This is a genomic window from Thermoprotei archaeon, assembly GCA_038881895.1.
In the GTDB taxonomy this organism is placed as follows: Archaea; Thermoproteota; Thermoprotei; order Gearchaeales; family WAQG01; genus JAVZOV01.
In genome coordinates this window covers 57,672-115,342 of the sequence record JAVZOV010000004.1, presented here as the reverse complement: position 1 = coordinate 115,342, position 57,671 = coordinate 57,672, and the positions used below count along the sequence as shown (strand labels likewise).

General features: G+C 35.3%; 55 protein-coding genes and 2 tRNA genes (2 of these 57 cut by a window edge). 28 read left to right on the top strand and 29 right to left on the bottom strand.

From position 1 onward, the window contains the following. Both QW128_08045 and QW128_08040 read right to left on the bottom strand, forming a co-directional pair. A protein-coding gene (locus QW128_08045) for an RNA-guided endonuclease TnpB family protein (protein MEM3833517.1) crosses the window boundary here: on the bottom strand, positions 1 to 83 show its start. It extends 1,069 nt beyond the left edge of the window; 83 of the gene's 1,152 nt are visible here — the first part of the coding sequence; its start codon is at positions 81 to 83; the stop codon falls past the left edge of the window. Next, a complete protein-coding gene (locus QW128_08040) occupies positions 62 to 241 on the bottom strand; it encodes a helix-turn-helix domain-containing protein (GenBank protein ID MEM3833516.1) in 180 nt (59 codons plus the stop codon). The genes QW128_08045 and QW128_08040 overlap by 22 nt, the downstream gene beginning before the upstream one ends. Before the next feature lie 102 nt (positions 242 to 343). On the opposite strand from QW128_08040, the gene QW128_08035 reads away from it, so the two are divergent. Next, a complete protein-coding gene (locus QW128_08035; protein ID MEM3833515.1) occupies positions 344 to 886 on the top strand; it encodes an isochorismatase family cysteine hydrolase in 543 nt (180 codons plus the stop codon). A gap of 143 nt (positions 887 to 1,029) precedes the next feature. Here the strand turns inward: QW128_08035 and QW128_08030 are convergent, their stop codons facing one another. Both QW128_08030 and QW128_08025 read right to left on the bottom strand, forming a co-directional pair. After that, positions 1,030 to 4,170, bottom strand: coding sequence for a M6 family metalloprotease domain-containing protein (locus QW128_08030; GenBank protein ID MEM3833514.1), 3,141 nt, complete (start codon positions 4,168 to 4,170; stop codon positions 1,030 to 1,032). A 191-nt stretch (positions 4,171 to 4,361) separates the two neighbouring features. Then, positions 4,362 to 4,847 carry a hydrolase gene (locus QW128_08025; GenBank protein ID MEM3833513.1) on the bottom strand — a complete coding sequence of 162 codons (486 nt, stop codon included), beginning with the start codon at positions 4,845 to 4,847 and terminating at the stop codon, positions 4,362 to 4,364. 73 nt (positions 4,848 to 4,920) lie between these two features. Between QW128_08025 and QW128_08020 the strand changes: the two genes are divergently transcribed. The 6 genes from QW128_08020 to QW128_07995 all read left to right on the top strand — a co-directional run bounded on the left by QW128_08020 (position 4,921) and on the right by QW128_07995 (position 11,480). After that, entirely contained in the window at positions 4,921 to 5,052 is a 132-nt protein-coding gene (locus tag QW128_08020; GenBank protein MEM3833512.1) for a hypothetical protein, read from the top strand. Positions 5,053 to 5,076: 24 nt separating this feature from the next. After that, on the top strand, positions 5,077 to 6,345 hold the full coding sequence (locus tag QW128_08015) for an ATP-binding protein (protein ID MEM3833511.1): 1,269 nt from the start codon (positions 5,077 to 5,079) through the stop codon (positions 6,343 to 6,345). A gap of 418 nt (positions 6,346 to 6,763) precedes the next feature. Then, the gene (locus QW128_08010) at positions 6,764 to 7,957 is read left to right on the top strand and encodes a BMP family ABC transporter substrate-binding protein (protein ID MEM3833510.1); all 1,194 of its coding nucleotides are present in this window, start codon (positions 6,764 to 6,766) and stop codon (positions 7,955 to 7,957) included. A gap of 10 nt (positions 7,958 to 7,967) precedes the next feature. Beyond that, on the top strand, positions 7,968 to 9,470 hold the full coding sequence (locus QW128_08005; GenBank protein MEM3833509.1) for an ABC transporter ATP-binding protein: 1,503 nt from the start codon (positions 7,968 to 7,970) through the stop codon (positions 9,468 to 9,470). Positions 9,471 to 9,499: 29 nt separating this feature from the next. After that, complete coding sequence (locus tag QW128_08000; GenBank protein MEM3833508.1) at positions 9,500 to 10,549, top strand: ABC transporter permease; 1,050 nt, start codon at positions 9,500 to 9,502, stop codon at positions 10,547 to 10,549. A 7-nt stretch (positions 10,550 to 10,556) separates the two neighbouring features. Next, entirely contained in the window at positions 10,557 to 11,480 is a 924-nt protein-coding gene (locus tag QW128_07995) for an ABC transporter permease (protein MEM3833507.1), read from the top strand. Positions 11,481 to 11,485: 5 nt separating this feature from the next. On the opposite strand, the gene QW128_07990 is transcribed toward QW128_07995, so the two are convergent. The 4 genes from QW128_07990 to QW128_07975 all read right to left on the bottom strand — a co-directional run bounded on the left by QW128_07990 (position 11,486) and on the right by QW128_07975 (position 15,096). Beyond that, the gene (locus tag QW128_07990; GenBank protein MEM3833506.1) at positions 11,486 to 12,433 is read right to left on the bottom strand and encodes a trypsin-like peptidase domain-containing protein; all 948 of its coding nucleotides are present in this window, start codon (positions 12,431 to 12,433) and stop codon (positions 11,486 to 11,488) included. 195 nt (positions 12,434 to 12,628) lie between these two features. Then, positions 12,629 to 13,843, bottom strand: a complete 1,215-nt coding sequence (locus QW128_07985; protein ID MEM3833505.1) for a hypothetical protein — start codon at positions 13,841 to 13,843, stop codon at positions 12,629 to 12,631. A 66-nt stretch (positions 13,844 to 13,909) separates the two neighbouring features. Beyond that, a complete protein-coding gene (gene rpiA, locus QW128_07980) occupies positions 13,910 to 14,584 on the bottom strand; it encodes a ribose-5-phosphate isomerase RpiA (GenBank protein ID MEM3833504.1) in 675 nt (224 codons plus the stop codon). A gap of 5 nt (positions 14,585 to 14,589) precedes the next feature. Continuing rightward, positions 14,590 to 15,096 carry a MogA/MoaB family molybdenum cofactor biosynthesis protein gene (locus QW128_07975; protein MEM3833503.1) on the bottom strand — a complete coding sequence of 169 codons (507 nt, stop codon included), beginning with the start codon at positions 15,094 to 15,096 and terminating at the stop codon, positions 14,590 to 14,592. Positions 15,097 to 15,155: 59 nt separating this feature from the next. Here QW128_07975 and QW128_07970 point away from each other — a divergent pair, with 59 nt between their 5' ends. From QW128_07970 to QW128_07955, 4 genes are read left to right on the top strand one after another with little or no spacing between them, the layout of a single operon-like run. Then, entirely contained in the window at positions 15,156 to 15,437 is a 282-nt protein-coding gene (locus tag QW128_07970; GenBank protein MEM3833502.1) for a MoaD/ThiS family protein, read from the top strand. Then, on the top strand, positions 15,403 to 15,828 hold the full coding sequence (locus QW128_07965; protein MEM3833501.1) for a molybdenum cofactor biosynthesis protein MoaE: 426 nt from the start codon (positions 15,403 to 15,405) through the stop codon (positions 15,826 to 15,828). Before QW128_07970 ends, QW128_07965 begins: the two co-directional genes overlap by 35 nt. Positions 15,829 to 15,840: 12 nt before the next feature. Beyond that, positions 15,841 to 17,118 (top strand): molybdopterin molybdotransferase MoeA, encoded by a 1,278-nt coding sequence (locus QW128_07960; GenBank protein ID MEM3833500.1) that lies wholly within the window; start codon positions 15,841 to 15,843, stop codon positions 17,116 to 17,118. 3 nt (positions 17,119 to 17,121) lie between these two features. Then, positions 17,122 to 19,098, top strand: a complete 1,977-nt coding sequence (locus QW128_07955; GenBank protein ID MEM3833499.1) for a molybdopterin biosynthesis protein — start codon at positions 17,122 to 17,124, stop codon at positions 19,096 to 19,098. 132 nt (positions 19,099 to 19,230) lie between these two features. Here the strand turns inward: QW128_07955 and QW128_07950 are convergent, their stop codons facing one another. Together QW128_07950 and QW128_07945 are read right to left on the bottom strand one after the other, a co-directional pair. Further along, positions 19,231 to 20,418 (bottom strand): transposase, encoded by a 1,188-nt coding sequence (locus QW128_07950; protein MEM3833498.1) that lies wholly within the window; start codon positions 20,416 to 20,418, stop codon positions 19,231 to 19,233. Continuing rightward, positions 20,385 to 20,570 (bottom strand): helix-turn-helix domain-containing protein, encoded by a 186-nt coding sequence (locus QW128_07945; GenBank protein MEM3833497.1) that lies wholly within the window; start codon positions 20,568 to 20,570, stop codon positions 20,385 to 20,387. Before QW128_07945 ends, QW128_07950 begins: the two co-directional genes overlap by 34 nt. A gap of 184 nt (positions 20,571 to 20,754) precedes the next feature. On the opposite strand from QW128_07945, the gene QW128_07940 reads away from it, so the two are divergent. Further along, complete coding sequence (locus tag QW128_07940; protein ID MEM3833496.1) at positions 20,755 to 21,732, top strand: zinc metalloprotease HtpX; 978 nt, start codon at positions 20,755 to 20,757, stop codon at positions 21,730 to 21,732. 40 nt (positions 21,733 to 21,772) lie between these two features. On the opposite strand, the gene pgk is transcribed toward QW128_07940, so the two are convergent. Next, positions 21,773 to 23,068, bottom strand: a complete 1,296-nt coding sequence (gene pgk / locus QW128_07935; protein MEM3833495.1) for a phosphoglycerate kinase — start codon at positions 23,066 to 23,068, stop codon at positions 21,773 to 21,775. A gap of 12 nt (positions 23,069 to 23,080) precedes the next feature. Further along, entirely contained in the window at positions 23,081 to 24,118 is a 1,038-nt protein-coding gene (locus tag QW128_07930) for a type II glyceraldehyde-3-phosphate dehydrogenase (GenBank protein ID MEM3833494.1), read from the bottom strand. Positions 24,119 to 24,453: 335 nt separating this feature from the next. Here QW128_07930 and QW128_07925 point away from each other — a divergent pair, with 335 nt between their 5' ends. Further along, the gene (locus QW128_07925) at positions 24,454 to 26,040 is read left to right on the top strand and encodes a hypothetical protein (protein ID MEM3833493.1); all 1,587 of its coding nucleotides are present in this window, start codon (positions 24,454 to 24,456) and stop codon (positions 26,038 to 26,040) included. Here the strand turns inward: QW128_07925 and QW128_07920 are convergent. Continuing rightward, the gene (locus QW128_07920; protein MEM3833492.1) at positions 26,026 to 26,637 is read right to left on the bottom strand and encodes an adenylate kinase; all 612 of its coding nucleotides are present in this window, start codon (positions 26,635 to 26,637) and stop codon (positions 26,026 to 26,028) included. The two genes, QW128_07925 and QW128_07920, sit on opposite strands and share 15 nt — an antisense overlap. Positions 26,638 to 26,936: 299 nt before the next feature. On the opposite strand from QW128_07920, the gene QW128_07915 reads away from it, so the two are divergent. Together QW128_07915 and hsp20 are read left to right on the top strand one after the other, a co-directional pair. Beyond that, complete coding sequence (locus tag QW128_07915) at positions 26,937 to 27,977, top strand: transposase (protein MEM3833491.1); 1,041 nt, start codon at positions 26,937 to 26,939, stop codon at positions 27,975 to 27,977. 115 nt (positions 27,978 to 28,092) lie between these two features. Then, a complete protein-coding gene (gene hsp20, locus QW128_07910) occupies positions 28,093 to 28,617 on the top strand; it encodes an archaeal heat shock protein Hsp20 (GenBank protein MEM3833490.1) in 525 nt (174 codons plus the stop codon). Positions 28,618 to 28,622: 5 nt separating this feature from the next. Here hsp20 and QW128_07905 read toward each other — a convergent pair whose 3' ends face one another. Continuing rightward, positions 28,623 to 29,873 (bottom strand): acyl-CoA dehydrogenase family protein, encoded by a 1,251-nt coding sequence (locus QW128_07905; GenBank protein MEM3833489.1) that lies wholly within the window; start codon positions 29,871 to 29,873, stop codon positions 28,623 to 28,625. Positions 29,874 to 30,120: 247 nt separating this feature from the next. Between QW128_07905 and QW128_07900 the strand changes: the two genes are divergently transcribed. Continuing rightward, on the top strand, positions 30,121 to 30,423 hold the full coding sequence (locus tag QW128_07900; GenBank protein ID MEM3833488.1) for a hypothetical protein: 303 nt from the start codon (positions 30,121 to 30,123) through the stop codon (positions 30,421 to 30,423). Here the strand turns inward: QW128_07900 and QW128_07895 are convergent. Then, positions 30,404 to 31,927 carry a hypothetical protein gene (locus QW128_07895; protein ID MEM3833487.1) on the bottom strand — a complete coding sequence of 508 codons (1,524 nt, stop codon included), beginning with the start codon at positions 31,925 to 31,927 and terminating at the stop codon, positions 30,404 to 30,406. The genes QW128_07900 and QW128_07895 overlap by 20 nt on opposite strands. A 145-nt stretch (positions 31,928 to 32,072) precedes the next feature. On the opposite strand from QW128_07895, the gene QW128_07890 reads away from it, so the two are divergent. Both QW128_07890 and QW128_07885 read left to right on the top strand, forming a co-directional pair. Beyond that, a complete protein-coding gene (locus QW128_07890) occupies positions 32,073 to 33,323 on the top strand; it encodes an ArgE/DapE family deacylase (GenBank protein MEM3833486.1) in 1,251 nt (416 codons plus the stop codon). Between the two features lie 94 nt (positions 33,324 to 33,417). Then, on the top strand, positions 33,418 to 34,188 hold the full coding sequence (locus QW128_07885) for an RsmD family RNA methyltransferase (GenBank protein ID MEM3833485.1): 771 nt from the start codon (positions 33,418 to 33,420) through the stop codon (positions 34,186 to 34,188). A 10-nt stretch (positions 34,189 to 34,198) separates the two neighbouring features. On the opposite strand, the gene QW128_07880 is transcribed toward QW128_07885, so the two are convergent. Continuing rightward, entirely contained in the window at positions 34,199 to 35,920 is a 1,722-nt protein-coding gene (locus tag QW128_07880) for a hypothetical protein (GenBank protein ID MEM3833484.1), read from the bottom strand. A gap of 180 nt (positions 35,921 to 36,100) precedes the next feature. On the opposite strand from QW128_07880, the gene QW128_07875 reads away from it, so the two are divergent. The 3 genes from QW128_07875 (at position 36,101) to QW128_07865 (ending at position 40,243) form a co-directional block, all read left to right on the top strand. Next, entirely contained in the window at positions 36,101 to 38,323 is a 2,223-nt protein-coding gene (locus QW128_07875) for a DEAD/DEAH box helicase (protein MEM3833483.1), read from the top strand. Between the two features lie 92 nt (positions 38,324 to 38,415). Beyond that, positions 38,416 to 39,225: an FAD-dependent thymidylate synthase gene (gene thyX / locus QW128_07870; GenBank protein ID MEM3833482.1), complete on the top strand. Its 810-nt coding sequence runs from the start codon at positions 38,416 to 38,418 to the stop codon at positions 39,223 to 39,225. Between the two features lie 100 nt (positions 39,226 to 39,325). Further along, positions 39,326 to 40,243, top strand: a complete 918-nt coding sequence (locus tag QW128_07865) for a branched-chain amino acid transaminase (protein ID MEM3833481.1) — start codon at positions 39,326 to 39,328, stop codon at positions 40,241 to 40,243. 292 nt (positions 40,244 to 40,535) lie between these two features. Here QW128_07865 and QW128_07860 read toward each other — a convergent pair whose 3' ends face one another. From QW128_07860 to endA, 6 genes are all read right to left on the bottom strand, one after another. Further along, a complete protein-coding gene (locus QW128_07860; GenBank protein ID MEM3833480.1) occupies positions 40,536 to 41,330 on the bottom strand; it encodes a hypothetical protein in 795 nt (264 codons plus the stop codon). A 63-nt stretch (positions 41,331 to 41,393) separates the two neighbouring features. Beyond that, on the bottom strand, positions 41,394 to 42,833 hold the full coding sequence (locus QW128_07855; GenBank protein MEM3833479.1) for a DUF790 family protein: 1,440 nt from the start codon (positions 42,831 to 42,833) through the stop codon (positions 41,394 to 41,396). Between the two features lies 1 nt (position 42,834). Further along, positions 42,835 to 44,202, bottom strand: a complete 1,368-nt coding sequence (locus QW128_07850) for a DEAD/DEAH box helicase family protein (protein ID MEM3833478.1) — start codon at positions 44,200 to 44,202, stop codon at positions 42,835 to 42,837. 41 nt (positions 44,203 to 44,243) lie between these two features. After that, positions 44,244 to 44,966 (bottom strand): endonuclease III, encoded by a 723-nt coding sequence (nth, locus tag QW128_07845; protein MEM3833477.1) that lies wholly within the window; start codon positions 44,964 to 44,966, stop codon positions 44,244 to 44,246. A 43-nt stretch (positions 44,967 to 45,009) separates the two neighbouring features. Then, positions 45,010 to 45,378 (bottom strand): hypothetical protein, encoded by a 369-nt coding sequence (locus tag QW128_07840; GenBank protein ID MEM3833476.1) that lies wholly within the window; start codon positions 45,376 to 45,378, stop codon positions 45,010 to 45,012. An 84-nt stretch (positions 45,379 to 45,462) separates the two neighbouring features. Then, positions 45,463 to 46,011 (bottom strand): tRNA-intron lyase, encoded by a 549-nt coding sequence (gene endA, locus QW128_07835; GenBank protein MEM3833475.1) that lies wholly within the window; start codon positions 46,009 to 46,011, stop codon positions 45,463 to 45,465. 55 nt (positions 46,012 to 46,066) lie between these two features. Here endA and QW128_07830 point away from each other — a divergent pair, with 55 nt between their 5' ends. Further along, complete coding sequence (locus QW128_07830) at positions 46,067 to 47,140, top strand: lysylphosphatidylglycerol synthase transmembrane domain-containing protein (protein ID MEM3833474.1); 1,074 nt, start codon at positions 46,067 to 46,069, stop codon at positions 47,138 to 47,140. Between the two features lie 32 nt (positions 47,141 to 47,172). Here the strand turns inward: QW128_07830 and QW128_07825 are convergent, their stop codons facing one another. Then, complete coding sequence (locus QW128_07825) at positions 47,173 to 47,817, bottom strand: DUF4443 domain-containing protein (GenBank protein MEM3833473.1); 645 nt, start codon at positions 47,815 to 47,817, stop codon at positions 47,173 to 47,175. A gap of 120 nt (positions 47,818 to 47,937) precedes the next feature. Between QW128_07825 and QW128_07820 the strand changes: the two genes are divergently transcribed. Further along, positions 47,938 to 48,327, top strand: coding sequence for a M67 family metallopeptidase (locus QW128_07820; protein ID MEM3833472.1), 390 nt, complete (start codon positions 47,938 to 47,940; stop codon positions 48,325 to 48,327). A gap of 180 nt (positions 48,328 to 48,507) precedes the next feature. Beyond that, positions 48,508 to 49,389 carry a nitrilase-related carbon-nitrogen hydrolase gene (locus tag QW128_07815; GenBank protein ID MEM3833471.1) on the top strand — a complete coding sequence of 294 codons (882 nt, stop codon included), beginning with the start codon at positions 48,508 to 48,510 and terminating at the stop codon, positions 49,387 to 49,389. Positions 49,390 to 49,543: 154 nt separating this feature from the next. On the opposite strand, the gene QW128_07810 is transcribed toward QW128_07815, so the two are convergent. Next, the gene (locus tag QW128_07810) at positions 49,544 to 49,945 is read right to left on the bottom strand and encodes a DUF120 domain-containing protein (GenBank protein MEM3833470.1); all 402 of its coding nucleotides are present in this window, start codon (positions 49,943 to 49,945) and stop codon (positions 49,544 to 49,546) included. A gap of 94 nt (positions 49,946 to 50,039) precedes the next feature. Here QW128_07810 and QW128_07805 point away from each other — a divergent pair. After that, positions 50,040 to 50,131 (top strand) — tRNA-Pro (locus QW128_07805). Positions 50,132 to 50,248: 117 nt separating this feature from the next. On the opposite strand, the gene QW128_07800 is transcribed toward QW128_07805, so the two are convergent. The 5 genes from QW128_07800 to QW128_07780 all read right to left on the bottom strand — a co-directional run bounded on the left by QW128_07800 (position 50,249) and on the right by QW128_07780 (position 55,548). Continuing rightward, a tRNA-Pro gene (locus tag QW128_07800) sits at positions 50,249 to 50,372 on the bottom strand. A gap of 126 nt (positions 50,373 to 50,498) precedes the next feature. After that, on the bottom strand, positions 50,499 to 52,487 hold the full coding sequence (locus QW128_07795; protein MEM3833469.1) for a 3-hydroxyacyl-CoA dehydrogenase/enoyl-CoA hydratase family protein: 1,989 nt from the start codon (positions 52,485 to 52,487) through the stop codon (positions 50,499 to 50,501). A gap of 13 nt (positions 52,488 to 52,500) precedes the next feature. Further along, positions 52,501 to 53,709 carry an acyl-CoA dehydrogenase family protein gene (locus QW128_07790; GenBank protein MEM3833468.1) on the bottom strand — a complete coding sequence of 403 codons (1,209 nt, stop codon included), beginning with the start codon at positions 53,707 to 53,709 and terminating at the stop codon, positions 52,501 to 52,503. A 73-nt stretch (positions 53,710 to 53,782) separates the two neighbouring features. After that, positions 53,783 to 54,352 (bottom strand): Zn-ribbon domain-containing OB-fold protein, encoded by a 570-nt coding sequence (locus tag QW128_07785; protein ID MEM3833467.1) that lies wholly within the window; start codon positions 54,350 to 54,352, stop codon positions 53,783 to 53,785. A gap of 5 nt (positions 54,353 to 54,357) precedes the next feature. Next, the gene (locus QW128_07780) at positions 54,358 to 55,548 is read right to left on the bottom strand and encodes a thiolase domain-containing protein (protein MEM3833466.1); all 1,191 of its coding nucleotides are present in this window, start codon (positions 55,546 to 55,548) and stop codon (positions 54,358 to 54,360) included. Between the two features lie 172 nt (positions 55,549 to 55,720). Here QW128_07780 and QW128_07775 point away from each other — a divergent pair, with 172 nt between their 5' ends. The 3 genes from QW128_07775 to QW128_07765 form a co-directional block, all read left to right on the top strand. Continuing rightward, positions 55,721 to 56,056, top strand: a complete 336-nt coding sequence (locus QW128_07775; GenBank protein ID MEM3833465.1) for an SCP2 sterol-binding domain-containing protein — start codon at positions 55,721 to 55,723, stop codon at positions 56,054 to 56,056. Between the two features lie 180 nt (positions 56,057 to 56,236). Continuing rightward, positions 56,237 to 57,049: an electron transfer flavoprotein subunit beta/FixA family protein gene (locus tag QW128_07770; protein ID MEM3833464.1), complete on the top strand. Its 813-nt coding sequence runs from the start codon at positions 56,237 to 56,239 to the stop codon at positions 57,047 to 57,049. Positions 57,050 to 57,062: 13 nt separating this feature from the next. Continuing rightward, positions 57,063 to 57,671: the 5' portion of an electron transfer flavoprotein subunit alpha/FixB family protein gene (locus QW128_07765; GenBank protein ID MEM3833463.1), read on the top strand. The gene runs 327 nt beyond the window's last position; the window shows 609 of its 936 coding nt (coding positions 1-609); it begins with the start codon at positions 57,063 to 57,065; its stop codon lies beyond the right edge, outside the window.

Genomic DNA, 57,671 nt, shown 5'->3' with positions numbered 1-57,671 from the left:
TCATTAACCATTTGATTGAAAGTCTCAAGCAGGGGCTTGACATCAGCGTTATGTTTGAAAACTACCGCTTTAACGACTTCCATATTTTTTCAACCTCAGATTCTGGTATCCTGTACCTTCCACCAGGGAGTTTGATGGCGTTGATTCTTCCCTCCCTAATCCACTTAGCTACGGTATGTCTTGTAACATTAAGTACCTCGGCAACTTCACTTGTTGTCAACAATTTTTCCCTTTTTTCCACAAATAACTTAATTAACAAACTACCATTTAAACCTATCTGTCTCGAAACAGCTGACTAAGGCTATTTTAATATCTCTTTAAACAATTTAGTAGGTGGTGAAAAATGGTCGAGGTTGTACTGGTTATTGATATGTTGAAGGATTTCGTATACGGCAAATTGAAATGTGAGAGAGCGGGTAGAATAATACCAAATATTAAAAAGTTGTTAAAGGAGGCTAGGATGCATAATATACCCGTGGTGTATGTTGGTGATGCGCATTTGCTGAGTGATCCGGAGATAAAGTTATGGGGCTTTCATGCAATGAAAAATAGTGAGGGGGCTCAAATTATAGATGAATTAGCTCCTGAAGAGACGGATTATATTCTTGAGAAAAGAACTTACAGTGCATTTCATGAGACTGGGTTAGATCTTCTCCTAAGACAGTTAAATGTTGATACGGTCATAATAACTGGTTTGCATACAAATATATGTGATAGACATACTGCGGCTGATGCATTTTTTAGGGGATACAAAATTAAAGTTCCCGAGGATTGTGTAGATTCATTTACTGAGAAAGATCACGTTGAAGGTATTGAATACTTAAGAAAGATATACGGGGCTGAAATCACAACAAGTAATGAGATAATAAAATCATGGAAAAGGTAGTACACAATTGTCATGTCTACAGTAATGTAATCGATTTAATTTGGAAGTAATCTTTACTTAAGAAAATTTTTACATCAATTATTTATTAGAAACCTGACTCTTAACAAAAAATAACATTAAGTTACAGAATTTGTATTTTTGTGTTATTTTCTGCGTAGTATGAATGCGGTTATGATAATTGCCAGGCTAGCTCCTATTAGTATTATTATGGTGTTTCCAATTAGAATGGTTGAGAGTGTGTAGTTTATTGTTTTGAATCCTTGTTTATTAATTATAATCTGATAACTGGTGTAGGGTGTTAATTCTCTGAATTCTGCTGTATATTCTCCGTTGCCGATATAGTTAGCTTTTGTGTTTCCAATAATTACGTTGGCGTTGGTTACTGGGGAGTTGTCGGATGTATATTTGAGTGTAAGTGCGATTTTTATACTTCCGGGTGTAATACTATCAGTTTTTATGTTATAAGTTATCTCGTCAAAAATAATGTAAACGTCGTTAGATAGAAATGCAGTTAAGCCGTAGAGTTTATCAGTGATTTTAATGACTTTGTAGCTGACGTTGCTTATTGAATATTTTATCAAATCCTCATTAAGAAATATTTCTCCATCAAATGGTGCATTATCATATTCATATATACCACTCCATGATATTGGGGCTTTAGAACCAACGTTTACACGGGTGTAATCTGATTTTAGAATAATCTTTATTCTGTCAAAAATTACTGATACTGTATTACTTTCAAAAGTTGTTAAACCATAGATGTCATCGGTTATTGATGTAATTTTATAACCATATTTTCCAACTGTACTTTTTATTGTTGTATCATTCAAAGTATAAGTACCTCTCCCTTCTTTACCATCATAAATGTAAACGCCAGTAACTATAAATTGGGCTCTATCTCCGACGTCAATCCTATCATCAACTACAGAAAGTACTAACCTTATTTTATCGAAGATGATCGATGGTAATTCTTGCATTGCTTTTAACACCGTTATGTTATAAGTTGATTGTGTGGCTGATGAAATATTAAAAGTGAATCTGCCGACTTTATTTGATGAATAATTTATATAGAAATACCTGTTCGTGATATCGTATTTAGCCAATGATCCATTTATATAAACCTGGTCATTTAAACCCAATGGTAAGTCATCATATTCTAATGCGAGTTTAACTCTAATCTGTTGAGTGGATCCCACGTCGCACCTATCATCGGACACATTATACCAGGTAATCTTTATTCTGTCAAAAATTACTGATACTGTATTACTTTCAAAAATTGTTAAACCATATTTGTGATCATTAATACTTCTAATGGTATAATAATATTTACCAACGATTCTCTTTGTCAGGGTATCGTTTAATATATATTCTCCATCAAATGGTGCATTATCATATTCATACATACTTTTAACAATTATCTGAGCTGTTGAACCAACATTTACCCTGTTATCCAATACGGATAAAATAAACACAACTCTATCCCAGATAATGTTAGGGTCAGGTACGTTCTGATAAAAACCTGTAACACTGTTAATATTTACACCAGTGACATGAAATGTAGTTTTACCAATATGAGAAGAGGTGGTATAAAGCATGGCCCATCCTGTACTGTTTATCATGTAACCAGTATTATTAACATACAATATACCACTATTGACGCTAGTTCCGTTCTTCCATGCAACATGAAAGAATATCTTCTGACCAGAACCTACATCAGCTCTAGGCTTGCTGACGAAAGCTTTATCAATGTATACGTATTGTTGTAATATATTAAAAAACGTAGAACCAACGTTATTAGATTTATCCATTTCGACAACATTATTATTAGCATCAACAATTACACTAACATTATACTTACCTGAAACACCTCTCCAAGGACCAAGTCTTATTACGGAAAATAAGGAAGGATTTACAGCAGGCAATCCCTTTTCTTGAACCTTGGTTCCATTGATGATCAGAGAAACAATTGCAAAGTTAGAAGGAGTAATACCCTTGTTCCCTATTCTTACGTCAAAATATAAATCCTCACCTTCCATAGGATTTCCAACCAGTTGAATATTATCTACAAAAAGATCTGCAAATCCACGCTGCACCATAACATATGCGTTCTGAGGATTTAAGTACCAAATCCTTACAGCAACGCTATTTGCGCTATTAATAAATTTCATACCAGAAACAAACGCAGCATCGTTAAGATCATTTTTAGTTGAATTATTAGCATCAACGACCCTAACAATACCTTTACCCGAACCCAAGGACGTATCTACATAACTTATTAATGCACCGCTCATTGGTAACGCACTATCAGTAAGAACCTTGGTTCTGTACTCAATAATATAGTAAGTAGAAGATGCGAGAGGTATTTTTACAGCTAGAACATTTCCAGGATACTCGAGTCTTGAAATTGTAACATTTAATATCTGACCATAACTAACGGAAGTTATATTAGTAGTTGGGATCCACCCTAACCATATCTTTTCAACAGCCATAATACTACTTGGCGGGTTAAGCCAGCTACCTATATCCATCACGCTCCATGGACCTACAAACATCTCTTTATAAGAAGTATCATAAAGATCGGGTAGTCCAAGGTTATGACCAAACTCATGAACATACACACCATATGGGTCATTTTCAGCAACTGTTAATAAACCAAGTCTAACACCACCATCATACGTATAATACTGCTTACCTAAAGTGGCACGTGACCAGATATCATTAGGGTTGCCTGTCATTGCTTCATCATTACCTGCATGAACGATAATTACAAAATCGTAGTTATGATAATTAACATATGGATCGGCATCTTCGAGAGAAGCACGAAAATATTCATCTATATTTATATCTTTAGTTGATCCACTATTTTGACCATAGTACGCGAGAGTATGATTCAATGTAAACCATGATTCGAAGTAAACTCCGTCGACTTCTAACGCTCCGTATGAGACTTCATGATAGTATCGAACTAATGGTAAGATTTTATCACGAATAATATTCTCTATCGTAGTAGTATTAGATACATCAATAAATTTGACGGGAACAATTAAAATATTTACTACTCCAGAAATAGGATTAGGGACATAAGTTGTACGAGGTTTAATACTAATGCCATCGTTAATTTGTTTATTAAATTCTTTACTTGTCAATGAAAAACTGTCATTAAAAGTAGAGTTCTCTTGATTTGAATTAATAATGTTTTGTGCCGAGGATAAGCCTGGTAAACTTAATATTATTAACATAGTGATGAGCAGGCATGTAGTAAATAATTTCACGATATTAATCACCTCGATATATTGTGTTATTGCGTAGTATATATACTCTAAGTTAATATCAAGTGTGAACTAACTTTCTATTTTAGAAACGTTTCTCATTAATTAAAAGAGTTTTGTGTGCTTATTTAGTCTATTAGTTCATCATGTATTGGGTATTATGCATGAGCAGAAAGATGTGTGAGAGGATGGTAAGCTAATCTTATTTATCTTCTAAACAATATGATCAAGTATATAACTAAACCTGCTAAAAGAAGTAAAGTGCATGCGGTGTATATGTCTAATGTTATTTCTGGATTAAATAATGGGTTAATATTTAGTGGATAAAGTGGTTTGATATCACTGTATAGAGGAGAATTAAGTAATACATGAAGAAAGGTACCAGAGACTCCTGCTACAGCATAAGAGGTGAACTTCTGCTCTTGAATAACGAGCTTTGACGTCCTGAAAATATTATTAAGAGAGTTCTTGAAAATATACATGGTGTAAGAAAGAGTTAAAACAATAAGTAATGCTCCGATGAATGTGTGAGCATAACCGTAGAGGGAGTAGTTGATGTTGCATAATAGAACTAAGAAAGGCTCGATATCAACCACAATATCGGCTACTATAAAGGTTAGTGCATGGATATATTTCCTCAAAGGTAAGCCAACGGCTAACGCGGGGCTTAGATGAAAAGGTGTGAAAGGCATAATCTATTCATCTAACATTGCATTATTTAGATATACTTAAATTTTAAAGAATGCTAATTTTGCTAAAACCAGAATGAACAATGTAATGTTAAATATTAGAATGAATGCAAAATATAGGAGATGCAATTGTTCGTTAGATCAATCGATGTTGAAAAAGATGCTGAAAATGTATGATAAAATGAAGGATAAGCTTAATTACCAGTAGTGGTAAATTACTAGTAGTGGTAATATGGTTAGATTTGTCTTTGGTAGACCAATAAAAAATTTGGAGGATTTTTATGATAGAGAGGAGCTTCTAGAATCTATGATCAATTATATAGAGAGAGGTCAATCGTATGCTCTGATAGGTTTCAGGAGGATGGGAAAGACGTCGATACTTAATGTTTTGGAACAAATTTTAAGTAAGAGAGGTTTTCTCACAAGCTTTATAGATTTGGAGGTTAAGATGGAGAGGGGTTATTTGGATCCTGTTTCATTTTTAAGACTCTATAATTTTTCAATACTTGAAGATTATTTCAATCAAGTGGGAATATCTATTAAATTAAAGCACTTAGTGCGTGAGACATCTTCAAAGATAGTTTTGGCGCTTTCTGAAATACTAGGACGGTTAAAGAGTTCAAGTTTTAAGGTTCAATCTCTTATAGGGTCTTTAGAATTGCATCTTGAATTTGAAAAAACACTCCATGAAAATCGTAATAGAATGGAAGTAGAAGATAGACTGCTTGAAAGTATATTAAGGCTACCTGAAGTTTTAGCTCAAGAGCAGGATAAAAGATTTGTTGTATTTATTGATGAATTCCAATTTGTTAGGGATTTGAAAGTGTGGCGGAGGGGTATTTTTCACACAATGCGAAGTATATATCAGCATCAAGAGAAAACAACTTACATAATAAGCGGTTCTGCTGTTGGAATGATTACAGATATATTAAACTTAAAAGAGGCACCATTTTACATGACCTTTATGCCGATACATGTGAAACCTTTCTCCCAGAAAATTGCGAAAAACTATCTTTATGAAGGATTTATTTCAGAGGGATTTACGGTAACAGAAGATACATTAGACATGTTAGTTCAAAACGTTGATGGAATACCAGCTTGGCTCAGCTACATTGGACAGAAATGTATATTCAACGCAAATGAGCAGAAGACTAAAGTAATTGATGAAAGAATAGCTTCAGATGTTGTTAGTAAAATGTATGAAGATCCATTACTAATAGCAGAAATCGAAAAAGATTTAACTAAACTAAGAACAGTAATTAAAACTCCTCGTATTTTAAAAATCTTAGAAATAATGGCAAAGTATGATGTAACAACACCATCTGAGATTGCTCAAGTGCTCTCAAAACAAGAGGGAAAACCTATACCTCAATCAAAAATACTTCAACTTTACCTTGAAAGATTACTGCAGTACGGTTATGTGCAAAAAGAAAGTAGAGGAAAATACACAATAGCAGACTCCATACTTTCTCAGTATCTTAAGAGAAAAACAAACTATTGATTTCATTAATGTCTTTTGCTATTGAGACTTTTTCCAAACTCATTTTCTACATTGACACTCTCCACGACTGAAGTTGGGAGACTCTCAGCTCTATCCGAGGTTTTATTGTACTGAGTTCTGGGCTTTGTCAAGCCCCTGCTATAGCCTGCTTGAGAGCAACTCGCTTAAAATCCACAAAACAAACTTGTCAACAATTCATTCTAGAAACAAAGTTCTAAGCTTTCTTATCGAGCCTTATGTAAATTCTTTTCATTATTTAATGTAGATGTGGATCTTATTTTATTAGGTATGAAACGCTCATCGATAGCTTCCAGAAATAGTAGAGATACGGAAATTTTTAACATAATTGTGTAAAATTAACTTAAACATTAAACGTAAAACTTATATCAAGTAAGTAGTATGGTAATGTGTGAGTATTATGTCATCTGAGAGAGGTGTTTCGAGGAGGGAGTTTATTAAAAATGCTGCGCTTGTAGGTGCCGGGCTTGTTGTGGGTGGTGCTGCTGTAGGAGCTTTGGATCGTGTGTTTCTTCCGTCTACTCAAGTTACTAAAACTGTTACGCAAACTGTTTCTCAACCTCAGAGAATAAAGGCTGCGTGGATTTATGTGGGGCCTATTGGGGATTATGGATGGACATATGCTCATGATGTTGGTAGAAGAAAGGTTGCTCAAGAGATGCCATTTCTTGATACATCGTATGTTGAGAGTGTTGCTGAGGATAGGGTTAGTCCAGTTATTGATGATTTAGTGGCTGCTGGTAATAAGGTTATATTCACTACAAGTTTTGGTTATATGGATGCTACAATAGCTGCTGGTGAGCGTTATCCTAATGTGATTTTTGAGCATTGTTCAGGTTATAAACGTTCTAAGAATGTTGGAACATATTTTGCTGAACTTTATCAGGTTTATTATTTATGTGGATTAATAGCAGGGAAGATGACTAAATCTAATAAGCTAGGATATGTAGCTGCGTACCCAACACCAGAGGTCGTTAGACATATAAATGCTTTTCATCTGGGTGCTAGGGAAGTCAACCCTAATGTGACAACAACAGTTATATGGATCAATGCATGGTATGATCCGACCAAAGCTAGAGCTGCGGCTAAAACGTTGATTGATAATGGGGCTGATGTTTTGGCGTTTACTGAAGATTCACCAACTGTTCTTCAGGTTGCCAAAGAGAATAATGTTTACAGTTTTGGTCATTACAGTGATATGTCTCAGTGGGGTGGCGATGCGCAATTAGCTGCTCAAGTAGCTCACTGGGAAGTTATTTATGAAGAGATTCTTGCTCGTGTGTATGCAGGGATCTGGCGTAGTACGGATATTTGGTGGAAAATGGGAGGTGGATACATTGATAGATTGGGTCAAGGAGCTGCTGATCTTGAAAACATAAATCCTAAAATACCTGATAGTGTGAAAGAATACGTTTTAAAAAGGAGAGCAGAGATACTGGATGATGTATTTGAGCCGTTCACGGGACCCATTTATGATAGGGATGGGAAGTTGAGGATAGAGAACGGCAGACGGGCAACTCATGATGAATTATGGAGTATGAATTATTTCCTTCCTGGTATAATTGGAGAATTACCAACTGTTGTGACTGGTTAATGTGGTTTTTATGGTTACTATTGAGTCTGTGCTTGAAGTAAAGAATGTTACTAAAAGATTCCCAGGCGGTATTATAGCGAGTGATCATGTTAATTTTTCTCTGTTTAAAGGCGAAATACATGCGCTTCTTGGTGAGAATGGCGCAGGGAAAACAACTTTGATGAATATAATTTATGGTGTGCAACATCCCGATGAAGGAGAAATTTATGTGCATGGGAAGAGGGTAATAATAAAATCTCCTAAAGACGCAATACGTTTAGGAATAGGAATGGTTCATCAGCATTTCACTCTAATTCCTAATCATACTGTTCTTGAAAATATTGCTTTAGCAGTTAATGGTTCGAGTTTGTTTATTAAGTCTAATGCGCTACACAAAAAAATTATGCAATTATTTAATGAATATGGCTTAATAGTAGATTTGAATCGTAAAGTATGGCAGCTTTCCATGGGTGAGAGGCAAAAGGTAGAAATTATTAAAACGTTACTTAAAGGGGCAAGTATATTAATATTCGATGAGCCTACTTCAGTATTAACACCTATAGAAACGCAGGGTTTATTTAACTTTATGCGCAGTTTTGTGAAAACTGGTTCCTCAATAATTTTTATTACTCATAAGTTAGATGAAGCACTAGCGGTTAGTCATAGAATAACAGTTATTCGGAAGGGAAAGATTGCTGGAACTGTTTCTAGGGGGGAGGCTAATGAACAAATGCTTACTTCTATGATGTTTGGTATTGATAACTCTATTGCTATTAATAATAAGGAAGTAAGCGCTGTGAACATGCAGTCTAATAGAGTGCCGTTAATGCGTGTAGATGAGTTGACTGTTGAAAATGATAATGGTATTGATTCTGTTAAAAATGTAACTTTCCATTTGTTTAGTGGTGAAATACTAGGAATTGCAGGTGTTGCTGGGAATGGTCAACGTGAACTTGCAGAGGCGATTGCAGGTCTACGAAAACTAAAACATGGAAATGTAGAGATTTTAGGGAGACCGATAAATAGTTATAAGTTGAAAGAGCTTCGGAGTCTTGTAGGTTTTATACCTGAGGATCCTTTTCTTGCTGTGGCACCTAGTTTAAGTATTATAGAGAACATGGTTCTTACTAATTTATATAATAAGGCTTTTAGCATTAATGATAATAAAGTTTTACAGCTTGTTCAACAGGCTATAATGCAATTTAATATTGCAGCTAGAGATGCCAGTATGCGGGTAAAGTTGATGTCTGGTGGTAATATACAGAAAGTTATTGTTGCTCGTGAGATATTGCGTAGACCTAAGATTCTTGTTGCAGCATACCCAACAAGAGGTTTAGACGTGTCTACATCTTTAAAGGTTAGATTGATGTTAAAATGGCTTAAGAATAATGGTTCTGGAATTGTATTAATCTCAGAGGATCTTAATGAGTTATTAGAGTTAAGCGATCATGTTGCAGTCATAAGCAAGGGTGAGATCAAGGAATTTGTCTCTCCGAATGATGTTACTAAAATAGCTACACTTATATCGAATTGATTTAATTTTTGAAAAACTGGTGAGTATTTGTGCTTAAATTTATACCACGTGAAGATGTAACGTTAAAATTTATTATTATGATCTATTCGATGGCTTTTGTATTTGCATTAATTATTTATGGGCTTATATTAATGGTTGCCGGTTTTAGTCCTTTTTTGGCGTATGGTTTTATGTTTTATAATGTTTTTCTTAATCCATACGGTATTTCTAACACTATTATTCGATCATCAGCAATAATGTTATCTGCATTAGGTCTTGCAATAGCATATAAGGCAGGTATTTTTACCATTGGTTCAGAGGGTCAAATATATGTTGGTGCTGTATTGTCTACATGGACTGCGTTTACATTTGCATTCTTGCCTCCACCGATTCTTATCACTTTAATGATGATAATGAGTTTTATCGCTGGAGCGTTTTGGGCATTCATTCCAGGTGTCATGAGAGCTCTTATAAACGCTAATGAAGTAATTTCAACATTAATGATGAATTATATTGCAATTCTTATAGTTAGATATTTAGTTTATGGGCCATGGAAAGATCCTAAAGGGTATGGTTTTCCAATAACTCCTGTGATACCAAGTTCGGCGATGCTTCCTTTAATACCGTATACTAACATACATATAATGCCTGTTATAGGATTATTCATAGGGGTTATTCTAGCTTATATGATGAAATATACGAGGGTAGGTTATGAGATAAAAGTTTTTGGGGATAATCCTGAAGCTGCGCGTTATTCTGGAATTAGTTCGATAAAAGTAATATTAATTGTTATGATAATTAGTGGAGGTTTGGCAGGGTTAGGAGGTATGGGTGAGGTAGCAGGTTTTCAACATAGGTTAATAAGCAATATTTCACCGGGGTATGGATATATGGCTATTATTGTTGTGTGGCTAGCTCGTCTTAACCCATTAGTAACAATAATTTCTTCAATACTTTTTGGGGGAATGCTTGTTGGTGCTGATGCTCTGCAAACACGTTTTAGCTTACCAATTTCATCAATCTATACATTTGAAGCTTTAGTACTGATGTTAGTATTAATAGCTGATCTGCTTAGCAAGTATAAGTTAGTAGTGAGGTAGAAGGATAATGAATATAGAAACAATACAATTCTTTTTTATATCAGTAACGGAGGCAGCAACACCTTTATTATTAGCATCATTAGGTGAAATTTACTCTGAAAGGTCAGGAGTTATGAATTTGGGCATTGAAGGTATGATGCTAATTGGTGCATATGCAGCTTTTGTCACCTCAAATATAACAGGTAATGTGTGGTTAGCGGTTTTAGTGGCAGGATTAGCAGGCGCATTATTAAGTTCTATTCACGCATTTCTTTCCATCACTCTTAAAGTCAATCAAATAGTAAGTGGATTAGCTCTATCATTAATGGGCATTGGGATGAGTGGTTTGTTGGGTCAAGGATTAATCGGCTTGGCCGCACCAAGATTGCCGCATATAGAAATTCCAATTCTTTCCTCAATACCAATCTTAGGTCCAGCTCTTTTTGGACAAGATCCGCTAGTCTTAGTTTCAGTAATATTAGCTCCAGTACTTTGGTTCATATTGTTTAAGACAATGATAGGTCTTAAAATACGTTCAGTTGGAGAGAATCCTGAAGCCGCTGATGTATCAGGTATAAACGTTGATCTAGTAAGATATATCTCTGTAATGTTTGGTGGTTTTCTTTCAGGTATAGCTGGATCATACTTTTCATTAGTTCTAAGTGCAGCATGGATAGAAAATATGACCGCTGGAAGAGGATGGATTGCTTTGGGACTTGTAATATTTTCATTCTGGAATCCTTTATACGCATTAATAGGATCATACATATTCGGAATTCTGGAAGTTTTACAATACAGATTTCAAATAATGTTTAACCTGCCTACAGAGATGTTTTCAGCACTTCCTTATGGAATTACTCTAATAGCGCTGGTCATATTTTCAACTGAGTATGCTAGAAAAATTGGTGCACCGGCAGCATTAGGTAAGCCTTATGTGAGAGGTGAACGATAAATTTATTATTCAGTGACTTCCAGTTCGACTTTTGTAGTTAAGATTTTATTACCTCTATAGAATTTTATATCCACAATTTCACCAACATGCATTGTTCTTAAGGTATCTTGTAAATCCTCTATACTATTTATTGGTTTATTGTTTACTGATATTATTATATCACCTTCTTCAAGTCCGGCTTTATATGCTGGGCTTCTTGGAATTATATTAACTACTAAGGCTCCTTTTTCTACTGGCAATCCATAGTATTCTGCAATTTGAGGTGTAAGTGAAGTTCCAAGGATTCCAAGCCATGGTCTTAATGCACGACCGTACATTAATATATCATCAACTACTTTTTTAACTAAGTTAATGGGTATTGCAAATCCAATGCCTTGTGCAAATGGTATAATGGCAGTATTAACCCCTATGACCTCTCCATTACTGTTTACAAGAGGCCCACCACTATTTCCAGGATTAATTGCTGCATCTGTTTGTATCAGACCCATGTAAAGTCTCTGTGCTTTTACATGCCTATTTAATGCACTAACGACTCCAACCGTTACTGAAGGTCCCCCAGCCAGACCAAGTGGATTACCTATTGCTATAGCAATTTGTCCAATCTTTAATTTATCAGAGTCACCTATTGGTGCTGTTGGTAAATTTTTAGCGTCCACTTTAATTAAAGCAATGTCTGTAGCGGGATCGTATCCTACTACTCTACCTTTCATTGTTCGACCATCAGGTGTTGTAACATTGGCGATTCTGGAACCTTCGATCACATGAAAATTAGTTACTATAAGTCCATCTGTTGATATTATGAAACCAGAACCTATTCCCTGAACCGGAACTATTTCAAATAATTGTTCAACATACTTTACAGTACTAATATTTACAACACTCGGATAGACTCGTTCAACTGCTTTAACTATTAGATCTTCAAAAAATGGAGCAATTCCCAAATCGTTCACCATTTTTATATCGTCTTTACATATATTTATAACTATTCTTTAAACCTATGAGATGCGCGATGGATTTTTATTATCTAAATTTCCATAATTCTAGGATATTTTCGTTGAACAGTATTGACAAATTGAAAAAAGGACGATTTTTGCAGGGCTCAGGTATTTTTTGTTCTCTGAAAATTTTGAATCTATTCTTATAAGTATTTACGAGATAAAGTAGTTTAAATCTATAATATCTTTAAATCTATATTCTATGCCTGAGAATTCTGTCCTTAATTTTGAGACCTCGATTGCTATTTTTTTAGGATTCTCTCCATTAAATACTCTTTCTATGAATTCAGCTATTCTATCCATTTCACCTTCTTTCATTCCACGTCTTGTTACTTCATTGACTCCTAGTCGAATTCCACTATCAACAATTATGTTTGCTTTTTCTAGCTTTAATGCCAGCTTTTTATTGTGTTGGTATGGTCTTGGTGCAAATAATACTTGATGGGATTCTGTATAAACATCTTTAGGACCTTTTACTGGCATTTTTCTTTCAGCTAAACTCTTAGCTAATGCTTTTGCATTTTTTATTACTTGTTTTGCATAAGTGTCTCCAAATTTTTCGATTTCTAGAAGAGCCATTGTTAGTGCTGCTATTCTATTCCAGTGAGCATTGTCTACTATTGAAGGATGAACTATACTATTTAATGGTTCCGGTTCGTTTGCAAGCATTATTCCGCCTTGAGGACCGAAAAATGTTTTATGGGTAGATCCAAACAGAGCTGTAGCACCTTCTCTTAAAGGATCTTGAAATGTATGCCCAGCTATTAGACCTAAAACATGCGAACCATCATATCCAACTACAGCTCCAATTTTGTTTGCCATTGAGCTGATTTCTCTTACAGGTTGATGGGAAAGTATTAAACTGGAACCAAGTATTATAGCTTTTGGCTTTACTTCACGTATGCGCTCAATACTTTTTTCAATATCTATGGTGTAATTATCTTTGTTGAATTGTAAATATTCAACGCGTATTCCTAATAGTTTTGGAAGCGCATTTTTAGAAATGCCTGGATATCCACCATCTTTAGGATCGATGCACATTATTGTTTCTCCACGTTTTACATATGCCATTATGAATGTGAAATCAGCAATATGACCAGAAATCATGCGAAGATCAGCATATTTTGCTTTGAATACGCGTTTAGCTATTTCAACACCTAGTTCTTCTATTTCATCAATATATTTAGTTCCTCTATAGAATGAATCACGTGACGTATACCGACCAACTATTTTAGAGGAGAGGAAGGCTCGTACTTCAGGACTTACAATGTTCTCTGAAGGTATGAGATTGATTGTTTTTTCTTCTCTCCATTCATCATGTTTTTTAATGAGCTCAATTAGTTTTTTAACGTCCTTAATCATCTCCATATTAATCACACTGTCTTAATTTTTACTTTCTAATATTTTATAAGGTTAGCATTATGAGCGAAAAACCTAAGATTGTTTTTTAGGTTTACCTATGATCAATTCAGTTTTTGCGAACGTGAAAATTCCATTTTCCACAACACCTGGTATGCTGTTGATTTTGAGTTCCAAATATTGTGGCTCTGCTATTAAATTAAAATAGGCATCAATTATGTAATTTCCATTATCTGTTATTATAGGGCCATTTTTGCCTGAACCATACCTTAGTGCTGTTTTTGCGTTCATCTTTTTTAGTTCTAATGAAACTGGTGTTATTGCATACGGTAACACTTCAACAGGGACTGGATGAAATTTTCCTATCTTTTCAACAATCTTGCTTTCTTCAACAATAACTATAAAGCGTTTTGAGAAATATGCTAGGATTTTTTCTCTTGTTAATGCTGCTCCACCTCCTTTAAGAAGAATACCGTTTTCCATTGCTTCATCAGCACTATCAAAACATGCATCAGGTTCTGGATATTCATCCAGTGTAGAAATTGGTAAGTTAAGATTTAATGCTTGAAAGTATGTTTGTGATGATCCTGGTATTACTGTAATTTTTAGTTGTTCATTTTTAACTTTTTTAGAAAGTTCTTCAAGAAATAACGCTACTGTTGAGCCGGATCCAACAGCAATAACCCAGCCATTTTTAATGAGTTGTAACGCTTGGCTTACAGCTTCTAAACGTCCGGGAGGGGTCACCATAAAAGTCACTTCTTTCTCATTTGTGCTACTGCGTGACCTATTTCTGGTAATATTATTTCAAGAGCAGTATTCACGGCATCGGGTGAACCAGGTATTATGAATACTATTGAATTATTTATAATACCGGCATCAGCTCGTGAAAGCCATGCAACTGTTCCTCTTATTTTATAAGTTTCATATCTAAAGATCTCTCCAAATCCTTCTAATCGTTTTGAAAATAATGGTTGTAACGCATCAACAGATAAGTCCTTATTACTAAGTCCAGTCCCACCGATGACTAGTATGACATCATTATCATTACTGATACCTTTTACTGTTTTTCTGATTTCACTCATATTGTTAGGAATTATCTTTAGTTCAGCTACGTTATGACCATTCTTTTTAATTTTTTCTGATGCGATTTTACCACTTATATCTTCGCTTTTTCCAGAACTCACCATATCACTAACCACTAATATTGTGAACGTTACCTTTTCTTTTGCATGCTTTCTATGCTCTTCAATAGAACTCAAGACTCTTTCACCTACATAGCATAAGTTTTTAATAGAGAAATACTTTACCACTATTAGCTATGGTAGTTGTAAGACTCTATGGTTGGATAAGAGAGCGCATAGGAGCAAAAACTATTGAACTTAACACTTCTGATGTTCCACTAGAACAAGTTATAATGATGATCGATGAAAAGGGTGATGTTCTTAAAGAGATGAAGGATGGAACACTTTTTGTTGCTGTCAATCATGAAATCACAAATGATATGAAAAAGGTTATAAAAAGTAATGATATTGTTGCAATATTCCCACAGTTCTCGGGTGGTTATAATGGGTATGGCTGGGCTGACTACAAGCATGATTGATGTAAATAAATACTTGAGGGAGATCGCTGAGGGTTCTAAAAACATAGGAGGTGTTGTATGTTTTATCGGAATGATACGTAGTGTTAATGATAATAAAAGAGTTATCAGGCTAAGTTATGACTATTATCCTGAACTCGCTGATTCGCAATTAAAAAGGTTAAGGGAGGAGGCGATTAAAAATTTTGGATTAATAGATGCAATAATACTCCATAGAGTTGGTGATGTGCCTATCGGTGAGGTTGCACTATTAGTTATAACTGCTGGAGAGCATAGGGATGAAGCATTTAAAGCTACTAGATGGCTTGTTGATAAAATTAAAAATGAGGTTGCCATTTGGAAAAAAGAGGTTTATGAAGACGGATCTAAATGGGTTTATGAGACCACAAGTTAATGAGGGATGCTCATGAGTGAACGTATACATATGATTGGTTTCCATAAATTACTCACAGTCAATGAGGCCTTAGAGAAGATCAAGAATTTCATACGTCCAATAGATTTAGAGTCCATAGAGGTACCAATAGAGAACGCAAATGGAATGATAATGGCTACAGATTTTATTGCACCTTTTAATATACCAAGCTTTAATAGAAGCGCTGTTGATGGTTATGCAGTTATAGCTGAGGACACGTACAGTGCATCTCCCACAAACCCAATAGTACTGAATGTTAAAGGTACTATTAGGGCAGGTGACCAACCTTCACAATTTAAACCAATTATGAGCGGTGAGGCTTACGAGATATATACAGGTGGATTTTTACCTAATGGAGCAAATGCTGTGGTTATGGCTGAATTTACTCATAGGGGTGGTGATTATATTAATGTATATAAGCCTGTGGCACCATGGGAAAACGTTTCACGTATCGGTGAAGATTTTGCGAAAGATGATGTAGTTGTTAAAAAAGGCACAAAACTAAGAGCGTGGCATATTGGAGCTATAGCTTCCTTTAATGTAACTACAGTAAAGGTCTTTAGAAAATTAAAAGTATCTCTGATTTCAACTGGTAATGAAGTACGTAAGGTAGGTTCAGAGATTAAACACGGAGAGATTGTAGAGAGTTCTAAACCTATGTTGAAAGTCTTATTAAATGAGGATGGTTATGAACCAATAGATCTGGGGATCGTGCCGGATGATTTCGAAAAGATATCTGAAGCAATAAAAAATGCATTAAAAATATCTGACTCTGTGATACTTACTGGTGGCACGAGCCTCGGTAAAACTGATTTAGTTCCTGATGTGATAAGTTCGATATGCAAGCCTGGTATTATAGTTCACGGTATTGCAATGCGTCCAGCAAAGCCCACTGGGATAGCTCTATGTGGTAATAAACCGATCTTTATGTTATCAGGCTTTCCTGTGGCAGCGATAATCGCCTACATGGTTTTTGTGAGACCAGTACTTAAGATGCTTCTCAATCAGCCCGAAGAACCTATGCCAAAGATTAGGGCTAGATTATTCAGAAGGATTGCTGCACCAGTTGGGTTTAGATCTTTCATGAGAGTAAAAGTTAGGAAAAGTAAAGAAGGATACATTGCAGAACCATTACGTTTAACAGGTTCGGGCATTCTTTCAACATTAACAAAGGCTAATGGTTTACTGGTAATACCTGAGAACATCGAGGGATATGATGAGGGTGATGAAGTTGAAATAATCTTAACCCAACCTATTTATGAGGAGGAATGAAAGATGGCAATAATATTTCATAAGCTTTTAACTGTTGAAGAAGCGATCCAAGCTGTTGAAAATGCTCTTGGCGGGCTTAAACCCCTTGGAGTAGAAATAATACCATTAGAACGCGCACTAGGACGTGTATTAGCAGAAAATGTTTATGCAACAATTGATTTACCTCCTTTTGATCGTTCAGAGGTCGATGGTTATGCTGTAGATTCTCGTAGTACTTTTGAAGCCGATGAAGATAAGCCTGTTGAGTTAAAAATTGTAGGTACTTCAATTGTTGGAAAAATACCAGGTGTTGAGGTAAATCTTAATGAGGCTGTAGAGATAGATACTGGCGCTCCTTTACCTAGAGGTGCTGATGCTGTAGTTATGGTTGAACATACCAAAAAAATTAATGAAAAAAGAGTTCTTATTTATAAATCTGTTCATCCAGGTGAGAACGTTGCACAAACTGGCTCCGATATTAGGATTGGAGAAAGAGCGTTGAGAAAAGGTACACTACTTAACGCAAGAGAAATAGCAGTATTAGCAGGCTTAGGCATACACATGGTCAGGGTGTATGTGAAACCACGTATCGCTATTATCTCTACTGGCGACGAAATTGTGATGCCGGGTTCCAAATTGGGGCCAGCCAAAGTATACGATGTTAATGGTTTCTCGTTAAGCAGCATGGTTGCTGAAATGGGCGCACAACCAAGTTATCTAGGTGTATTACCGGATGATCCTAAGCTAATTGAGGATGTTATTTCAAGAGCATACGAGAACTATGATGTAGTAATTACTTCGGGTGGTACATCAGCTGGTATTAGAGACACTATATATAGGGTTTTCAATAATTTAGGTAAACCAGGTTTAATAGTTCACGGTCTCAAGATTAAGCCTGGAAAACCAACAATAGCTGCTGTTGTTAATAATAAATTATTATTTGGATTGCCTGGATTTCCTCTATCTTCAATGGTAGCATTTCTAGTCTTTGTTCGACCTATACTTGCTAAGATTATTGGACTTTCACCAAAACAGAGCGAAGCAAAAATCCAAGCAGAAATGGCTTTTAAAGTTCAAACCGGTAAAGGTAAGAGAGAGTATCTGCCAGTAAATATAGTCCAAGTTCAGGATCGTTATAAAGCATACCCATTGCTTGCTAGTTCAGGTTCAGCTACTGTTTTAGCATTTGCAGACGGGTTTATAGAGATACCCGAGTCTCATGAATTTCTAGAGGAAAATGAGAGTGTGGAAGTAAAATTAATCTCACGATATTTTAGGCCAGCCGATCTCATAATCATAGGGAGCCACTGTCCAGGTGTAGATTTAATTACTGAGCTGGGCGACTTTGAATACATAAAAGTTATAAACATTGGGTCTGTAGGTGGCTGGCTTGCAGTAAAAAGAGGAGAGGCTGATATTGCAGGCACACATTTATTTGATGAACAGACGAATGAGTACAATATACCATTCATGGATACATATGGATTAAGGGGTAAAGCTGTGTTAATTAGAGGATATGTACGACTGCAAGGATTTATCGTTGAGAAAGGTAATCCGTTAAATATAAAAAGTTTCGAAGATTTATTAAAACCCAATATAAGATTTATAAATAGGAATAAAGGTTCTGGCACACGCGCATTAATAGATATGAAATTAAGAGAATTAGCATTTACAAAAAATATTAGTTTTCAAGAACTAATAAGCATGATACGCGGGTATTATACTGAGGCAAAAACACATTCTGGTGTTGCGGCTGCTATTGCTCAAGGCCGAGCTGATGTAGGTGTTGCAATCAAGAGTGTTGCTGACGCTTATGATTTAGATTTTATACCTATTGGAGAAGAATTTTATGATTTTCTAATACCAATAGATCGCTTAGAAAAAGATTCAGTAAAGAAATTTGTCAACGTATTAAAATCGCAAGAATTTGCTGATGCCCTTCAAAAACGTTTATCCGGATATAAAATACACAAAGATACCGGTCAAATAATATCCAAATAACACAAAGTATTTTATTAAAAACCGATGGTGTGTTTTTGATTTATTATGGTTTAACTTTTTAATGTAACGATACTGATTCCATATTATCTGACAACGGACAACATTCACTCTTTAAGGGTTCTTCAGCAGTTTTCAAACGGTTAGCTTTATGTAATGGGTTCTGAGTTGAGTAGGAATGCATAGTGAATTGTTGCTTTTATTCCTACTTAACCCTTCCCCCTCAATTATTTCATTGAGGGCTCTCTGGGTGAACCCTTCTCCCCGCATCTGAAGGTTCAACACCGCTACAACATCCCTATCCATCGTTAACCCGCATTCTTCGCACTTCATTATCCTGCCCAGATAGGAAGCCATGCTTCCTGAGCAGGCTGGGCAAGTTTTAGATGAGTTGGCTGGGCTAACGTATTTTGTTGGTAGGTTAAGCCATTTCAGCTTGTATTCGAGCATGAGTTGGAATGTTCTTGCGTTCCACTTTGAGAGCTTTCTGTTATTTTTCCTTGAGCCATTAAGAATTCGCCCCTTTATACCTTTCAGGTTTTCAAGTATCGCTCCGCAGTCCTTCTCCTTGAGCTCCCTCGCAACCTGCGTGGTTAACTTATGCATGAAGTCTTTAGCCCTATTCTCCTCACGCTTAGAGTACTTCTCTAATAGTCTCTTTGAGGTTAGAGGCTTAATCTTAGATAACTTTTGTATCCTCTGTCTTTTAACCTCATAAACTCTGTGAATGTGGTAGAGCTCTCTTAAGTCATAGCGCTTGATCTCGCCACCTATGAACGCCGTCACGTTCGTTAAGTTCACATCGAAGGAAGCCCACTTATCAGCTTTGGGCTCAACCCTCTTCTTAACTGTAATTATCAGCTCACTTTCAGTCATAAGTAGTCCACCGACTTTATCAAAGTCTCTCGGAATCCACGAACACTTTCTTAAGTCAACCTCAAGATACCGCTTACTAGGCTCTACGCTTATCCTCAGTATACCATTTCTAAAGCTGAAGAGCGTGCTCTTAATGTAAACGGTTTTTTTAGTTATCTCAGGCTTACCTTCAGCTTTCCCCTTGTTATATAGTGTTATCCAGCCCTTAACCAATCCGATAACGGAGTTCATTGCTGAATCAACGTAATGCTTTGAAAACCTCCAGTCTTTCAGCAGTTCATCTCTAAGCTCTCTCCTATCCTCAGCTTTCAAGTTAAGGTGAGCCTTCTTGGAAATTTTAACGTGTGAGAATATTGCGTCTAAAGCCTTCCGCTTAGCTTTGAAGTATTCTTCGATTAAATCTTTTGGAGCCTCTATTGGGATCCTGTAGCTTTTAACTGCTTCCATAGCCTCTCAACTTCGCTCCTCGGGTAGCGGAGCTTGCCAGTTGGAAGTTTAACTGCTCTAATAATGCCTTTCCTCTGCCACTTCCAGAGCGTTTTAACTGAGATGTTGAATATCTTTGCAACATCCTTTGGTCTAAGCAGTTCTTCTTCCATCAAAGAGTTAATAGAGTTGAACAAATATTTAAACCTATCTATTCCAAAACTGTTGACCACGGCAGGTAATGGTGATTTGTGAGTGATTCTGAATAATTCTCTTAAAAAGTAGAGAAAAAGATAGACTGTGTGTGAACTAGATTTATAAGAAAGTTTTGTTTTACTATATGCTAGGTGAGTATAAATGATGCCATGGAGACTGTGGATCATTATGACTATCACGTTCTTAGTTATCGTAGGTGTTACAGCACTCTTTCTGATGCCAATTCTAGCGTTAATAGGTGGATTGACACCGTTAGCCTTAGCAATACTAGTAGCACTGTGGGTTTTTATTGAATGGCTCATTGGTCCTTATGTAATAGAATGGAGTTATAAGGTTAAACCTGCTGATGAGTCATATAAGTGGCTTTATGATGTAGTCGAGAGAGTTGCACAGAGAAGTAAGTTAAGGAAGATTCCAAAACTTATGATAGCTGATATACCAGTGCCTAATGCATTCGCTTATGGTAGTTGGCTTACGGGTCCAAGAATAGCAGTGACAAAGGGTATTTTAAAAGTGCTAAAACCTGATGAACTTGAAGCTGTGATAGGTCATGAGGTTGGACATTTAAGGCATCATGATGTGCAAGTTATAACTTTGCTTAGTGTTCTTCCAGCTATAGTGTATGCGATTTCACAAGCCTTGTATTATTCAGGATGGTTTTCATCAATTAGTGGTGGCAGAAGGAATAATGGAAATTCTGGTTTTATTTTAGTGTTGATTGGCATCATAGGATTTATAGTGTACTTTATACTAAACTTACTGTTACTTGCTTTTAGTAGACAACGTGAGACGTACGCAGATTATAACGGTGCAACAGTTGTCGATGGTGGTGCAATGAAGTTAGCAGTAGCTTTAGTTAAAATAAGTAACTCTACGTCAGAAATAAGAGAGAGAAATCCAGATGCGATAAGTTCCTCATCAAAGTTTAGAGCACTGCTTATTTCGGATCCTGAAGCTGCGAAACCAATGACGATTAGTGGAGATGAGGTAATAGTTTATGACTTAGCTAGGAGAGAGTTAACATTTTCTGAAAGGCTTGCAGAATTTCTCAGCACACACCCGCATCCAGTAAGACGAGTGAAAACATTATTACAGTGGTCTAAACAATTAAATAGATAATTATTAATAGTTTTTATAATATTCTTAAAATTAATAAAAATTAAATATTTTTTGCGCCTAATTTTAAAGCTTCTACACCGGGTAGTGGTCTTTCCATTAACATTTCTATCAATGCTCCACCACCAGTGCTGACATGACTAAATTTGCTTGCTAATCCCATCATGTTCAATGCAGCGACTGTGTGCCCTCCTCCCACTACGGAGAAAGCATTTGATTCGACTGCTGCTTTGAATATTCTTTTTGTAGCATAAATAAACGCGGGTTCCTCATAGACTCCGGCTGGACCGCTAATTACTACAGTTCTGCTTTTGAAAATTATTTGTTCAAGAGTTTCAGCGGTTAACATGCCAATATCTTTTATAGGGGAGTTGATTGGAAGTAATCCTATAGGAATATCGGCTCGTATTCCATTACCAGTTTCTACAGCTACATCTGTAGGTAGTATTATGGAGTCTTTGTATTTTTCGAGTACTTTTTTCACATCTTCCATGAGAAGTAATCCTCCTTTACGTTCTAAGAATTTCATATTTATTTCTCCTAGATCAACTCCTTTTGCTGCTAAGAAAAGGTTGGCGATTAGACCTGCCATAGCAACAAAATCGGCTTTCTTAGTAGAGAGGACATGGTCAGTTATGGCTGTTGCATCCTCTAATTTTGCACCACCTAAAATAAAAATTCTAGGTGCTTCACTATAGCGAAGTACCCAAGTAAGTGCTCTCATTTCCCATTCGAGTACTCTACCTCCTACAGCTGGCATCACTACTGGATATCCTGTTAATGATACGTTACTTCTGTGGCATGCTGCAAAAGCATCATTAACATATATGTCCGCTAACATTGATAATGTTTGAACTTGTTTAGTTTTAGCTTGCTCTTCGGGGGGTCTTTTGATCATTTCATCGGGGTCGGTCCTTACGTTCTCAAGCATTACTATTCTATATTCGCCTTTTCTTAATTTTTTCATTGCCTCTATTGCCAGTGGACCATAGAGGTCTGGTACATAGTGTACTCGTGTTTTTAACATTTTTGCTAATAATTTTGCATGTAAATCTGTTGTTGTGAATTCAGGATCACCAGGCCTACCTTGGTGTGTGAGTATAGCAACTCTTGCTCCTCTAACTAATAGTTCTTTTAATGTTGTTTCTGCAAGTACCTTCATGCGAGTAAGATCAATCGGCATGCTAGTCTTAGGATTTAGCGGTAAATTCATGTCGGTACGAAGCAACACTACTTTATCTTCAAAATCAATATCGTCCATTGTCTTAAAACCAATATCTATTTTTAACATTGCGCTTTCTATCTCTTCAGGTACCCTACCACCTAATGCTCCAGCCATTTTAATCAACTCTCAATACAACTTTTTCAGAATATTTAATGCCTTATCTGTCTTTTCCACAGATTTTTTACCATCCTTTTCAATCATAGTTAAGGCTCTAATAGCATCTATATTATCTGGTATAACATTACTCTCATTGGGCGTGGCCCATATCAGATAGATCTCGTTCCCATTTACTTTCACGCTCTCTTCCCATACGGGTATTTCATAAAGATCACCTCTAGGTCGTCCTAGATCTCTACCAAGCTCGAAGATAGAATTTAATGCTACAATGCCATCCGCCCCTCTAACTAAAACAACTCTAGGTTCTTCTTCTAATACTCTAATTACTTCATTCCTTGTAATCTGATTTTGCGCTTCAAGAAATCCCACATGCAAATGAAATAGATTATGACTACCCTTTGCAGCTATAGTAACAATGTCTAAATCATGTACTACAGTCTGTACATCAGGGCCATGGTGTGATGGTATTTTTAATTCAGGAACCACAGTATTCATCACACCTTTTAAATGAGATTCCCATGGATCAGCTGCACGCCTATATATTGCCACCCTAGCCTTTTTTAAACCAATTTTTTCATGTATTCCTCCGACTACTCTGCTAATTGCAGTCGTATTACAACTCACAACCCTAGTAAATTGTTTTCCAACACTTTCAGCATAATTACGCGTAGCAACAAAACTAACCCCAGTAAGTTCATGATCTTCTCCTCCTTCAAACACCGCCTTTACATTATGTTTCTCATAGAGAGGTTTATTCCTCTCACCAACACCATCTGGCGTCGCATCTACAATTACATCAACGGAATTAAGCAAGTCTTCCATGTTACCTGCTGGCGTAATCTTTTTTTCTGAAAAACTCTTTGAATCTACATCATTAGATGTGTAAATATTAATCCCACGCTCAATAGCCAACATTGTCCTCCAATCTGCTCTTCTCACAACGATACCTACGAGTTTCATATCATTTTGACGAAGAACAGCATCAGCAACGCGCTTTCCTATAGTTCCATAACCTACAACACCCACTCTTACAACCAAAATTCTCACCAATTTTTTCACAAGATTTAAAGTATTTATCCTTTTTTGCTTCTATTTATTTTGAGCATATTTTAAATTTATTATAATCTGATTGTCATGCGGTTTTAATATATTTATATTATCATTACGACAATTCACAGGACTACTTACTTTAAACACCTTGCCTTGAAGTGTTGATGCGTTCAATCGTAAAACATAAATACTTGAATGTTAGGTTATAGTATTATTTAAGTTATTTTGAATAAGATGTCAATAAATGAGCGGAATAATGCAGTTTAAATGATTCGTTGGCAGAGTATAGATTTGAATAGCTTAATATATGAGTTAATAAAAAATTTAGATGTATGAAGAAGCAATGTTTATCGATTATTTTCATGTTTATTTTGGTCATTAATACTTATATAGTAATGTTAATGAACGTTAGTGATGTTGTTTGGGCTCAGCAATATTATGGGTCTATAGAATATTATAATTATATTGATGGTGCGAATTTAACTACTTCTATGGTATATATAAACATAACAATTTATAAGAGTGCCCCTAATTCATTGTGGTTAATAGTGCCCAAGAATTGGAATGGGAATATCATATCGTCTAATAATTTACCATTAAATGTTGAAAGGCACGTTTTATATTTAAACAATGAGGAGAATCCATTTTATGTTAATTTGACGATTAATTATCATGGTCCCGTTTCCCTTTCTATAACTTATAAGCATCCTTATACGCTATTGATCGTTGAGCCTAACGCTGCCTATTTTTCACCTTTACTTGGGCATTCATTGTGGTTGAGGAGAACTTATGTTTTGGATATAAGAAACGTAAGTTTTAGGGAGATAAGAAGTGTTTCTCCATCTCCGGCTAAAATAATAATCGATGAGAATGGTTTAAGAGCTATATTTGAGGGTAGTAGTTTTAATCGTGTTAGTTTATTCTTGACCGTGAATAATTATGAAAGTTTTGTCAATATTTCAAAGGGTGATTTAGTAATTAGAACACCTGAGCGTTATTATTCCTTAGCGCGTGATTTATTGGATCAAGTTTATACTCGTTATAATAATATGACAAAGCTTTTTGGTTTTTCTCTCGAGGAAACTGTGATTACATTTTATGTTCCTGAATCGCAGAGTGATTTTAGTGTTGGTGGTTATGTTCCTTACTCTGGGGGTAATGTTGGTGATATTCATGTGAATTTAATTTATTATCGTGGTGTTGATGGTGAGATTTCACTCATAATACTTCATGAATTGGTACATAGATTTCTTTTTAAATTGAATATTAACCCGTATGAACTGCTCTGGGTTCATGAAGGGCTTGCTGAGTTCATTAGCACATCGCTAATAAAGGATTTACCTGCTAGTATTAATAGAATTAGGTTGCTTAATAATTTAGCCAGGAATTTAAGTGGTTATGGATTTATAGAGAATTGGAAACCAAGCGAACAGGTGAGCGATATTCTTGTGTATTATGCTGCTTCCTATGCTATTTTTGAAAAGTTGAGTGAACTGTATGGTGGTTTAGATGGTTATTCTAAATTCTTTAGAGTGTTGTCAGGAAGAAGAGTTTCATCGACTCAAGATATTATTGAAGCTTTAAATGATGCATGGAATACTGATGTGACACCTTTGTTTATAAAATGGGGATTTACTCCCCTACAGCGTAATGATGTGTTAAGCTTAAGAACATTCATAGAAAACGTTGCTCACAATGCTGAATCTTTACCATGGTGGATGCAATCTATTAGATGGATTACTGAGATATTCATTAATATGGCTAGGGATAATTTAGAGAAAGGTAGATTGCTTTTGGCTGGATTTTATGCAAGTGTGGCATTAATAATTTATATGTATGTTGTTTTGTTACCTTACATAGTTTTAGTGTCTATTATTTTATTGATATTGCTATATTTTAAAAAATTAGTATCTAGATGATTTTTCGGTAGATATTATTTCGGCAATTATTCGGGCAGCTTTTTCGGCTTGTTCAAATGGACGAGATTGTCTAAATCGTAAGTTTATTATTTTTACTATGCATTCTGCAGCATTAGCTGCTGCAACTGCAAAGTATTTATTCATTTCTTGTTGTAATTCTATGTCTTCAGGCGTTTCTATATCACGGCCTGCTCTTTTTTGCGATGATGACGTAATATCTTTCATACGTCTTTCAATAACATCATGAGGATCGAATTCTAAAAGCACTATCATGTCAGGTCTCATCAATCTTACTACATCAAATGGTAAACCCGGGTAATACCCGCCTTTCATTTTTATGGTAACATGCGTATCGATTATTACATCCCCTTTGATTTCGCCAATTTTTTTAGCTGCATCTAATTGAAGTTCTCTATACTCATTCACGCTTAAAATTTTTCGCATCATATCGCGATCCATTATCCCACGTCTCTCTTTAGCAATTTCAAGCATCACATCACCATAATTAACTATTTTTACATCGGGAACTAAACTCTTAACAATGTTCATTATTGTTGTTTTTCCACCGCCTGGGACTGCTACAAGAACAATCTTCATAAGTACCACATTTTTATGTTTCTTTTCTTTAATAAAAATTTATTTATACTATTGGACGTCCAAAAAACTTAGAACTTTAGTCCTGGAATGAATGGACGAGATTTTAAATGAGATGTCTTAAAACCTATTAATGGTTCTGGACTAAGTATGGATTCCATATCTATACTTAATCTCTCTCTTCTGCGTTAAACCCTTCGTAAAGGGACGCTCTCTTACGTAATTTTACAGAGACGTAGCAGAAAGCCCATGATTTTAATCATGGGATGAATGCGTTTAAATACTTGTCAGTTAATTTTTCTATGGGCGAGTCGCTCATGAAGGCTAAGAAAACCATTAAGGCAAAGGTTCTTGAACTTCGCAAAGGCAAGGAAGAGCTTCTTAGAAGGGAATACGAGAATTGGCAACGCTATTTGCATGGAGACAAGTCTGTTCCACTTTATTCCGCTACAAAGCAACAGGCTGACAGACTTCTAAAGAGGCTTGGAAATGTTAAGCCTAACAAGGAATACCCGCTAATCCTTAGAAGGGACATGTACAGAGCGGACACCAAGCTGACGCCTTATTGGCTCAAGATTCCAATTTATGGGGTTAGAGGCGGAATAAACGTCCCTATAAAGACCCATGAACCAATAACTGATGACATGATTTGCAGAGAGGCAAAAATCGTAAAGAAAGGTAATGAGTGGTTCGTCCACATAACTGTTGAAAAAGAAGTCGAGGAGAGAAATCCTAAGTCGACTTTAGCTATAGATATGGGGATACGCTGGATAGCCACAACAGTCAACTCAACCAATCCGAGACCGAAGTTCTATGGGAGGGAGCTTAGAAGGGTTAAGGGGCACTACTTCTACCTTAGAAGGTCTTTAGCTTTAAAGAGGGCCTACAGAACCATAAAGAAGATTGGGCGTAAAGAGAGAAGAGTTGTTAGCGACATCCTGCATAAGATTAGCAGAGCCATAGTCAACGAAGCTTTGGCGAACGACTCCATGATAATTCTTGGAAAACTCAAGGGCATAAGACGAAACGGCAGAGGTAGGACTTTCAAAAGAAAGCTCAACAACGGATTCCCATACCATAGGCTAAGCCAATTCATAGAGTATAAGGCGAGATGGCGCGGAATCAAAGTTGTTAAGATAAGCGAGAGAAACACTTCAAAGCTGTGCCATAAATGCGGGCATAGGGGGCTTCGAGTCGGAGGCCTCTTCAAATGCCAAAACTGCGGAATCCAATGCAACGCAGACTATAATGGAGCAACGAACATCCTTAAGCGGGCTATGGGCTACATGCTCATGGCAGGGGCTGCCTTGACACAGCCCGAACTCGGTACGATGAAGGCTTGAGCCTGAGGAACCGAGAATCTCCCGGCTTCAGCCGCGGAGAATGTCAATTTTCAAAGTCTTGTTTTAAGTAAACTTTATTAAGTGCTTTCAAATGTTTTTATATGGGTGGTTATTTATGTCATTCAGAAGGAAGAAGAGAGAGTTTGATATTACTGATCCTTGGGATTTAATGGAGTATTTTGATAGAGTTTTTGAGGAGATGCAGAGAGAGTTTTTCAAAGATTTAGAGCGCATGAGAACTAGACCTTTTGGTGAGCAGCGTTTTGGTCCAATAATATATGGTTATTCTATAACAATTGGTCCTGATGGAAAGCCTACGATTAGAGAATTTGGGACTGTGCCAAAGAAGATTGGTGAAAAACCCATCATCGAAAGAGAACCTTTAGTTGATATTAATGAAACAAACGATGAAATAATAGTTACGGCAGAAACGCCTGGTGTAAAGAAAGAGGAAATCAAGGTCCATGCTACTGAAAAGGAGTTAGAGATTAAAGCTGGTGATAAATTCTACAAAAAGGTAGAGCTTCCATCCGAAGTTAATCCCGATGAAACAAAAGCAACATACAATAATGGTGTCCTAGAAGTTAGAATGAAAAAGCAGAAAAAAGAATTAAAGGGCAGGGAGGTTCAAGTACTCTAAAAGTGTTATCCTTTTTTACCAGCCCATCGTGTTGTGACTGAGTATTCCCTACCTAATAGTTCGCGGCCTACAATAGTTTTCATTATATTCATGGTTCCTTCAGCGCCTATAAGATAGGATAACACACCAGTCAGTCCTATTCCGAGTTCTGACTCTTTAGTATATGCATAAGCTCCGTGCCATAACATCACGTGCGTAAAGATATCATAAGCAACTTGTGGCGCAGTCATTTTAGCCATAGCTACGTGTTTATTAATGTCAGAAACCGAAACACTCTTATCACCTTTATAGAATCTATCAAGGAGCCATGCAGCCTTATAAGTAAAAAGTTTAGCTGCTTCCAGCTTAGCATAATCATCAACTAACTCAAATTGTATTGCCTCAAATTTTGCAATGGGTTGTTCAAAGAGAATTCTCTGTTTAATATAATCCATTCCAATATCAAGAGCTCTCCTTGCGGCACCAATACATGCTGCAGCAACTAATGTTCTAGCAACGTTAAAACCTTCCATTATAATATAAAAACCTCTACCTTCATCACCAACCCTATATTTATCATCTATTTCAACGTCTTTAAGAACAAAACCACCTGTAGAAATTCCTCTTCTGCCAATATCTTCAAAAAACGTTGGAGTTACACCATTAGTTATACCACCATCAGTTTTCTTTAAGAGAAATGAAAAAGATGTGAATGCCTTATAACCAAGTTCATTACCACCAGTTCTAGTCAACAACAACATGCCTCCTCCTTTAGGTAATTCTAAACTTTCTCTTACTCCACTGATATAGACCTTTTCTCCATTTACTATCCATCTATTACCTTTCTTTGTCGCACTAGTTTTTATTCCAGCTACATCAGAGCCGCCTGAAGGTTCGGTAACCGCTATACCAAAAAATGTCTCACCACGTGGAATATTGGGAAGTATTTCTTCTTTAACTTCCTCAGAAGCATATCGCTCAAGTATCATAGGCCACCCAGCATTAAGAAGATAATAGACTGCTGTTGCCACACTTATATCTGCATAAGCAATTTCTTCAGCTGCTATAGCAGCCATTGTTATTGATGCCCCGGCTCCACCGTAGCTGGAAGATATTGTTAGTCCGAGCAAACCTTGACCAGCCAAAGCGTTAATAATCTCTTTGGGTATTCGTCCCTTTTCTTCAATTTCTTTTACTCGAGGTGCAATATATTTTGATGCTAACTCTTTAACCATTTCTCTAAAAACATTCTCATCTTCACTAAAACTGAAGTCCATAATTATCATTTACAAAATAAGATTCAGTATAAATAAACCTGACCCCTAAAGGAACAATAACTTCCTCTAGCTGTAGAGGGTTAGAGTTCTAAGATCTTCTGGATGCCGCTGAACTACCCAAGAATTAGAATCCTTAACGAGCATCAAACCTTTCGGCAATTCATCCCAGAACTAAAGTTCTGAACTCTCTTGTCGGAGTTCTGGTAAAAGTATATTTTTAAGTTGTGTGATTTAGTATTGAGGTCGTATGGAAGAGAGTAAGGGCATCTCTACATGGAAATTGTTGTTAAGTGTGGTGTTAGTTTTGTTGCCTGGATTTCTATCATTTGGGTTTAGGATATTGTATTCTCATGTAAATGCATTTCGTAATCTCATCGACAAAACAGGTTTATCACCTACGAATTGGGCATTCATAATAGGCATCGTAGGGTTTGTATTTGGTGTGTATTACTTAAATATGGCGTTACATAAAAATGAGATAATTCTTAGTGCGCCTTTCAGGAATTTATTAAAGATTTTTTCTAAATCAACTAGTGATAGAGGTGAATGAATTTTTTTATTAAAGATTTTTTAATCTCATTTATTATTGCTCTGATGAGTGTTCTGAATTCTTTTGATATTATATAAAGTGTTATAAAATATGTTAGTGCTCCTGTTCCTATTACCAAGAAAAGTTCTGGTGCAGTCTCATATACTGAGGTAAACTTTATTACTCGTTGCATGTAATATATGGTTATACCCATTAGTAACGATGCTATGAAATATTTAATGGATAATTTATAGTTTAATGTATTTTTGATTCTTCTACTCAACATAGCCCATAAAATGTATAAACTGATTGCTTGAGCTATGATATTAATTAATGATAAGATAATCATGTAATTAATCAAATCTTTTATTAAGAAGAAAAAGAGTGATGCAAGTGTTACTCCGGTTATGTAGAGCACATTCGATAATATGTTTATTGTTGGTATTTTTATTAGTAGGCTTTTTCTTAATTCTTTAAAGGAGTGATTATTAAGGTCTGCTGTTTCCATTCCAAGTAATGCTGATTGCGCCACGTAGCCTATTAAATATATTATCTGAGATATAATGAGAATTTGTGCAATTTCTGTGACCTTCATGTAATCGGGTCTCAATATATAGAGTATTGGCCTAGCAAGTATGAATATTCCTAACGATGATGGTATTATTATCATAAAAAGTAAGTTCAAAACATTTCTAATGTGTATTTCGTGTGTTTCTTGTTCGCTTCCTAAAATTTTGGGATACAATACACCTACTATGGGTGATGCATAGCTTATTAATGATGCTACTGCTGCAGCATTTTTATAATATGCTATGAATTCTGTGGAACCTGTGATGGTAGCTATGATTATTCCATCTAACATTCCTAAGAATCCGCTTATAGAACTATAAAGCGGAATCCACGAATTTTTTATTATCTTCAATGCTACAGACTTATTAAAGGAACTTTTCATTATGTACCTCTTTGTGTAGAGAAATAGTCCAGAATTTTGCACAATAAGTGCTATAAACACTATAGAAAGTGCATTTATTATACTTAATCCGACAAAAAATACTACCATGATGGCTATAATTACTTTACTGATCTCCGAAAACAAAAAAGCTAATGACCCCTTTTCTGGATCGACGCTGAATATGAGACTATTTAGATTATCTCTTAGATAATAGGATATGAGGAGAAAAATTCCGAAGAGGAAATATACAAAGGGAGTATTAGTTTTTATGCTTATAAGAAAGCTGGAGATTAAATAAATTGGTGTTATCATTAATAATAGAACAAATGTTAATATAAAACCTGTTTTCGCTACGTCTATTTTTCTAGCAAAAAATCTTACTATCCAATATGTTATTATAGGAGAAGGAAATGAAAAGAACATGGCTGTAGAAATTACTAATTGCCACGTACCTAAATCCTCTGGTGTCAAACGTCTACTAACTATGATTACAAAAAGAAACCCAGTAAAAGCGCTGATTAACTGGACTGTAAAACCTATTAGGCCTGCGCGTTGTAATCTTATGTTACTCATTATCTGGTCACTCTGAGTTCCTGATTCACTTTGAATTAAGAAACAGGTATATTTATTTCCTAATATTCTTCTGACAGTATGCTGTATATTGTTACTCGTTTTTAATCATTAAACTTATATTAACGATATTTATAAATAAAGCGAGATGACTGGTGTAATTTCAAAAACTTTAAAAATGATTAGTAAGGAACGTGAAAATATTCACGGTCTTGCGGCTAAGCTTATAAAATCTGGTGATGATCCCCGTGGCAGTACATTAAAAGTTATTCAGGTTATAGAGAAGTGGTTAAAGGAACGTGGTCTTGATTATGATGTGAATTTTTCTAAGGATAAGTTTAATAATATTATTATATCGTATGGTGAGAAGCCTGAGAACGGGCTTATTTTTCTCGGGCATCTCGATGTGTTTTCAGTAGGTGATCAGTCTCAATGGAAATATGGACCATTCTCTGCAACAAGATCTGATGATAAGCTTTATGGACGGGGTGCTGCTGACATGAAAGGTGCTGTTTCTGCATTTCTCTATGCTTTGTATGCTTTAATAGAGAATGGATTTAAGCCAAAAAGCGGTATTACCATAGCGTTAACATCGGATAAAGAAGCTGGTGGTACTAATGGTACTGGTTATTTGGTTTCAAATGGGTTATTGAAGGGCAAGTATGCTATAGTTGGTGAACCGACTGGTTCTCAGAAAACTGGTTTCTCAATAGTAGTGGGTGAGAAAGGCTTTATTTGGCTACATTTAGCAGTTAAAGGAAAAGCTGTTCATGGAAGCTTACCTATAGCTGGTCTTAACGCAATAGAAGAGGTTATAACGATCATTTATGATTTGAGAGAACAATTAGGTGAGATTCATGAAGTGAATAGGAGTGTTAATGAGTTATTAAAATCGTCCACTTCATTTCTTGAAAATTACGCTAATGCTTTAGGTATATCACGCGAAGCTCTTATAGAATCAATACTTAATACAACTCTTAACATAGGTTTTATAAAAGGAGGTAGTTCCATAAACATAGTTCCGGATGAATGCATGGTTGGTTTAGATATAAGAATACCAATAGGATTGTCTGTTGATGTTATTTTGAATGTTCTGAAAAAATACAATGCAAAATATCATATAGTTGGGATTGCAGAACCTAGTATGACCAATTCCGATTCACCGATAGTAAAAATAGCATCAGAAGCGTTTAATAAGGTATATAATTATGAACCTAGTCCTTTGGTTACTCATACTTCAAGTGATGCTCACTATTTAAGAAAAGCAGGCATACCTACTATTTTGCTCGGTCCTGGATCTGAAACTGTTCATACTGTTAATGAGTATGTTTATATAGATGACGTAATAAATATGACTAAAGTTTATGCTATACTGATGGAATCAGTAGATAGTATATGAAATGAGGATCTACCTTTTTAAACCCAAATATTATCCATTAATAACCTCTCACACTGCAAAGCATCTGTTAGAATCTAAAAATCGTAAAACTAGAGTGTCGCTAGATATAGGCTTAACGACCACAGAAGTCATCGTAGGTGATGCTCATGTACAATTTCCCAATTCCCAGATTTTAAGCAAGGATGAACTAAAAAGAATAGTAAATAAGACTACTGAAATATACATGATAGCTAATAATAAACTAGTGAAAATTGCATGGTTTGATGATAATATGTATCTAAAGTTAAGGAATGTTTCACCTAATACAGCTCCTACTTTAGAAATAAATGGTATACATATGCATAGGATAAAAGATACAACACCGTGGAGAGATAGTACATCAAAAGTGATGTCAATACTGCCATTAAAAAATAAAACGGTGCTTGATGTGTGCACAGGATTAGGATATACAGCAATACATGCACTTAACTTTGGAGCATCGAAAGTTATAACAATAGAAAAAAATCCTTCAGTACTTAAAATTGCCGAATACAATCCATGGTCATGGAAACTGACCGACAAAAAAATTACCATAATACTAGATGATGCGAAAAACGCTATCAGTTACCTAAAAGATGGATATTTTGATAGAATAATTCATGATCCGCCACGCATGAAGTTAGCGGGAGAACTTTACAGCAAAGAACTATATAAAGAATTTTATAGAGTTCTAAAACCAAGAGGTGTCATTTTTCATTATATAGGAGCTCCTGGTGAAAAGCGAGGAGTCAACTTAATTAAAGGCATATCAGAACGTTTAAAATCAATCGGATTTTCAATCAAAAAATTGTATGAAATACAAGGAGTGTTAGGAATAAAAAAATAAATTTTTTTATTTAAACATTATTCCTTTTACGCAATACTAGAAATATCACAATTAATAGTGCTATTGTTATTACTAATGCCATAGTAAAATAATTCTGTTGAGGCATTAATGTTACCGCACTAGAGGTGCTGACAGTAGAAGATGTACTTGAGGTTGATATTGGTGTTATTGTTGTCTGTCCTCCTGTTGACACACTTACCTGATACACTGGTTGTTCCTGTGTTATGTCTGGGGCCGTGATACCTATTGATGGATCATGCTCTAAAGTGCCATTATTAAAGTATGGATACACTAAGAACGTTGTTACGTGTTTTCCATGTAATATGAAATATCCTTTTACTGGTACTGTTTCTTTAGTACCATTCAGGTAAGTTACAGTCGCATTAGGAACAAATCTAAAGAAACCACCGATTAATCCTTCACTACTTTTAATAACTAATCCTGGCATTTCAACACGGTTAATTTCATGTTCATTAATTTCTGTATCGTCCTCCATATTCACACCAAGCTTTAAACCATGAACACCATGAGTTTCAACTTCTCCATTCTCGATCTCTAATTCATCTTCCCCACCGGCCTTTAATAACACCCTGAAGGCTTCATAAGGGTCTTTTGTCATGTTTGGTGCTGTGAAATGTGCTATAAGCACTAACCTTGGAGAAAGGTTGCTCAGAATACTTATTATAAAAGGTTCTATTGTCTTATTCTCATGTCCTCCTTTCAATGCATCGTAGAAATTCCAGTTCCAATGCTTTATTATTATATCGCTTTTCATCTCTGCTCTTGTCATGTTCATAGTTGTGTTATTAATTTTCACTTGAACTGGAACAAAATAGAGCGTGTTTCTTATGAGGATGTTTCCCTCTGCAAACTTAAAACGTTCGTTATGAACTTTTGTTAGATTGAAGGTGAACTGCACACCTATTACGTTTCCTTTATTATCTGTAATGTTTCGGGGTCCTATGAGAGACCATCCTGTACTATCAAATGGAAGGTAGAACGGATGCTTAATAGCGCGCATGATCATTTCAAAGGCTCTTATTGTTCTACTAAGATATTCAGTAAACATCTTTAATAGATCATTAAAGACTTGCACGATGCCTGTTTTTATCTTCATTGCGTTTTGTACCTGCGGATTATTCTTTAGATCCTGTAATTGCTGTTCGATACTATTGAGTTTTTCTATTATTTGAGTCTTTGTTTCATCGAAAGTTAGATTATTGATGTCATTTTTAAGTTCCTTGATGATTGAGATGGCTTTGTCCACTTCATCGAGGTTTACTTTTCCGTCTTCCACTAATTTAAGGTTCAGCACTTCTTTTAATTTGTCAATTATATCTTTGAACTGATCCTTTAATGATTTGCCCTCTTTTGTAGAATTTCTTAATAGGTTATCTAATTGTTTTTGGTAGTCTTCGTTATCGTTGAAGATGAGTGTGTGCTTGAATTTCGATACAGGTAGCCAAACTTCTGCTAGTCCATTATATTTGAATACATAGGCCGTTGAATTGTCTTTATTGTACCACCATATAAACATAGGCTTTGTGCCATTCCCCACTATGAGAATAGTTATTATGCCATTCGTGAATATTTTCCAGCCATATTTTTCAAAGTAGTATTTTTGTTGAGTAACGGTTGGTTGTGTTGTTGTAGTGGTTGCAGCGAATGTTATTGGCGCTAATATTATTATTAACATTATTAATGCCGATATTTTATACATAAGGTTTTTCATTTTTCTGCACCACTATTATTTAGATTTTCATGTTTAAATTCACATTGTTACAGGATTCTAGAACTATTGTTTTAGGAAAATAGAACCTAGAACTTCTAATTTTATAGAACATTAATTGTTTATGAGTAATGGATCATGAATAATAGTTATTTAGGTGTTTTATAGTATTAATAGTGGTACATGTTTGATATAATTAAAGAGCTTAGGCTCAACAAAAGTGTGATATATTCGTGGATTGAGGAGCCAAAAGGCCCTGAACTAGGGCCTTCTATAGATGATATTGATATAGATGAATCGTTAAAGGTTGCGTTAAGAGTTAAAGGTATTAAACATCTTTATGAGTTTCAATTGCGAAGTATGCAGTTAATTGATAGGGGTCATGATGTAGTGATAGTGAGTGGTACTGGTATGGGTAAGACAGAGGCTTTTCTTATACCTATCCTAAACAGAGTGATAAGAGAGAGTGAGCCAGGTGTGAACGCTCTTATACTTTATCCTACCAAGGCGTTAACTGCTGACCAGTTACATAGAGTTCAGTTTTATACATCAAGATCGTTAGGTCTTAATGTTGGGATCTATGATGGCGATACTACAGAATCTGAGAGAAAAAAGTTATTTGCTAAGCCTCCGAAAGTATTACTTTCTAATCCTGACATGATACATTTTTCCTTATCGATACCTAGGTTTAGGGAGATTATTTCTAATTTGAAGTTTGTTGTCTTTGATGAGATGCACGTCTATAATGGAGTGTTTGGTGCTCATGTAGCGTATTTGATTCGTCGACTAGCTCGTTTGTTTAATGAGATACAGTTTATAGGTTCTACAGCAACTATAGGTAATGCGCAGTCATTTGCATCAATGTTATTTGATCGCTCTATTTCTGTTGTGGAGAGTTATGGAAGGAAAGGGAGGCTTATGCATGTGATGGTAAAGTCTGATGAGGTTTCTAAGCATATTGAGGTTTTGCGTATTGTAAAAAATCTTGTTAACCTTGGTTTAAAGACGTTGGTTTTTGGTGATAGTCATAGAACTGTTGAATACCTTGCTTTTTTGTCAAGAAAGTACGGTATTAACGTTGGTGTGCATAGGGCAGGACTATCAAGGATTGAGAGGAGTAAAGTTGAGCGTATGTTAAGGACTGGTGAGTTAATGGCTGTCATATCTACTCCTACATTGGAGCTTGGTATAGATATTGGTGATCTCGATGCTGTAGTCTTAGATGGCATACCGCCAACTTACACCAGATATATACATAGAGCTGGAAGATGTGGAAGGCATGATGAGGGATATGTAATAATGGTTCTTGGTGAGGATCCTATTAGTTCCTATTATGCTCGTAAACCTCACGAGTATTATTATCAAGCTCCTGATGAATTACCATTGGATCTCACCAATGAGGATGTCCAGAGACATCAAATTCTCTCTGCCTCTATTGATAAGTCATTGAGAGAAGATGATAGACTATTTAATAAAGAAATAGTTGATAGTCTAGTCAGTGATGGTCTGTTAATAAAACGAGGCAAGAATTATTATCCAACACCTGATGGTAAGAGGATATTTTATAAAACTAGTATTAGGGGTGCAGGTGATAGGGTAATTATAATTAATGAAAATAATCAAGAAATTGGAGATAGAGAATTACCGATGGCATTGGGGGAGCTTCATCCAGAGGCTGTATATTTTCATGGTGGCCGTATTTACAAGGTTATTGAACTTAATATATCTAGTAAACCATACAGGGCATTAGTCACACAGCTTCCATACGATTTTAGTTTTTATACTCTTCCTTTAAAATCAAGTTTTCCAGTTAATTTCAAACCTCTAGATGAAAGCACATTTTTGGATGGAAAGATACTTTATGGAAAAATGGAGATAGAGAATAATGTTCATGGATATGTAATAAAACGCATGGTAACCAATGAAATTATAAATGAAAAAATTCTTGAACATCCAGTTAACTACAGGTTTAAAACAAAGGGTCTAATATTAAGGTTGCAAGGCTATAATGACTGGAGTGATCTAATGAATGGTGAAGCGTTTCATGCAATAGAACATACTCTTATATCTTCTGCCCAAATGATTATCGGAGCTGGATCAGGAGAGCTAGGTGGAATAAGTAATCCTGATGGATTAATAGTGATTTATGATGGTGTACAAGGCGGATCAGGGCTTTCAAAATTATTAATGAAAAGATTTGATTTGGTCTTTCAACGTACGTTTCAAATAATCTCAACGTGTGATTGTGAAGATGGTTGTCCACGTTGTGTATACTCTCCTTATTGTGGAAATAATAATCATATTTTATCTAGGAAAAATGCGCTAAAGGTGCTTGAAGGAGTGGCTTCCAAGAAACTAAAAGTACTAGAACCATTACCATCAACATTTGAGAGGATGCTGGTTTGAGCTATTTCTAGCTTTATTTCGAATATTTCATGTATTCCTCTAAAATAGATATAAATTTTAATATTAGATGAAGAGTATATTATTGAATATGAATGGTGAGTGTGAAGTTAGTTTCTTATACCAACAATGGTGAAAAGTTGGTTGCAGTCGCATCAAAACAGAGTTTATCAAGAAAACCTTTTGATTATCAGTGGCAAAAAATGAGTGATGAAGAAGTTGAAACATGGATCAAAGAAACATTAATCAGAGGCCATCTGTCACCATGGGAACACTCAATCTATACATTTGATATAGAAAACGTGAGCAGAGTATTAACGCATCAATTGGTAAGACATAGATTAGCTAGCTATACTCAATTAAGCCAGCGCTATGCTGAAATGAAAGGTGAATATTTTAACTATATAACACCCCCCCTCATAAAGCGTGATCCTAACATAGAGCAAATATACAAGGACGCAATAGAGTATTCTAGAAAGGTTTATGAAAAGCTCTTATCTCTAGGTGTTCAACCAGAAGATGCCAGATATGTGTTGCCTCAGGCTATTGTTTCAAAAATTGTCGTTACAATGAATGCAAGAGAATTACTAAACTTCTTTGGATTGAGATTATGCACAAAGGCTCAATGGGAAATTAGACAAGTCGCATGGATGATGTGGATAGAAGTTATGAAGGTACATCCCAGACTTTTTAAATATGCAGGACCAAGATGTCTCCTTGCAGAGAACCAAGTCAGAAAAGAACCCATTGACCTCAAGGAGTTAATTAATTCTGATGAAAATAAATTGATATCAGAACGCTGTCCTGAATTGATTCCTAAAACGGGAATACCGAAGTGCGTGTTTTTCGCAATAAAAGACAGCGGACTCATAGAAGAGGTAAAGCAATTATTAGAAAAAAACTAATAAGTTGACTGATTCTTGTCTTTTTATCATGATTCTGTTATTCTTTTTAATAAACAAACTTAATAAGAAGATTTTTCACGTTTATTGTGGTGAAAGCATTATGAAGGAAAGTAAATATATTTGGCTTGATGGTAAGTTTATTCCATGGGCCGATGCAAAAATTCATGTTCTTACGCACGCACTTCATTACGGGACTGGAGTATTTGAGGGTATAAGAGCATATGAAACTGTTTCTGGAAAAACCGCCATATTTCGTGGAAAAGATCACGTTAAACGTTTATTACATTCATCAAAGATCTACAGAATGAACATTTCATATAGCAGTGATCAGATACTTGATATCATTAAAGAGGTTGTGAGAATTAATGAACTAAAAGAATGTTATATCAGACCATTAGTATTCCGTGGATATAAACAATTGGGAGTTGATCCTACAGATGTTCCTGTATCTTTTATGGTCGCTGCTTGGGAATGGGGTGCATATCTAGGAAAAAATGCATTGGAAAATGGTATAAAACTTAAAACATCCACATGGAGACGAATACCTCCTCAAAGTCTTCCCTTAGAAGCGAAAGCGACCGGACAATATTTGAATTCTGTGTTAGCTAAGATCGAGGCAAAGGAAGTAGGTTTCGATGAGGCATTGATGCTTGATTATAGAGGTGTAATTTCTGAAGGTACTGGCGAGAATATTTTTATAGTGCGTGATGACGAGATTATTACCCCACCATTGTACTCCAGCGTGCTTCCTGGAATTACTAGAAAAACAGTTATGAAACTTGCAGCTGACTTAGGATATAAAGCTACAGAAAGTGAAATCACATTAGCAGATGTCTACATGGCTGATGAGGTCTTCCTTACAGGGACAGCTGCGGAGATAACTCCTGTAGTAAATGTTGATGGAATAATAATAGGGTCAGGAAAACCAGGTTCGATAACAAAGAAACTACAATCATTATACTTTGACATAGTAAGAGGTAAAATTAAAGAGTACGAATCATGGTTAGACTATGTTTAAATATTAAAAAATCATTTCATTTTTATAAAGGCTTGACAAGAAAACCTAGAACTCTGAGAATTGCTGATAAGCTACCTCCTCTCACCCTTAAAAGGGAGACTTTCAATTGTAAGAGTGTATTCTTACGTCTCTACTTAACTCTTCTTTTTCGATTATTTCATTGGGAATTCCTTTTGGGAAATTACCACATCTGAAGCTGGCATTATCCATAGGTCTTAAGCGACTAAGCAGAGTTTTTTCAAAAAAGAGTATGGCACTCATCCATTTAAGCCAATTTATCCGAAACCATTGACTAAAGCATCTTGTATATTTCTTTAAGTAAATCTATTCGAAAAGTAATTTCTTGTTTTAATTTTTCGTAAGTTGTATTAGATATCATGCCCTTTTCTTTTGCATTTTCTAGATCAGCTAATTTTTTATTTAACGTATTAAGATCCTCCTGTTTTATTGGTAAATTTAAACGTTTTCTGTGTAAGCTTAATTCTTTTTCAAAAGATATTATATGTTCAGTGAGTTCTTTAATTTTATTTTCTATTATTTTCTTTTCTTCATTAATTTTTGCTTTAAGAGTATTGTATTCTTCATCAGTTATTAGGCCAATTATTTTTCGTCCTTCTAATTCTTCTTCTCTTACCAACATTGAATTTAGCCCGGAACGCTCGTTTAATATTCTGGAAAGAATTTTTTCTTTTTCAGTGTTCCAACGTTCAATGATTTCTTTTACTTTTGTCTCGTATTGATGCCATGCACTATTGAGCTCATTTAGCATGTTGTTGATATTAATGTTTAATGATTGATTTTGTGGTACTATCTGTATGTTTGTAGATTCTTTTTTTATGAGTTCTTTTGAACGTGAATTGTCAATTATTCTTACACGTAAAGGTTCACGTAATTGTGTGTTCTTTGGGGTATTTTCTGTTTGGTTTAGTTTAATGGTCTCATAATATTTGCAATTTACATAATTATTTGAACAGAATTTTTCAAGGTACTCTTTAGCTATTTTAGTTTTTGTGATGACGCATGTGCTATCATCCAATGATAATTGTTGTAGGTATGGACATTTTAGCATTCCATGTATTATTTTCATTTATACAAAATATTCTTATCTGTTACTAAATTATTTAGTTAAAATTTAGAAAAGAAATATTAGTTATTTTTTGATTTTTCGTATTATTGTCTTGTTAGGGTCAAGAGTATTCCATTCTACTTTATAGCCAAGTTTCTCTAATATTATTTCAAGATTAGCGTCACTTATGTTGTGTGTTTTAAATACTTCAATTGCATCTGAAAGCGTCATACCATCTAAGTTAACATTAATTAATTGCGATTCACCTGTTATTTTTAGTTCTGTCATTTCTTTGGTAATGTTTTTTGGAGATAAAGAGTTAAGTGTTTTGAGTACTTCGTATGATGGTAATGAACGTTTAAATTTTATTATTGTGTGAGGTAATTCTTCTGTTTTGAATTCGTCAATACTTTCGTCTATTGCTATTATCATTTTTACATTTTTCAAATCTCTCATTTTCTCTATCTTTCTTTTTATGTATTCTTTTGTCCAAAATCCTACGATCTCGAGATATATTTTCTCATTATTTCTGATAAAAACAAAGTCTGGTATGAATATTTTTGTCCCGACCACTAATGGTTCTGGCTCTCTAATAATAGTCCAATCGCTTTTTAATGTGTTAAATCTTTTATGAAAATCTTCTTCTAGAGAACTGTCATATATCACAGTGCCTTCTAGTAATTGAACTGGATATAGGTGTTTGTTTGTATCATTAGTTATAAATTTGTAAGTTAAGTGTTTATTTTTATATCTGGTTTTCCTAATTATTGATGCCTCAATGTTCCAATGGTCTGCAGAAATTATTAATGGTAACGTTTTAGCTAAGTTTGTTCCATAGCGTTCAGTTTGCTTTATTATCGATGCAGGCCCATCTATTGTTATGCGTACAGATTCATTAATTTTCTCAGCCATGTAAAGTAGACCATTTCTTTTTATACTCCATAAGATTTGCCTGGTTTTATGACCTGTTGTTTTTATATCTGCAACAAGATTTGTGCATTTAAAAAGTAATGTTTGTGTCAATGATAGATTGTAAAGTTTTATGAGTTCTTCTGGTGATATCTCTTGAAAGTTATCGATCGTGTTTTCTTCTTCATAAACTGCTCTGAAACCGTTTTCTACATCATCATGGTTTATGTTAAGCTTTTGTGCTACTAGATCTATTACGTTTTTACGTTCTTCTTGTGTTAAAGCAAATCCTCTATAAAGCTGATTTACTGTTTTAAAGATTTCTAGCCTTATAAATAAGGGATCATAGGAGAGAGTTGTCTCCTTAATAGTTAGTCTGCGTTTTAGCAAGGTTATCAATCCTTTAATGAATTTATAATTATATCCTTCACTTTCAGCTATTGTTTCAGCTTCGTTAAGTTCATCTTCTAGTTCTTTAAGTTTTTTATTAATAAAACTTTTAAATATATTGATTAATTTTTCTGCAAGATATAAATTCTCATGGGATAGTTCGGCATAAACTGGTTTAATGTATCCTCCGCGTATTTGTACACGTAGTAGTTGTGTTGGAAGCATTTTATTCACCTAATGCTTTTGATCGTTTCTTTGATACGCGTACTTCTTTTGTTCCTGAGCTTATTATTTCATAGAGTATTGCTTTTTTACCTTCCTTAGGTCTTAGTATTCTGCCAAGCCTTTGTATGAACTCTCGTTTGCTACCTGACCCGCTAAGAATTATAGCAATGTTTGCATCTGGTACATCGATGCCTTCTTCGAGAACCTTACTAGTTGCTATAGTACTGAATATTCCTGTTCGGAAACCATTCATGACAGCTTTTCTTTCATCATCGCTAGTTTTATGTGTTATGATTGGTATTAATAATTCATTAGAAATATGCTTAACAAGTTCATTATGTTCAGTGAATATGATAATGCGTTCGCCTCTGTGATAACGTAATAGTTCACGTAATTTTTCCATTTTAGTGGAAGAGTTTAGTGCAATAGACCTAGCCCTACTCCATGCTAGAAGTGCTTTACGTGCTTTCATATCATTACCCGTTCTCATTATAAATTTCTCGAAATCCCTTAATGACCGTAAGGTCCAGCCACGTTTCTTGAAATATTCCTCATATATACTACTCAGCTTTTTATATTCTGCATATTCTTCTTTAGTCAATGGCACGTAGATCCTTTTAATTTCAAAATTCGCTAAATATGAGCCTGCGAGATCTTTCACACCACTTCTATATACTATCGGGCCAACTAATTGATCTAAATCTTTATGCGCCTCATCCTCTCTCTCTGGTGTGGCTGTAAGGCCCATTCTATACGGAGCGGCTGAAAGTTCAGCAATCTGTCTATAACCTTCACTAGGTAAATGGTGTACTTCATCGAATATTATTAACTTAAACCTATTGCCAATTAATTCAGCATTAAGGTATGCAGAACTGTATGTAGTTACAGTGATACACTTTAATTCTTTATCACCACCACCATATAATCCTACATCCACATCAAGATATTTTTGAATAAGCAAAGCCCATTGATCCATCAACTCTATTGTTGGTGTGATTACTAATGTTGGTTCTTTTAACTCTAGAATCGCCATAATTCCTATAAGTGTCTTACCTGAACCTGTAGGTAGCACAATTATTCCACGTTTATCAGTATTCATCCAGTTGCTTAGTGCTCTACTCTGATAACCTCTTAATTTCACATCAAATCGTTTATTAAATTTTAGGCAACCCATAGGATAAAAGACATTATCTAGAAAACTAATCTTTAAATTTCGAAGTATTGATGTGATAACAGGATAATACATTGCTAAGCTTCTATACGCATTGATTCTAGGGTCAAATTTAAAGAATTTTACCAGTTGTAATGGAATACGATCCCTGCTAACTAATACTATCGTGCCTTTGTCATAATAAAGTTTCATTTCCATCCCTATTATCCTACACTCAAATTATTTATATTTCCTATTACTTAAAACATTTTTGTAAGTAAGCTGGGATTGCTTGTTTGTTTTGCTCTATCATAATAATCACATAATATGTTGATTGGGCACTCGGAGCATCTAGGACGAATGGCTTTGCATGTTTTTCTACCATGTTGTATTAATAATAAGTGAACATCGAGATATTCGCTAGGATCATAGAGTTTCATGAGCATTAAACGTATTTCTTCATAACCACTTTTTTGAGAAACAAGCCCCAATCTCTTTGAAACTCTATTTATATGAGTATCAATTGGTATTGTCGATCTCTTGCCTAACATAAGTAAGACTACATCAGCGGTTTTAGGCCCAACTTTAGGCAAAGATGTTAGTATTTTTCTAGCTTCATTTAAGTCTATGTTCAGTAAAAAATCTAAAGATCCGTTATATTTCTCTAGGACTATCTTAGAAAGTTTTTTCAGCGCATTAGCCTTTGTGTTATATAAGCCTGCTTCACGTATAGCATCTTTTAATTTTCTTATATCCAAATTAACAATGTCGCTTGGTGTTATATTGATCATATCTGCTAATTTTTGATATGCTCTATAAGCTGCTTTATCAGTAGAATTTTGGGTGAGAATTGTAATGACAAGGACTTTAAAAACATCAACATTCTTTTTAAATACATGCATAACAGCAAAATCATTGAGATCAATTTTGTACGTACTTTTTAAGATTCTGAATATGGTTTTGGCCTTTTCATTCATATTCATATTTATCATCTTTATTAAAAAAATAAGAACGTTATTTTCTTATCTATTCTACTTTAGAACCTTTAAACGTTAAGTATCCTATACCAGCTAACAGAATAAGGAGAGCATATGCGTTTATTTGATGCGCAATTGTTAAATTTTCTATGTCGCTTTCCATCATACTTGCTCCTATCCCTACTTGTATTATAACTAAAACTAATGCAAGCATGGTAAGTATTTTAATATAATTCTTACTGTGTTTTAGTGCATAAAATGTTTCATAACCTATTAGTATCAATCCTAACACTCCTATTACTATATGCACAGGTATTATTGTACTCCTGAAAACATCATTGGCTGCAACATGTCCTAAAACGATTTGGATTATTATTCCAAGGAATAATAACATCCCGATGATGCCTACTGTTTTCATAACTTCTCAATAGAAGAATATGAAGATTATTGTATATTAATTTAACTTGAATATGAGAAAAATCATGATTATTTTTCATTAATTTTAAAATTTAATCCATCTGAACATGTAATAGTTAACACTATTATCTTCATTAACTACTGCTAATAATAACTTTTTTCTAACAGTATGTGTTAATCTTCCTGCACCTACTATATCAATAGTTTTCAACTTACTGTCCTTTTTCATTATTTCTACTAGGAACGGTGCATGATCGATTCCTGGACCATATTCGTAAACTGCAAAAGTTGTACCAAATTTCATTCCTGGTCTCACCACAAAACCTTTCTTCCTGAGATCTTTATAAACTGAATATACTAAATCAAAATCCTCATAATTCTTTTTCGCATCCAAAAAAAGTTTCTCAAAGGATACTGGATTATTGTTAGTGTCTACTACCTCTATAACACCATTTTCTAATAAATATAGTGCTTCGTAAAGACTTAATTGAAGAGGTGCTTCGAAATTAAATGTTTTGGGTTTGCCAATTCCAATAGGTCTTCCATAAAAGCCTTCCTTGAATAATTTAGGAGCTTCCTTCGGGTCATATGCTATTATATGTCCTTCTGAGTATCTTACTCGAATTTTGCTCACGGCATACTAAGTAAATTGCAAAATATTAATATACCTGTATTCATTAGACTGTTTAATGAACATCAAAACAAGAGTCGTATTATTCACGGTAATAGGTATCATAATAGTTATTACTTTTATTTACTTAAATAATCCTATTATGATTTACAGCACGATTTCTCATGTAAACCCGTTATACGTTCTGTTTGGAATAATTTTTGAATCACTTGCTATATTACTTAGTGCGCTCGGATGGCATTTACTTCTCAGAGCTATGGGTATGAAACTTAATTATATTGAGAGTTTGAAGGCAACGCTGATTGCTATCTTTGGTGATATAATGATTCCCACAGCATCATTAGCTGGGGAGACTTTTAGAATACTTTATGTGCGAAACAAAAATAATGGACAAACCGACAAATTAATAGCAACAGCCGCCTTCCAACGCCTTATATATACAGTATTACTTATAGTCCTCATAATACTAGGAATATTCTTGAATGAGTCTAATAGAACGTTATTGCTTGGTTATATTTTATGGTTTATTGCATCAATGGTTTTTCTCATAGTAGTGCTGGTCTTCTTTGTGAGGAATCCAAATAAATTTAGCATGATACTTAAAAAGCTCATAATCATCTTCCATAAGATCATCAAGATTCCTAGAAACATAAATAAAACAATGTACGACATAGACAATTTAGCATCAGGAATTAACGAGGGTATTCAGTTAAGCAAAAATAGAAAGCATCTCATATTTTTAGCCACAATGGTGATGACACTCCAATGGATCTTTGGATCTCTAATGATTTACTCCATGCTACTCTCATTAGGATATAAAAACATAAACTATATCATTCTCCTTTCCATATACCCAATCTATTCTACATTAACAATAATGCCAATAGGTATACCGGCAGCACTAGGGGTTGTTGAAACCGGAATGACATTATCTTTCATTATAATAGGGATTCCGAGAACGGTGGCTGCTAGCGCAACATTATTGATTAGAGGCATAATGGTATGGTTTGATGTAACGATTTCTGGATCTGTATTTATTAAGAGTGGAAAGTATTTAATTCAAAAAGAGGAAAAAATCAGGGAATTTTCCGAGGAGAAATTATCTTATCCTACTAAGAATAATAAGTCTTAATTGTTTTATAAAAATTAAAGTAATCATGACCTTTATGCGACTCTAAAGATTTCAGGATTTTTTATTAACGTAATAAATGCTGAAAGGGCGCCAAACTCAGCTGTCAGTGGATTATCACCGCTACCGATTATTATTATATCTCCGTCATGAGGATTTAATAATACATGCAATCTTTCTGCCTCATTAGGGTATTTCTCGTTAACATTTAAATCAGGTAGTAGTATTATTTGATTATTTCTCACGATTAACGTTGATGCACCCAGTGCACCAACTAAAAGTGCTGCATCACGTTGTTCTAACCCAGTTTTTAGTTTTTTCGTGTCGATACTTCTTATTAGTAGAGCATATGCGTGATCACCAATGGCTAGAACTGTTTTTCCTAAATATGTACGAGAGGGTATTTTTGATTTAAGCCATAATCCTACCTCAATACCTTTATTAGTTAAGGCGCATCCTTGTCGTTCTGTAATGATCAGACCTAATTCCTTAAGTTTTCCTAATAATGTTTTCATTGAACCCTCACCGAGTTTTAATTCCTTAGAAAGACGAAGCCTGCCTATTGGTCCTAGATCTCTTATAAGTTCTATACATTTTATTACATGTACTGATGCATAAGATGGTTTAGGTCCTACCGCCTTACTACTTAAAGCTGTACGCAAGATATTATCAATACTCACATTATGAAAACACACGCTTAAATATAAATAATTTATGCTGTCTTTTGTAGAATTTCTTCTTCACATAATCATAGGTCCTGTTGTCAAATTTATTAATAGGTTATGAATAGGTATACATGTATGAGACTATTAATAAAAAAGAATGATATCGAGAAGATAGTAAAAAAAGCTGTTAAGTCCTCTGTCGAACTAGCAGGATTTCTAATAGGAATCAGAGGATCAGAGGATTTCATAGTAAAATATGTATATGATGCAGATGCAAGTGATAATACTAAAGTAAGTTTTAAGATAAAACCTAACGATACATACAACGCGATTAAACAAGCTGAATCTGAAAAGCTTGAAATTATTGGAATATACCATACGCATCCTGCACCTCCAGAACCTAGTTCTAAAGATCATGAGGGTATGAAAGCTTGGCCCGGAATCTGGCTTATAATAGATTCTCGTACAGGACGATTTAGCGCATGGAATGAAAAGTTTGAAAAAGTCGTAATCGAAATAATCTGAACGTTTTTCTTCAATCCTGAAGAAACAAAGTTTTCTATAAAAACCCTATCTTAGAAAAAGGTTTATCACTTCTATTATCATCTTATCTCAAAGAGCGAATCTTTAGAAATAACAATCTGCATATCTTTTCCTTAAGAGTTTATATTTATGATCAAATAGTTATTAGTTGGAGGTTAATTTATGAGGATTGCTGTGTCTCAGTATGTGTTTCGTGTTGGTGGAGGATTCAAAGAATTTGCTGATCACGTAACAAGGCATACTGTTAAAGCATGGCATGAAAAGGCTGATATTATCGTTTTTCCGGAATTAGTATCCCTTGAACTAGTAGAGGATAAAAGATTGCTCGGAAAACCATCTCTTGATTTAACTAGAATTCTTTATGATTATTATGGCAGATATGTTGAAATTTTTAGTGAACTAACAGAGAGATATGGTATGACAATTTTAGCTGGGAGTACGATAACATTAGGGGATGATGACAATTATTATAATACAGCACATATTTTTAGACCTGACGGACCTGCATTAAAGTATAGAAAAATACATCTGCACTTATTCGATAAGCAGATGGGACTTTATACAGGCGATAATGTATTAACGTTCAAACATAATGGAATAATCATAGGAACTGGAATATGTTATGATGTAGGATTTCCAGAAATCTTCAGAATAATGAGATTAGATGGTGCCGAAATATTTTTAGTGCCAAGTCTAGCACCTGGAAGAGGAGCATATAATTGGATAAGATTCTCTGCACATGCAAGAGCAATAGAATCACAAGGTATTGTTGCCCTCTCAAGTGGAATAGACCCTACAGGCGAACTGCTCGGATACAAACTGAGAGGAAAATCAGCAATCATTACAACGACTGATTATAATCCAAATGGATTTATAGTAGAGGGTAACGAAGAAGAAGACACAGTACTTATTACAGATATAGATATAACGCGTCTAAGAGAAGTACAAGAAAAAACTGCTGCACCAATTTTAAAGGATCTCAACTTTAAAGTATACAAAAAGCTATGCGACAAAAAATGGAATCCCTCATCTTCTATACAATAACTGAAATCTTATAAATTAAGAATTTTTATTAAAGCATAAAAGGGAGTAAAAAACGTTGAAGAACGTATAGAACTGCATATAATATCATCACAACAGTTCAAGATCAATACAAGAGATTTATGAACAAGTTAATTGATGTGATCACTCTAAAAGGTTACCCTAATATTTCTACTATTACCTGATCGCCATCTTTTAAATTAAAATGCGAGCGCAAATATACAGGTGCTATGACCTCTAAAACACTTTCATCATAGTATGTTTTATCCGCTCTTATCACTGCTCCAAACATTGATCCATTAATTTTTGCTCTGTAACATGAGACGCCAACATAAAAACGTTTACCATCAAAGAATGGATCTAGTCGTATATGTTTAAATCCTTTGAGTTCATTAAAAATCTGAACACCTAAATCCTTATCGATTTTAATATTGAGCGTGCCTGGATATGGTGTGAAGCCTAATTTTTCTTGTATTTGATTTACATAATTTGTTTGAGACAAATAATAGGCACCTTCACCTAATCCGCTAAATATTATACCCTTTACTATGATACCCACATTGCATCAACTTAAAACATAAACCCTCTCTTATTTAAGCTTGGACATAGTGATACAACAAAGAAATTTATATTTGTTCTCCTTATATTTATCCGGGGCCGTAGTCTAGCTTGGTCTAGGAAGCTAAAAACCTAGAGTACCAGGCTCGGGCCCTGGGGATCGCCGGTTCAAATCCGGCCGGCCCCATCATGTTCATCAGTAGTTCTATCTATTTACAAGAATAAATTTTTCTTTAAATGATTAATATAAACTTTTTTATTATTTTTGAAATAAGGAATCATTTAAACATAATTCTTAAACAGATGGTGGGGCCGCGGGGATTTTCACCCTTTTCAGGGTTTTGAACCCCGGATCACCAGCGTTCCGGGAATCCCTGTGGGGTATTCACCCCAGGCTGGCATCCTAATCCAGGCTGAACGACGGCCCCAACCAAATTATTTTATTCTGTAATAGTATTTAACTTTTATTAAGATCTTGGGTAATATGATGCATGATGAGCTATCATGCTTAAATGTGGTTTTTAGTAGTCTATAAATAAAAAAATAAAAGAGGTTTATTTTCCTTTGAATTTTGGTTTTCGTTTTTCAAGGAATGCACTCACGCCTTCTACTACATCGTCGGTGCTGAAGAGTAATCCAAAGAGGCTTGCTTCGTATGCTAAGCCTGCCCATATGTTTGATTCAAGTCCAAAGTTTATTGCATACTTGGCTGCCATGAGTGCTAGTGGTGGTTTTTCTGCTAGTTTTAATGCGAACCTACGTGTTTCTTCCTCGAGTTTTTCTGGTGGTACTACGTTGTTAACTAGCCCTATTTTTAGTGCGTCATTTGCTGATATCATATCGCCTGTGAAGATTATTTCTTTAGCTTTGCTCCTCCCTGTTAGTCTTGATAGTCTCTGTGTTCCTCCTGCACCTGGTATGAAACCAAGGTTTATTTCTGGTTGTCCTAATTGTGCTGTTTCGGAGGCTATTCTTATATCACCACTCATTGCCATTTCGAGCCCTCCACCTAGTGCGTATCCGTTTACAGCGATGATTACTGGTTTTGTATAGTATTCTATTTTATTTAGAATTTCTTGGAATTTTCTGGAGAATATTGCTGCTTTAACTGGGGTGATTCCCATGAAACCTGTTACATCAGCTCCTGCACTAAATGCTCTTCCAGAACCTGTTAGTATTATAACTCTTATTCTTTCATCCTCTTCTAGTTCATCTAATATTATGTTTAATTCTTTTAACATGTCTATGTTTATTGCATTTAAGCGTTCTGGTCTATTGAGTACTATCCATGCTAGTGGTGGTTCGAGTTTTAATAGAATTGTGGAAAGTTTTCTTTCTTCGACGACACCGTATTCATAGAATCCTTTTCCTGTTCTCATTCCGAGTTTGCCCTCGTTAACCATTTGCTTAAGTAATGGGTCGGGCTTATGTTCTTCCCATCCTGTTATGTTTTTGAGACTTTCGAGTGTGCTTACTACGTGATCTATACCATATTCATCGGCGTATTCCAGAATGCCTTTTGGATATCCTAATCCTAGTTTACATGCTTTATCTATATCATCTCTGCTGGCTATTCCTTCTCTAAGTAACCATGATGCTTCATTTATTGCAGGAGCAATTATCATTAGTGGGTCTACTTTTTCTGCTTTTTCTTTTGGTATTTCTGGTCGTACGTATTTACCTGGTGCTGGATATGTGTAGAATCCTTTCCCTGTTTTCATTCCTAATTCATTTGCTTTAAATTTCTCTTCAAATAATGGACATGGGTGAGCCACATACCCACGTTCGCTCATTGCTTTAAACACAAAATAGAAAACATCTATCCCACTATAATCGGCCAACTCGAATGCTCCCATGGGAAAACCTAATTTATAACGTACTGTTGCGTCAACTTCAATAATATCGGCTTGTTTATTTGCAACTATCCAACACGCAGCGTTAAGTAATCTTCCCAGTATTCTATTTACTATGAATCCAGGTACATCTTTTTTCACTATGACTGGCTGCTTTCCAATCTTCTTTGTTAATTCATACGTTATTTTTACTGTGTTATCATCAGTTTTTTGACCTTTAACAACTTCAACTAATGGCATTAATGGTGGTGGGTTAAAGAAGTGCATGCCGATGACTTTTTCAGGCCTGCTTGTTACATTAGCTATTTCCGTTATAGGAAGACTACTTGTATTTGTAGCAAGTATTGCATGTGGTGGTAAAATTTTGTCAGCTTTGGAGAATACATCTTTTTTGAGATCCAGCTTCTCAGGTACTGCTTCTATCATGAAGTCCGCATTCCTAACAGTTTCTTCGAACGATAGTGTAGCGTGTATTCTGGAGAGTACAGTGTCGACATTTTCTTTGATTTGCCCTTTTTCATATAATTTTCCAACACTCCATCTAATTTTCTCTATTGCGTTTTTTAGAAATTCTTCGGCTATATCGGTTATCCAAACCTCATACCCAGCTAATGCCATTACTTCTGCTATTCCATGTCCCATTGTACCAGCGCCTATTACTGCGATTTTTTTAATTTGTTCAACACTCAATGTTTTACCCCTCCTATATCATATCAACGCTGGTTCCAAATACTTGTCTTAATAGACTTCTGATGACTGTTATTCTTTGTATGTCATTTGCTCCTTCATAAATTGTTGTTATGAGGGCATCTCTTAAGTATCTCTCAATCCCTGCTTCTTGATCAACACCGACACCGCCGTGAATCTTTATTGCTAGTGCTGAGGTTTTTTCCGCCACTTCGGTAGCATACATTTTAGCCAGCGATGCTGCCATTATGGCTTCGGGTCTCTGTGCATCTGTTAGTGTGGCTGCCCAGTAAGTAAGCATGCGGGCTGCCTCAAGTTCTGTTAACATATCTGATAGTTTAAAAGCTATTCCTTCGAATGAGATTAGTGGTTTTTCAAATGCGTATCTCTGTAGCGCATAGTTTAATGATTTTTCAAACACTGCTTGTGCAATACCTACACCTTGGGCAGCGATCCCAAGTCTTCCATGATCGTATGTTGTGACGGCAACTTTGAATCCCTCTCCCTCTCTGCCTAGAACGTTTTCTTCAGGCACTTTTACATCATCAAGTATCACTTCGTTAGGTTGTTCGCCTTTTAATCCTATTACATTGAATTTTGACCCAATTTTTATACCAGGCCAGTTAGCTTCTACTATGAAGAATGTTAAACCTTTCCATCTTTCTTTTCTGCTTGGTGGTGGACTTGTTCTTGCGGAAACTACTAAATATTTAGCTCTATCTGCACCTGTTATGAAAATTTTTCTACCATTAATTATCCAGTAATTTCCTTCTTTTCTAGCTGTTGCTTGTATGCCTGCAACATCGCTACCTGCTGCAGGTTCTGTATTTGCGTGAGCTGCGAAAGCTTCACCTCTGGCAATTGGTGGTATATATTTCTTTTTTTGCTCATCTGTGCCAAAAATGAGTACTGGTGTTGTAAATAGATGGTTTACTGCGATTTTTGTTGCGAATGCTGGTGAAATTCTTGAAAGTTCTTCCATGAGTATGACAAGCATCATAGCCCCTCCACCTTGTCCATCATATTCTGGTGGTATTCCAACGCCCATTAGTCCTAGTTCTTTTGCTCTGTTGATGAGTTCTTCTGGTATTGTGTTTGTTTTTTCTATTTCCATAACTTTTGGTGCTATTTCGTTTTCGGCAAATTGTCTTATCATTTTTCTGAACATTTCATGTTCATTTGTTAATTCTACTTTAAAATCTAAAATACTGTTGAAGGGAAACAAATATTATCTCCTCCACATAAATACTTGTTTATACATGTTTAAAAACTATTCGTTTACAATCAAGCCCCATTCTTTAGGATGTTAGTGGTTCTAATTCATAAGTTAAATATCCTTCAGGTTCACGTTTTGTTACTATAACCTTAACTTTCATTCCTACTCTTAATTTTTTAGGATCAGTTTCTCGTACCCATGCTGTGATATTAATTCCTTCTTTTAGTCTAGCAATACCTACTGTGTAATCATCATAATGTGAAAAGCTGTTCGGTTTTACGTTTATTATTGTGTATGTGAGCAGTTCTCCTTCGTTACTTAATTCGATCCATTCCATGTCCGATTTCCTACATTTAGGACAATCGACCTGTGGTGGAAAATAAAGTGTTCCGCATTGTTTACATTTTGTCGCATAAAGTTTGCCGTCAATTAATCCATCGAAGAATTTTCTGATTTTGTCAACACTTATTACATATTTCAATGTTAATTCTCGCTGGTCTATCCATTGTGCGGCTCCGCTTTTCATGTCTGGTACTATTGGTAGTCCTGTTGATTTCTTTATGCTTTCAACAAACTCATTAAATTGCTTTGTGACTTCTTCAGTCTGCTCTTTTTGTGTCTTCTTTTTCTCAACCTTCTGTTGAGCACTCATAGCACTCACCTCCTTGGTTTATCAAGAGAGAAGATTGTAACATATGCATAATGACCTGTGCCGCCTACATTATGGGCTATCGCCATACCTTTTTTAATAGGTGCTTGACGCTCTCTTTCTACTTCCTGTCTCAACTGTTTTGTGAGTTCTACAGCCATGCTGACTCCTGTTGCAGCTATAGGATGACCCTTTGCTTTTAAACCACCACTAAGATTGACTGGTATGATACCCCCGATGTAAGTCTGTTTTTCCCTGATCAATTTTACTGCCTCACCTTTTTTCACAAAACCTAGATCCTCGTATGCAAGTAACTCAGCTATAGTGAAACAGTCGTGGACTTCTGCTACATCGAAGTTCTTAACAAGATCAGTCTCATCTATGCCAGCTTTTTTGTAAGCCATCTTAGCTGCTTCAACAGCAGCTCTTAAGCTAAGGAAATTATCACGTCTGCTTAAATTGGCAGTATCATTTGCGTAACCAATAGCTTTAATCCAGACAGGAGTATCTGTAACTTTTTTGGCAATTTCCTCGCTTGCAAGTATTATTGCAGCCGAACCATCAGTTATAGGTGAACAATCAAGTAATTTTAAAGGCCATGCGATATATCTAGATCTCATGCATTCCTCTACGGTGATTTCTTTTTGAAATTGTGCCTTAGGATTCCTTGCACCGTAGTAATGGTTTTTAACTGCAACTTGGCACAGATCTTCCTCGGTGGCTCCATATTTAGACATGTACGCTGTTGCATAAAGAGCATAATATCCAGGAAAAGTAAGACCAAAGTTTTCAAATTCCCAAAAATAATTTCCAGCCCTACCAATGAACTCTACTACAGTTGGTGTTGGAGATTCGTTCATTTTTTCTACACCTACAACCAATGCTATATTTGCTTCTCCACTAGCTATCATATCATGTCCAAGTTTTAGGGCTGCGCTACCTGATGCGCACGCAGCTTCAACTCTAACAGTGCCCTTGGGTACAAGGTCGCTATACTCTCCAACAACTACAGCAGGTAATGGTTCACTGCTCCATGCACCAACGTTTGATGTAACATAATAATCTATGTCTTTTTGATCAACGCCGGCGTTTTCCATTGCTTGTTTTGTGCTTTCCCATGCAAGTTCTGCAACATTTACGTCGGTTCGTATTCCAAATTTAGAATGCCCAACACCTATTATAGCCACATTCCTACCCAAGAAGAACACCACTATAAATGATACATTAAATACGTTATAAAGTTATTCTGGAATTCCACTTCATATTATGAAGATGCGCATAACGCAAAACCCAGTTATATGCTATCGGCCACATAAAATCGATGGTTAAATATAATAAGATGATAAGGTAATATTTTAAATGGTGTTGAGCATGTCCGAAGATATTAAGTCTTTAATACAAGCGGTGTATGAAAAGGCTAAGTTAAAGATGGGGAATGAAATGGCAGGTTGGAATAAAATATTTCAGTTTAATATAGAAGGTGGAGAACCATTTTATATAGAGTTCAAACAAGGAAGTGCGAATGTTGTTCAGGGTTCTCACAATTCTCCTACAGCAACACTTACAATGAGTAAGGAAACTCTTATCAAAATATTGAAAGGCGAATTAGATTCTATGGCTGCATTTATTAGAGGTCAAATGAAAATTACAGGAAATGTGATAGAGACTACATCGTTAAGAAAAATGATAGAGGCAGCAAAATCATAATTTATTTTTTATCGCTTTAGATTAAGTGTTCATACAAAATTTGTTATTCTAATAATAATAATTTTAATTCAAAAATCAATACATTTAATACAAGACAGCATTTCATTATTTCTTCTTAAAATTATTAATACATAATAAAAAACTTTATAATTCTAGATTTGCATGTAATACTGAGGTATTATGGTTGATGTGGCTGTAATGGTTAAAGCATCACTAGATGCTAACATGATCAGAGTTGACAGTTCCGGTAAGCTTCTTATCGAGGAAATACCTCTTGTAATCAGTGAATATGATAGGAATGCTGTTGAAGAAGCCGTAAGAATAAAGGAAAAATTTGGTGGAAAAATTGCGGTCTTTTCAGTTGTGACTTGGGGACCGCTTGCAAAACGTATTAATGATACTGAATCAGTATTAAGAGAGGCATTGGCCATGGGAGCTGATGAGGCATACATGGTTACAGATGAGAGATTAATAAATGCTAATCCACTCCAAACAGCAATAGCACTTGCATCAGCGGTTAAAAAAACAGGCAATTATGATCTTTACCTCACAGGCGAAGCTTCGATGGATGTTATTTCTGCGCAGATTGCTTCCAGAATTGGAACGATCTTAAATCTTCCAACAGTAACATTTGCGCGAGCTATAGAACTTGACATAGAGAATAAGAAAGTTAAAGTTCTTCGTGACTTAGAGGATTCATTGCAATGGATCGAGGCGTCATTACCTGCAGTAATCAGCGTGACTGGTGAGATTAATAGGGCTAGGTTGCCAATGCTCTTGCAAATACGGAGGGCGTTTGCAAAACCACTTAAAAAATTTACTTTGAACGATTTAAACATACAATTACTTGACGTTGGGCATAGGCGTGAATCAGTGAGGTTGTTAATGGTTTCTAGGAAAAACATAATAATAGAAGCAAGTACTTTTGATGAAGTATCTGAAAAGTTAATTTCTAAACTGATAGAGGAGGGTGTTATAAAACCAAGAATATGAGGAGATGATATGAATGGTTGAAACTGTTATAGTTTTTGGAGAGAGACCTTCATTATTAGTAGATGCTTCAGGCCTTGTTGCAGAATTGTTACGAAATGGATTCAGCACCAGTATGATAGGTATTACAGTTAGCAATGGAGATGTAAACGAGGCAGCACGTTATGGTTTTGATAAACTATATGTTATTGAAGGGGCAGTTCTGCCTGATCAGGTGTCTGAAGTTATTTCTAAGATTTTTAATGAGGTGAAACCGAGGTTATTGATCGGATCTGCAACAAAAACTGGTAATGATATTCTTGCTCGCGTTTCAGCCAAGCATAATTTACCAATGCTAACAGAAGTTCTTTCAGTTTCACTGGATGGTAATAATATTATTTTTGAACGAAATATTCTAGGAGGAAGAGCTATAAGTAGAGAGGTGACATCAAAACATGCGGCTGTTACTGTACCAATTAAGAAATTTAAGCCTTTTGAAATATCTCAGAAAATTGCTGCCATTGAGAAAGTCTCACCTCCAGTATCTAATGTTAGGCTGGTAAGTTTTGAAGAGAAGAAGAAGAGTGAGGTGAATATTGAGGCTGCAGATACCGTTGTTGGTGTTGGTAGAGGGTTTAAGTCGAAG

Excerpts from the sequence above, each read along its gene's own strand:
- QW128_07830 (MEM3833474.1), top strand. The coding sequence starts at position 46,067 with ATGAACATCAAAACAAGAGTCGTATTATTCACGGTAATAGGTATCATA.
- QW128_07895 (MEM3833487.1), bottom strand. The coding sequence starts at position 31,927 with ATGAGTAACATAAGATTACAACGCGCAGGCCTAATAGGTTTTACAGTC.
- hsp20 (MEM3833490.1), top strand. The coding sequence starts at position 28,093 with ATGTCATTCAGAAGGAAGAAGAGAGAGTTTGATATTACTGATCCTTGG.
- QW128_07890 (MEM3833486.1), top strand. The coding sequence starts at position 32,073 with ATGACTGGTGTAATTTCAAAAACTTTAAAAATGATTAGTAAGGAACGT.
- pgk (MEM3833495.1), bottom strand. The coding sequence starts at position 23,068 with ATGGCTGGAGCATTAGGTGGTAGGGTACCTGAAGAGATAGAAAGCGCA.
- QW128_08035 (MEM3833515.1), top strand. The coding sequence starts at position 344 with ATGGTCGAGGTTGTACTGGTTATTGATATGTTGAAGGATTTCGTATAC.
- QW128_08025 (MEM3833513.1), bottom strand. The coding sequence starts at position 4,847 with ATGCCTTTCACACCTTTTCATCTAAGCCCCGCGTTAGCCGTTGGCTTA.
- QW128_07815 (MEM3833471.1), top strand. The coding sequence starts at position 48,508 with ATGAGGATTGCTGTGTCTCAGTATGTGTTTCGTGTTGGTGGAGGATTC.
- QW128_07840 (MEM3833476.1), bottom strand. The coding sequence starts at position 45,378 with ATGAAAACAGTAGGCATCATCGGGATGTTATTATTCCTTGGAATAATA.
- QW128_07850 (MEM3833478.1), bottom strand. The coding sequence starts at position 44,202 with ATGGAAATGAAACTTTATTATGACAAAGGCACGATAGTATTAGTTAGC.
- QW128_07965 (MEM3833501.1), top strand. The coding sequence starts at position 15,403 with ATGGGTATGGCTGGGCTGACTACAAGCATGATTGATGTAAATAAATAC.
- QW128_07880 (MEM3833484.1), bottom strand. The coding sequence starts at position 35,920 with ATGAAAAACCTTATGTATAAAATATCGGCATTAATAATGTTAATAATA.
- QW128_07785 (MEM3833467.1), bottom strand. The coding sequence starts at position 54,352 with ATGAGTGCTCAACAGAAGGTTGAGAAAAAGAAGACACAAAAAGAGCAG.
- QW128_07920 (MEM3833492.1), bottom strand. The coding sequence starts at position 26,637 with ATGAAGATTGTTCTTGTAGCAGTCCCAGGCGGTGGAAAAACAACAATA.
- QW128_07990 (MEM3833506.1), bottom strand. The coding sequence starts at position 12,433 with ATGGTGAACGATTTGGGAATTGCTCCATTTTTTGAAGATCTAATAGTT.
- QW128_08020 (MEM3833512.1), top strand. The coding sequence starts at position 4,921 with ATGAACAATGTAATGTTAAATATTAGAATGAATGCAAAATATAGGAGA.
- QW128_08005 (MEM3833509.1), top strand. The coding sequence starts at position 7,968 with ATGGTTACTATTGAGTCTGTGCTTGAAGTAAAGAATGTTACTAAAAGA.
- QW128_07995 (MEM3833507.1), top strand. The coding sequence starts at position 10,557 with ATGAATATAGAAACAATACAATTCTTTTTTATATCAGTAACGGAGGCA.
- QW128_08010 (MEM3833510.1), top strand. The coding sequence starts at position 6,764 with ATGTCATCTGAGAGAGGTGTTTCGAGGAGGGAGTTTATTAAAAATGCT.
- thyX (MEM3833482.1), top strand. The coding sequence starts at position 38,416 with ATGGTGAGTGTGAAGTTAGTTTCTTATACCAACAATGGTGAAAAGTTG.
- QW128_07865 (MEM3833481.1), top strand. The coding sequence starts at position 39,326 with ATGAAGGAAAGTAAATATATTTGGCTTGATGGTAAGTTTATTCCATGG.
- QW128_07900 (MEM3833488.1), top strand. The coding sequence starts at position 30,121 with ATGGAAGAGAGTAAGGGCATCTCTACATGGAAATTGTTGTTAAGTGTG.
- QW128_07950 (MEM3833498.1), bottom strand. The coding sequence starts at position 20,418 with ATGGAAGCAGTTAAAAGCTACAGGATCCCAATAGAGGCTCCAAAAGAT.
- QW128_07915 (MEM3833491.1), top strand. The coding sequence starts at position 26,937 with ATGGGCGAGTCGCTCATGAAGGCTAAGAAAACCATTAAGGCAAAGGTT.
- QW128_07960 (MEM3833500.1), top strand. The coding sequence starts at position 15,841 with ATGAGTGAACGTATACATATGATTGGTTTCCATAAATTACTCACAGTC.
- QW128_07775 (MEM3833465.1), top strand. The coding sequence starts at position 55,721 with ATGTCCGAAGATATTAAGTCTTTAATACAAGCGGTGTATGAAAAGGCT.
- nth (MEM3833477.1), bottom strand. The coding sequence starts at position 44,966 with ATGAATATGAATGAAAAGGCCAAAACCATATTCAGAATCTTAAAAAGT.
- rpiA (MEM3833504.1), bottom strand. The coding sequence starts at position 14,584 with ATGGTGACCCCTCCCGGACGTTTAGAAGCTGTAAGCCAAGCGTTACAA.
- QW128_07860 (MEM3833480.1), bottom strand. The coding sequence starts at position 41,330 with ATGAAAATAATACATGGAATGCTAAAATGTCCATACCTACAACAATTA.
- QW128_07875 (MEM3833483.1), top strand. The coding sequence starts at position 36,101 with ATGTTTGATATAATTAAAGAGCTTAGGCTCAACAAAAGTGTGATATAT.
- QW128_07940 (MEM3833496.1), top strand. The coding sequence starts at position 20,755 with ATGATGCCATGGAGACTGTGGATCATTATGACTATCACGTTCTTAGTT.
- QW128_07855 (MEM3833479.1), bottom strand. The coding sequence starts at position 42,833 with ATGCTTCCAACACAACTACTACGTGTACAAATACGCGGAGGATACATT.
- QW128_07820 (MEM3833472.1), top strand. The coding sequence starts at position 47,938 with ATGAGACTATTAATAAAAAAGAATGATATCGAGAAGATAGTAAAAAAA.
- QW128_07945 (MEM3833497.1), bottom strand. The coding sequence starts at position 20,570 with ATGGAAGAAGAACTGCTTAGACCAAAGGATGTTGCAAAGATATTCAAC.
- QW128_07955 (MEM3833499.1), top strand. The coding sequence starts at position 17,122 with ATGGCAATAATATTTCATAAGCTTTTAACTGTTGAAGAAGCGATCCAA.
- QW128_07925 (MEM3833493.1), top strand. The coding sequence starts at position 24,454 with ATGAAGAAGCAATGTTTATCGATTATTTTCATGTTTATTTTGGTCATT.
- QW128_07970 (MEM3833502.1), top strand. The coding sequence starts at position 15,156 with ATGGTAGTTGTAAGACTCTATGGTTGGATAAGAGAGCGCATAGGAGCA.
- QW128_07770 (MEM3833464.1), top strand. The coding sequence starts at position 56,237 with ATGGTTGATGTGGCTGTAATGGTTAAAGCATCACTAGATGCTAACATG.
- QW128_07985 (MEM3833505.1), bottom strand. The coding sequence starts at position 13,843 with ATGGAGATGATTAAGGACGTTAAAAAACTAATTGAGCTCATTAAAAAA.
- QW128_08015 (MEM3833511.1), top strand. The coding sequence starts at position 5,077 with ATGGTTAGATTTGTCTTTGGTAGACCAATAAAAAATTTGGAGGATTTT.
- QW128_07905 (MEM3833489.1), bottom strand. The coding sequence starts at position 29,873 with ATGGACTTCAGTTTTAGTGAAGATGAGAATGTTTTTAGAGAAATGGTT.